General features: G+C 74.0%; 41 protein-coding genes and 1 pseudogene (2 of these 42 cut by a window edge). 14 read left to right on the top strand and 28 right to left on the bottom strand.

The window, feature by feature from the left end; genetic code table 11:
* Positions 1 to 124, bottom strand: the start of a protein-coding gene (locus ACFYXE_RS09455; protein ID WP_389311401.1) for a heavy metal translocating P-type ATPase. Its footprint begins 1862 nt before the window's first position; the window shows 124 of its 1986 coding nt (coding positions 1-124); the start codon lies at positions 122 to 124; the stop codon falls past the left edge of the window.
* Positions 125 to 240: 116 nt separating this feature from the next.
* On the opposite strand from ACFYXE_RS09455, the gene ACFYXE_RS09450 reads away from it, so the two are divergent.
* A complete protein-coding gene (locus ACFYXE_RS09450; RefSeq protein WP_389310642.1) occupies positions 241 to 672 on the top strand; it encodes an ArsR/SmtB family transcription factor in 432 nt (143 codons plus the stop codon).
* Here ACFYXE_RS09450 and ACFYXE_RS09445 read toward each other — a convergent pair.
* On the bottom strand, positions 645 to 1016 hold the full coding sequence (locus ACFYXE_RS09445; RefSeq protein ID WP_389310640.1) for an SH3 domain-containing protein: 372 nt from the start codon (positions 1014 to 1016) through the stop codon (positions 645 to 647). The two genes, ACFYXE_RS09450 and ACFYXE_RS09445, sit on opposite strands and share 28 nt — an antisense overlap.
* A gap of 179 nt (positions 1017 to 1195) precedes the next feature.
* Between ACFYXE_RS09445 and ACFYXE_RS09440 the strand changes: the two genes are divergently transcribed.
* Both ACFYXE_RS09440 and ACFYXE_RS09435 read left to right on the top strand, forming a co-directional pair.
* Positions 1196 to 1909, top strand: a complete 714-nt coding sequence (locus ACFYXE_RS09440; RefSeq protein WP_389310638.1) for a response regulator transcription factor — start codon at positions 1196 to 1198, stop codon at positions 1907 to 1909.
* On the top strand, positions 1906 to 3330 hold the full coding sequence (locus tag ACFYXE_RS09435; RefSeq protein ID WP_389310636.1) for a sensor histidine kinase: 1425 nt from the start codon (positions 1906 to 1908) through the stop codon (positions 3328 to 3330). The genes ACFYXE_RS09440 and ACFYXE_RS09435 overlap by 4 nt, the downstream gene beginning before the upstream one ends.
* A gap of 21 nt (positions 3331 to 3351) precedes the next feature.
* Here the strand turns inward: ACFYXE_RS09435 and ACFYXE_RS09430 are convergent, their stop codons facing one another.
* From ACFYXE_RS09430 to ACFYXE_RS09420, 3 genes are all read right to left on the bottom strand, one after another.
* The gene (locus ACFYXE_RS09430; protein ID WP_389310634.1) at positions 3352 to 4896 is read right to left on the bottom strand and encodes a sulfatase-like hydrolase/transferase; all 1545 of its coding nucleotides are present in this window, start codon (positions 4894 to 4896) and stop codon (positions 3352 to 3354) included.
* A 241-nt stretch (positions 4897 to 5137) separates the two neighbouring features.
* On the bottom strand, positions 5138 to 5407 hold the full coding sequence (locus ACFYXE_RS09425) for a hypothetical protein (RefSeq protein WP_389310632.1): 270 nt from the start codon (positions 5405 to 5407) through the stop codon (positions 5138 to 5140).
* Positions 5408 to 5631: 224 nt separating this feature from the next.
* Positions 5632 to 6897 (bottom strand): tetratricopeptide repeat protein, encoded by a 1266-nt coding sequence (locus ACFYXE_RS09420; protein WP_389310630.1) that lies wholly within the window; start codon positions 6895 to 6897, stop codon positions 5632 to 5634.
* Positions 6898 to 7247: 350 nt separating this feature from the next.
* Here ACFYXE_RS09420 and nrdR point away from each other — a divergent pair.
* A pseudogene (gene nrdR, locus ACFYXE_RS09415) lies at positions 7248 to 7688 on the top strand (transcriptional regulator NrdR); the annotation flags it as partial.
* 34 nt (positions 7689 to 7722) lie between these two features.
* On the opposite strand, the gene ACFYXE_RS09410 reads toward nrdR, so the two are convergent.
* Positions 7723 to 8406, bottom strand: coding sequence for a hypothetical protein (locus ACFYXE_RS09410; protein ID WP_389310628.1), 684 nt, complete (start codon positions 8404 to 8406; stop codon positions 7723 to 7725).
* 159 nt (positions 8407 to 8565) lie between these two features.
* The gene (locus tag ACFYXE_RS09405; protein WP_389310626.1) at positions 8566 to 9531 is read right to left on the bottom strand and encodes a pirin family protein; all 966 of its coding nucleotides are present in this window, start codon (positions 9529 to 9531) and stop codon (positions 8566 to 8568) included.
* A 164-nt stretch (positions 9532 to 9695) separates the two neighbouring features.
* On the opposite strand from ACFYXE_RS09405, the gene ACFYXE_RS09400 reads away from it, so the two are divergent.
* A complete protein-coding gene (locus ACFYXE_RS09400; protein WP_389310624.1) occupies positions 9696 to 10043 on the top strand; it encodes a tetratricopeptide repeat protein in 348 nt (115 codons plus the stop codon).
* A gap of 21 nt (positions 10044 to 10064) precedes the next feature.
* Here ACFYXE_RS09400 and crcB (ACFYXE_RS09395) read toward each other — a convergent pair whose 3' ends face one another.
* The 4 genes from crcB (ACFYXE_RS09395) to ACFYXE_RS09380 form a co-directional block, all read right to left on the bottom strand.
* Positions 10065 to 10439 (bottom strand): fluoride efflux transporter CrcB, encoded by a 375-nt coding sequence (gene crcB, locus ACFYXE_RS09395; RefSeq protein WP_389310622.1) that lies wholly within the window; start codon positions 10437 to 10439, stop codon positions 10065 to 10067.
* Complete coding sequence (gene crcB / locus ACFYXE_RS09390; RefSeq protein WP_389310620.1) at positions 10436 to 10921, bottom strand: fluoride efflux transporter CrcB; 486 nt, start codon at positions 10919 to 10921, stop codon at positions 10436 to 10438. The genes crcB (ACFYXE_RS09395) and crcB (ACFYXE_RS09390) overlap by 4 nt, the downstream gene beginning before the upstream one ends.
* 27 nt (positions 10922 to 10948) lie before the next feature.
* Complete coding sequence (locus ACFYXE_RS09385; RefSeq protein WP_389311399.1) at positions 10949 to 12043, bottom strand: M20 family metallopeptidase; 1095 nt, start codon at positions 12041 to 12043, stop codon at positions 10949 to 10951.
* Between the two features lie 159 nt (positions 12044 to 12202).
* Positions 12203 to 13636, bottom strand: a complete 1434-nt coding sequence (locus ACFYXE_RS09380) for a dihydrolipoyl dehydrogenase family protein (RefSeq protein ID WP_389310618.1) — start codon at positions 13634 to 13636, stop codon at positions 12203 to 12205.
* 163 nt (positions 13637 to 13799) lie between these two features.
* Here ACFYXE_RS09380 and trxA point away from each other — a divergent pair, with 163 nt between their 5' ends.
* Complete coding sequence (gene trxA, locus ACFYXE_RS09375; RefSeq protein ID WP_389310616.1) at positions 13800 to 14186, top strand: thioredoxin; 387 nt, start codon at positions 13800 to 13802, stop codon at positions 14184 to 14186.
* A gap of 30 nt (positions 14187 to 14216) precedes the next feature.
* Here the strand turns inward: trxA and ACFYXE_RS09370 are convergent, their stop codons facing one another.
* Positions 14217 to 15251 carry a LacI family DNA-binding transcriptional regulator gene (locus ACFYXE_RS09370; RefSeq protein WP_389310614.1) on the bottom strand — a complete coding sequence of 345 codons (1035 nt, stop codon included), beginning with the start codon at positions 15249 to 15251 and terminating at the stop codon, positions 14217 to 14219.
* 225 nt (positions 15252 to 15476) lie between these two features.
* Between ACFYXE_RS09370 and ACFYXE_RS09365 the strand changes: the two genes are divergently transcribed.
* On the top strand, positions 15477 to 16901 hold the full coding sequence (locus ACFYXE_RS09365) for an amidase (protein WP_389310612.1): 1425 nt from the start codon (positions 15477 to 15479) through the stop codon (positions 16899 to 16901).
* A gap of 17 nt (positions 16902 to 16918) precedes the next feature.
* On the opposite strand, the gene ACFYXE_RS09360 is transcribed toward ACFYXE_RS09365, so the two are convergent.
* Positions 16919 to 18007 carry a glycosyl hydrolase family 18 protein gene (locus tag ACFYXE_RS09360; RefSeq protein WP_389310610.1) on the bottom strand — a complete coding sequence of 363 codons (1089 nt, stop codon included), beginning with the start codon at positions 18005 to 18007 and terminating at the stop codon, positions 16919 to 16921.
* Positions 18008 to 18069: 62 nt separating this feature from the next.
* On the opposite strand from ACFYXE_RS09360, the gene ACFYXE_RS09355 reads away from it, so the two are divergent.
* Positions 18070 to 18537, top strand: a complete 468-nt coding sequence (locus ACFYXE_RS09355) for a type II toxin-antitoxin system PemK/MazF family toxin (protein ID WP_389310608.1) — start codon at positions 18070 to 18072, stop codon at positions 18535 to 18537.
* A gap of 48 nt (positions 18538 to 18585) precedes the next feature.
* Here ACFYXE_RS09355 and ACFYXE_RS09350 read toward each other — a convergent pair whose 3' ends face one another.
* The gene (locus tag ACFYXE_RS09350; RefSeq protein WP_389310606.1) at positions 18586 to 19443 is read right to left on the bottom strand and encodes a TIGR02452 family protein; all 858 of its coding nucleotides are present in this window, start codon (positions 19441 to 19443) and stop codon (positions 18586 to 18588) included.
* Between the two features lie 159 nt (positions 19444 to 19602).
* On the opposite strand from ACFYXE_RS09350, the gene egtA reads away from it, so the two are divergent.
* The 4 genes from egtA to egtD are packed head-to-tail and all read left to right on the top strand — an operon-like array spanning position 19603 to position 23997.
* The gene (gene egtA, locus ACFYXE_RS09345) at positions 19603 to 20943 is read left to right on the top strand and encodes an ergothioneine biosynthesis glutamate--cysteine ligase EgtA (RefSeq protein ID WP_389310604.1); all 1341 of its coding nucleotides are present in this window, start codon (positions 19603 to 19605) and stop codon (positions 20941 to 20943) included.
* Complete coding sequence (gene egtB / locus ACFYXE_RS09340) at positions 20940 to 22283, top strand: ergothioneine biosynthesis protein EgtB (protein WP_389310602.1); 1344 nt, start codon at positions 20940 to 20942, stop codon at positions 22281 to 22283. Before egtA ends, egtB begins: the two co-directional genes overlap by 4 nt.
* Positions 22283 to 23038 (top strand): ergothioneine biosynthesis protein EgtC, encoded by a 756-nt coding sequence (egtC, locus tag ACFYXE_RS09335; protein ID WP_389310600.1) that lies wholly within the window; start codon positions 22283 to 22285, stop codon positions 23036 to 23038. The genes egtB and egtC overlap by 1 nt, the downstream gene beginning before the upstream one ends.
* Positions 23035 to 23997 (top strand): L-histidine N(alpha)-methyltransferase, encoded by a 963-nt coding sequence (egtD, locus tag ACFYXE_RS09330; protein ID WP_389310598.1) that lies wholly within the window; start codon positions 23035 to 23037, stop codon positions 23995 to 23997. Before egtC ends, egtD begins: the two co-directional genes overlap by 4 nt.
* Positions 23998 to 24042: 45 nt before the next feature.
* Here egtD and ACFYXE_RS09325 read toward each other — a convergent pair whose 3' ends face one another.
* The gene (locus tag ACFYXE_RS09325) at positions 24043 to 25245 is read right to left on the bottom strand and encodes an extracellular solute-binding protein (RefSeq protein ID WP_389311397.1); all 1203 of its coding nucleotides are present in this window, start codon (positions 25243 to 25245) and stop codon (positions 24043 to 24045) included.
* A 290-nt stretch (positions 25246 to 25535) separates the two neighbouring features.
* Between ACFYXE_RS09325 and ACFYXE_RS09320 the strand changes: the two genes are divergently transcribed.
* A complete protein-coding gene (locus ACFYXE_RS09320; protein WP_361168163.1) occupies positions 25536 to 25757 on the top strand; it encodes a dodecin in 222 nt (73 codons plus the stop codon).
* Positions 25758 to 25827: 70 nt separating this feature from the next.
* Here ACFYXE_RS09320 and ACFYXE_RS09315 read toward each other — a convergent pair whose 3' ends face one another.
* Positions 25828 to 26316, bottom strand: coding sequence for a hypothetical protein (locus ACFYXE_RS09315; RefSeq protein ID WP_389310595.1), 489 nt, complete (start codon positions 26314 to 26316; stop codon positions 25828 to 25830).
* 101 nt (positions 26317 to 26417) lie between these two features.
* Here ACFYXE_RS09315 and ACFYXE_RS09310 point away from each other — a divergent pair, with 101 nt between their 5' ends.
* Positions 26418 to 27422, top strand: a complete 1005-nt coding sequence (locus tag ACFYXE_RS09310; RefSeq protein WP_389310593.1) for an MsnO8 family LLM class oxidoreductase — start codon at positions 26418 to 26420, stop codon at positions 27420 to 27422.
* Positions 27423 to 27575: 153 nt separating this feature from the next.
* Here the strand turns inward: ACFYXE_RS09310 and ACFYXE_RS09305 are convergent, their stop codons facing one another.
* The 12 genes from ACFYXE_RS09305 to ACFYXE_RS09250 all read right to left on the bottom strand — a co-directional run.
* Complete coding sequence (locus tag ACFYXE_RS09305; protein ID WP_389310591.1) at positions 27576 to 28817, bottom strand: ABC transporter permease; 1242 nt, start codon at positions 28815 to 28817, stop codon at positions 27576 to 27578.
* A complete protein-coding gene (locus ACFYXE_RS09300; RefSeq protein WP_389310589.1) occupies positions 28814 to 29572 on the bottom strand; it encodes an ABC transporter ATP-binding protein in 759 nt (252 codons plus the stop codon). Before ACFYXE_RS09300 ends, ACFYXE_RS09305 begins: the two co-directional genes overlap by 4 nt.
* The gene (locus ACFYXE_RS09295) at positions 29569 to 30948 is read right to left on the bottom strand and encodes a peptidoglycan-binding protein (RefSeq protein WP_389310587.1); all 1380 of its coding nucleotides are present in this window, start codon (positions 30946 to 30948) and stop codon (positions 29569 to 29571) included. The genes ACFYXE_RS09300 and ACFYXE_RS09295 overlap by 4 nt, the downstream gene beginning before the upstream one ends.
* Positions 30945 to 31541: a hypothetical protein gene (locus ACFYXE_RS09290; RefSeq protein WP_389310585.1), complete on the bottom strand. Its 597-nt coding sequence runs from the start codon at positions 31539 to 31541 to the stop codon at positions 30945 to 30947. The genes ACFYXE_RS09295 and ACFYXE_RS09290 overlap by 4 nt, the downstream gene beginning before the upstream one ends.
* A gap of 209 nt (positions 31542 to 31750) precedes the next feature.
* On the bottom strand, positions 31751 to 32278 hold the full coding sequence (locus ACFYXE_RS09285) for a flavin reductase family protein (protein WP_389310583.1): 528 nt from the start codon (positions 32276 to 32278) through the stop codon (positions 31751 to 31753).
* A gap of 9 nt (positions 32279 to 32287) precedes the next feature.
* The gene (locus tag ACFYXE_RS09280) at positions 32288 to 33859 is read right to left on the bottom strand and encodes a tryptophan halogenase family protein (RefSeq protein WP_389310581.1); all 1572 of its coding nucleotides are present in this window, start codon (positions 33857 to 33859) and stop codon (positions 32288 to 32290) included.
* Between the two features lie 53 nt (positions 33860 to 33912).
* The gene (locus tag ACFYXE_RS09275; RefSeq protein WP_389310579.1) at positions 33913 to 34125 is read right to left on the bottom strand and encodes a ferredoxin; all 213 of its coding nucleotides are present in this window, start codon (positions 34123 to 34125) and stop codon (positions 33913 to 33915) included.
* 34 nt (positions 34126 to 34159) lie between these two features.
* The gene (locus tag ACFYXE_RS09270; RefSeq protein WP_389310577.1) at positions 34160 to 35365 is read right to left on the bottom strand and encodes a cytochrome P450; all 1206 of its coding nucleotides are present in this window, start codon (positions 35363 to 35365) and stop codon (positions 34160 to 34162) included.
* Between the two features lie 8 nt (positions 35366 to 35373).
* Positions 35374 to 36489 (bottom strand): cytochrome P450, encoded by a 1116-nt coding sequence (locus tag ACFYXE_RS09265; RefSeq protein WP_389310575.1) that lies wholly within the window; start codon positions 36487 to 36489, stop codon positions 35374 to 35376.
* A 79-nt stretch (positions 36490 to 36568) separates the two neighbouring features.
* On the bottom strand, positions 36569 to 37762 hold the full coding sequence (locus ACFYXE_RS09260; RefSeq protein ID WP_389310573.1) for a cytochrome P450: 1194 nt from the start codon (positions 37760 to 37762) through the stop codon (positions 36569 to 36571).
* A 125-nt stretch (positions 37763 to 37887) separates the two neighbouring features.
* Positions 37888 to 49257 (bottom strand): amino acid adenylation domain-containing protein, encoded by an 11370-nt coding sequence (locus ACFYXE_RS09255; protein ID WP_389310571.1) that lies wholly within the window; start codon positions 49255 to 49257, stop codon positions 37888 to 37890.
* Positions 49254 to 57671, bottom strand: the 3' portion of a protein-coding gene (locus ACFYXE_RS09250) for an amino acid adenylation domain-containing protein (RefSeq protein WP_389310569.1). Its footprint extends 5676 nt past the window's final position; only the last 8418 of its 14094 coding nucleotides appear in the window; its start codon lies off the right edge, out of view; it ends in the stop codon at positions 49254 to 49256. Before ACFYXE_RS09250 ends, ACFYXE_RS09255 begins: the two co-directional genes overlap by 4 nt.

Here is a 57671-nt window from a genome sequence, read left to right as displayed (position 1 = left end):
AGACCAGGGCCGCCAGCGCCCACCGGGCCTCCGGGAGCGCCAACACCCGTGTGCGCCGCGGGGGTACGAGCGGTCGCGGCCCGGGGACGGCTCGCGCAGGGCGCCGCTCCAGGACGGAGGACATGCGATCCAGGACAGAAGACATGACGAGGCAACCCTTCACGGGCGGACGGCGGCAGCGGCCTCACCATACAGGAACACATGAACAGGTCTTCATGTGTCGTCGGTATGATGTGCCCCATGGGCCACGGAACCGACACCGCCAGCAGCGCCACCACGCGTGAGCGCCTCGACGCCGTCGGCACCGCCGACGTGGCCGCCACGCTCCAGGCCCTCGCCACCCCCTCGCGGCTCTACATCCTGGCCCGGCTCCAGGAAGGCCCCTGTTCGGTGGGTGAACTCGCCGAGGCCGTGGGCATGGAGGCCTCCGCCTGCTCCCACCAGTTGCGCCTGCTGCGCAACCTCGGCCTGGTCACCGGCGAGCGCCACGGCCGCTCGATCGTCTACGCCCTGCACGACAACCACGTCGCCGAACTCCTCGACCAGGCCCTCTACCACGTCGAGCACCTGCGTCTCGGGGTCAGCGACGCGCCGACCGCCGCGTCCGGATCCGTCGCCGACCGGCCGTCCGGGCGGCGAGGGGATCAGGTCGCGAGGACCGGGCGCAGCTGACGCGCGTAGGCGCCGCTGATCCAGCCGCGCCGCCCTTCGAGCCGGTACCAGGTACGGGTGCCGCCGACCCGCTGGCCGGATTCGCGCCGGACGACGGCGACCACGGCGCACGGCGGAAGCTGGCCCAGGACGCGGCTGCGGGTGGTGGGGTACTCCCGAATCCTCAGGTGCACGCGGGAGGTCTGGACCCACCCGCTGTTGGCGTCGGCGTCCACCGTGACCCGCGGGCACCCCGCGGGCGGGCGGGCGACGGCGCCCTCGGCCGCGGCGGGGCCCGCCGCGACACCGCCGAGGGTCATGACGGAGGCGACCAGGAGCGACAGGGGCAGAAGGGGTCTCGGCACGTCACGGTCCTTCGGGTGAGGCGGCTGGGGGCCACACCTTTGCCGAACCGTTTCTGTGGTGCCAGCCCGCTCACCCGCCGGGATGAAGTCCTCACCCGATGCACTGACCGGCGCGCCCACAGGCTGACGCCGCGTCACCGCACCGGCCGCACGGGCGGGTCACAGGCCGGGATGTCAGGATGCCGGGCATGAATGCCCCCGAGGTCACGCCCGGCACGCGCCTGCTCGTCGTCGACGACGAGGCCGCGATCCTGGACGTCCTGGCCACCTCCCTGCGGTTCCTCGGGTACGAGGTGGCCGAGGCGGCGACGGGCCACGACGCGCTCGCCGAGGTCCGCCGACACGCACCGCACCTCGTCCTGCTCGACGTGATGCTCCCCGACATCGACGGCTTCGAGGTGGTGCGCCGGCTGCGGCAGGCCGGCTCCCAGGTGCCGGTGATCTTCCTGACGGCACGTGAGAGCGGGCAGGACGTCGTGGGCGGCCTGGACCTCGGGGCGGACGACTACATCACCAAGCCGTTCCGGCTGGCGGAGGTCGCCGCCCGGGTGCGCGCGGTGCTGCGCCGCGGCGAGAACGGCGCGGCCCGCCCGCTGCTCGCCTGCGGGGACGTCCGGATGAACACCGAGACCTACGAGGTGCACCGGGCGGGCGTACGGGTGGAGCTCTCCCCCACCGAGTACCGGCTGCTCCACCACCTGCTCCTGAACCGGGACCGCGTCCTCACCCACGAGCAACTGCTGTCCCACGTCTGGGCGTTCGGAGAGGGCGACCACGGCGTCCTGAAGACGTACATCTCGTATCTGCGCCGGAAGCTCGACGCCCTCGGCCCCGGTCTCATCGAGACCCGGCGCGGGGTCGGCTACATCCTCCGCGACCGGGGAAGCGCATGAAGCCCGCGCCGGCCCGCCACCACCGGGCGCGGCCCCGTTCGCTGCGCGGCCGGCTCCTGCTGGCCCTGCTCACCCTCACCGCCACGGCCCTGATCTGCCTCGACGCCGTCGTGTACGGCGCGCTGAGCAGGGACCTGACCCACCGCACCGACGTCACGCTGCGCGCCGTACGCCAGCGCGTCGCGCAGCAGTTGGCGCACTCCGCGCCGGGCGGCACGCTCGGCAACGACGTCCGGCTCTTCGGCGCCTCGGAGTTCTACCTCCAACTGCGCCGGCCCGACGGCACCGTACGGGAGCTGGCGCCGGGACTGCGCGACCCGGACGACGCGGCGCCGCGCCTCCCGGACCCGCTCTCCCGTGCCCACGGCGGCGAACCGGTCACCGTGGGGCCCGCGTCGCCCGCGGGGCCCGACTACCGGCTCCTCACCCAGCGGATTCCCGGACGCGGCACCCTGATCGCGGCCGTGCCCCTGGACCAGGTCCGGGGAACGCTGCGGCAGGTGCTGTGGGTGGAGGCGGTGGCGACCGGCGGCGTGCTGGCCCTCCTCACGGGCGCGGGCCTGTGGGTGCTGCGCCGCGGTCTGACGCCGCTGGAGTCCATGGCCCGGGACGCGGACCGCATCGCCTCCGGGGACCGGGCGGGGCATGTCGAACCGGCGGACGAGGACACGGAGGTCGGGCGCCTCGGGCTCGCGCTGAACACGATGCTGGCCGCGGAGCGGGGCACGCAGGACCGGCTGCGCCGGTTCGTCGCGGACGCCTCGCACGAGCTGCGGACCCCCCTGACGGCGGTGCTGGGGTATGCGGACCTGCACCATCAGGGTGCCGTCGTCCGCCCCGAGCAGCGGGACCGCGTGATGCGGGGCATCACCACCGAGGCCGTACGCATGCAGCGCCTCGTCGACGACCTGCTGCTGCTCGCCCGGCTGGACGGCGTGCCCGGCCGGGACCACGACGTCGTCGACCTCGCCTCGGTCGCGCGCGAGGCGGCCTCCGCCGCACGGGTCGTGGCGCCGGAACGACCCCTGACCGTCCGGGCGGAGACGGGTGCGCGGGTGCGCGGGGACGCCGAGCACCTGCGCCGCGTGGTCGACAACCTCCTGGCCAACGTGCGCGAGCACACGCCGCCGGGGACGGCCGCGCGGGTGACGGTACGGACGACCGCGCCGCCTCCGCCAGCACCGGGCGGGCCCACCGCCGAACTGGAGGTCGACGACGAGGGCCCGGGGATCCCGGAGACCTCTCTGCCGCACGTCTTCGACCGCTTCTACCGCGGCGCCCCCGGGCACCGCGGTGACGGCAGCGGTCTGGGGCTGGCGATCGTCGCGGCGGTGGCCGACGCGCACGGCGGCGGGGTGACGGTCGCCGCCGCGCCCGGCGAGGGGACCCGGGTCACCCTCCGGATCCCCTCGGTGGCCTGACCTGCCGGGTCGCACCGGCCCTCAGGACAGTCCGGCGTCAGGGGCCCGGGCGGCGGCGGAGCACTCCTTCGCCCCCTCGCAGTCCCGCATCTCCGCGACGGCGGCGGCGAGTTGCTCGCGTACGGCCGGGTCGAGCCCCGCGTAGGTGTTGTGCAGCATGTCGGGGTCCTTGCCCCGGTCGTAGAACTCGTGGGCGCCGTCCCGGTACTCGACGTAGGTGTAGCGGTCGGTGCGCAGGGCGTCGTAGGTGGGCGGGTTGCCGCTGCCCTTGCGGGGCTTGTCCGGGTCGTCCGGCGCCGAGTTGGGCCCGTGGTGCTCGATCAGCGCGCCCGTCGGCCAGTCCTGCGGCGTCCCGCCCTTCAGCAGGGGCAGCAGGCTGCGCCCGTCGGCGCCGGGGTCCGGTGTGCCGCCGCCGAGCTCGGTGAAGGTGGGGCACAGGTCGATGTTGGACGCGATCGCCCCGGTCGTGCCGTGCTCGACGCCCGGTCCGGTGACCACCAGGGGGACGTTCACGTCCGTGTCGAAGGCGGTCTGCTTGCCCGGTGTCAGACGGTACTGGCCCAGGTGGAAGCCGTTGTCGGAGGCGAAGGCGAACACGGTGTCGTCCGCGACCCCCTCGGCCTCGAGCACCTTCCGCAGGTCGCCGACCATGCGGTCGACCGCCTGCACGGCGCGTACCCGCTTGCGGTGGGTCCGGGTGATCTCCTGGACCTGCTGCCGCGTGAGGGGCTTCTTGTCCCGCAGCCAACCCGGCGCGTCCGTGGGCGTTTCGTCGAACGCGGGTGACTTCGGGAGGTCCAGATCCCGGTACGTGCCCCGGTCCTGCGGTGCCGGAGTGGCGGGCCCGTGCGGGGCGAAGGTGGAGATGTCGAGCAGGAAGGGCTTCTTGTCCGCCACCGCCTCCTCGACGAAGTCCTGCCCCTTCGCGCCGACGACATCGGTCAGATAGTCCTTGGCGTCGTGGCCGTAGTCGACGGTTCTGCCGTTCTCGTTGAGCGTGTAGTCGTACTCCTTGTAGCCGTTCCCGGCGACGGCCCACTCGTCCCACCCCGGCGGAACGTAGTTCTTCTCGCCGCCCACCGTCATGTCCGGCTCGTAGCCGTTGAGGTACTTGCCCATCATCGCGGTGCGATAGCCCTGCCGCTGCAGGGCGGTGGCGAAGGTCTTGTCCTCGTTGCCCTTCCGGTGGAAGACGTCGAAGCCGCCGTCCGGCGGCGAGTTCGTGAACACGCCGGTGTTGTGCGGGTACTTGCCGGTGAAGAGGGACGAACGCGAGGGGCAGCAGAGGGAGTCCGTGACCGTGTAGTTCTCGAAGGACATGCCCTCCTTCCGCAGGGCCCGCACGTTCGGCATGTGGTCCACCAGGTCCGACGAGAGATCGTCCGTCAGCACCCACACGATGTTGGGGCGCGCCGCCGGGGCCCCGTGGGCCTCCGGCGCACCGTCCCGCTCCTCCGCCGCGCCCGCCCCACCGCCGCCCCCGCTGTCGCACGCGGTCACACTTCCCGCGAGCACGACCGCGGCCAGCCAGGGCATGGCCTTCCTGCGCACACCTGCGAAAGTCAACGGTTCTCCTCCTGAGCCGAGCCTCTTCGGACGTTCCGTCGGGCCGACGCACCGACGGGACGAACACGAAGGACCCACCCTGCCGATGGAGGGTGGGAGAACCGTGGGAACGGGGGCTGTGCCGGGTGGGAATCGCGGGAATCGGGGGGGGGACCGCCTCACGGCCCGCGGCCGGATCCCGTACGTGATGAGGCCCCTGACGAAGGGGTTCCGTACGAGATCCGGCCAGGAACGCCCTCGCTCAGCGCATCCACTCCGAGTAGAAGTTCGGGAGGCCGGGCTGGGGGTCGCTGACGCAGGTGGCCTCGTGGTACTGAGGGTTCTGGGCCAGGTCGCTCTGCATCTGGTCGTAGCAGGCCTGCCAGGAGTCGAACGACTCGCCGCCGACCGGCTGCCAGCCGTCACCGGGCGGCGGGCCGGCGGCGACGGCACTGGTGCTGGTCAGCGGAATGGCGACCGCCGCCGCCCCGACGGCGAGACCGACCCCGATACGCGTACGCCACGACTTCATAGTTGTCTCCTGGCTCGTCTTTCACCACTGAGCTGGTCACGCCCAGGGGTCGGCGAACCGACCGCACCAGTCTCACGCGGTGACTCCGCACGCCTCCAGAGACTCCCAGGCAGCCTTGCGGAAGCGAATGGGCACGGGACCCTGCCCCGACGTGCACCCGGACGCGCGCCTCGCTTCCTCCCGACCGGGCAGGTGAGCGGGTGTGCACCGGGCGAAGTCGGTGATCAGGTCGCCTTGCCGCGGGCGATGTAGAGGTTCATGTCCGTGAAGTCGACGGTGACGCTGTACGGCTTGTGGAAGGCATGGAAGAAGGAGGCGCGGACGTCGAAGCCGTAGGGGGCGAGCGCGGCCTGCGGGTGCGTCTCGCAGTAGATGTGCCGGGCGACCGCGCCGCCGAGGCTGATCTCCTTCGGGTAGCAGGGGTAGGTGACGGCCGGGTGGCTGTGGGCGAAGGTCCCGATCGGGCGGTCGTGGTCGCTGCGGATCCCCAGCCGCTCGGCCGAGTCCCCGAAGACGACCGCGGCGCTCTCGCCGCCGCTCCCGCCGAAGTTCACGCCCACCACACCCGTGCTGGATCCGGCGGCTCCGGCGACGCGCCCCCTGGTGTGCAGATACTGGTCGGCCAGCCACAGCGGCAGGCGGTCCGCGCCCGCTCGCGCCGCGTCGGCGCGCACCTTCCTGGCCGCACCGGGCGTGCGGCGGCGCAGGACCAGTTGCCTCCCCGCGTAGTCGAACGTCGTCAGCAGGTGGGTGAAGACCCACGTGCCGATCATGCCGTCCCCGTCGTCACCACCGCCCCCGTCGGCATCCGCGCCCGACTCCGTCGTCGACCAGCCCACGGGTACGTTGCGCAGTTCGATGCCGCCCAGCTCGACGGAGTCCAGCACCCCGTAGTTCGCCCAGACGAAGCCGCCCTCGAATTCGATCTTCTGACGGGCGACGGGACGCAGACCGGCCTCGGCGGCCAGCTTCGCGGTCAGGCTCAGGTTCGTCGCGCCCGTGTAGAACGTGAAGCGCTTCGCCGGACCGCCGTTGACGGAGGCCTCGACGAGCGGCGTCGGGTCGGTCCGCAGGAAGTCCAGCCGCGCGAGATCGCCGTGGACCTGATACGCCTCGCCGCGCACCGCCGCGAACCACTGCGCGTAGCCCTCTTCGCCGGCCGCTCGCCAGTGCGGTACGGACAGGGCGAACTTGTCCTGGCGCAGGTAGCAGTCGCCGAGGAGGTAGTGGGCGTCCTTGTCTGCGGGCGCGAGCCGGACGGCGGTCCGCAGATACTTCTCGGCGTCACGGAAGTCGTGGGAGAGCAGGGCGACTTGGCCGCGCCGCCGGGCCGCATGCACGTTCTCGGGGTCGCCCCGCAGGATCGCCTCGTACGCCCGCGCGGCCTGGTCGAACTCCCCCGCCCTGAACAGCGCGTCCGCGTCACCGCCCGCGGCCGACGCCGCGGCCTCCCCGCCGGTCAACGGTGCCGTCGCCACGGCACCGGCCACGCCGGCGGCCCCCCGTAACAGCGAACGCCGGGCCCATCGCCTGCCGTGCCCCACGTCTTGCTTGCTGTGTCCCACGTCTTGCTTCCCTTCGCGATCACACGGTGCTTCGTGCTCCCACTCAAGGCGCGGGACCGTTGCGGTGACGTATGCGCTTCCTGATACGCCCGCGATACACGCGAGGCCACCGCGCGTCGGCCGCCCTGGGCGAACGCGGCGTCAAAGCGGCCGCGTGACGCCGGATCTGACGCAAAAACCCTGGTCAGATCCGTTATGATCAGACTTACTCAGAGTCGCCCGGACGCCGGAAGGCACCCTGAACCATCCGAGGAAAGTCGGAAAGGACACAAACGGTGTGCTGCCCCTTCTGCAGGCTCCCCGACAGTCGCGTCATCGACAGTCGGTCGACTGACGACGGGACCTCCATCCGCCGCCGGCGGCAGTGCACCCACTGCCAGCGCCGCTTCACCACCGTGGAGACGTACTCCCTCCTCGTGGTCAAACGCAGCGGCGTGACCGAGCCGTTCAGCCGCACCAAGATCGTCAGCAGTGTCCGCAAGGCGTGTCAGGGCCGCCCCATCACGGAAGACATGCTCGACCGGCTCGGCCAGCAGGTGGAGGAGAACGTGCGGGCCACCGGGAGCGCTCAACTGTCCACCCACGAAGTGGGACTGGCGGTGCTGGAACCGCTCAGCGAGCTGGACCCGGTGGCCTACATGCGGTTCGCCTCGGTCTACCGCTCCTTCGAGTCGCTCGCCGACTTCGAGAACGCGATTGCCCAACTGCGCGCCAAGTGCGGCTGAGCTCCGAGCCGCCGCCGGCTCGCGATCAACTGCTGGTGAACTTCGCGGGGGCGAGGTCGAGGAACGCCGCCATCGCGGCGTGCAGACGGGACTCTTCGGGACTGCCGGGCTCCGGCACGAGGCTGCGGAACGTCAGCTCAAGGACCCTGTCACCGTCGCGCACCAGCAGCGTGGCGATCCGAGCCTGCTGCCCGGCCGGACCGGCGAGCATCGTCCGCATCAGGGCCTCGTCGCCGAACCGCCGCTCGACGTCGAGCGGCCCGCTCGGGTCGTCGGCAGGGTTCACCACCCGCACAGGGAACTCCTGATCGCCGACGCGGACCGTCCAGGCCGCGCACCGCGCGTACACCTGGCGCATGTCGGCCATCCAGGCCGTGGCGGCTCCCGCGGCCCGTTCCGAGATCCCCTCGTCCACGACGACCGAGGAGTCGGCGGTCGCGAACGAGGTCCTGACCTCCCTCGGAGGCTTGTCGGTGAACGTCCGGTTCAGCAGGGCCGTCGTCTCCGGGGTCGGACCGGTCATCGGCGGCGGGTCCTCGTCCGACGAAGGAGCGGCCAGCTCGGCGAAATGACCCAAGCCCGCCTGGTCCAGGTCCACGGAGCGGAGCAGCAGCCCGCCCAGTTCCCTCGACGCGGCAGCCGCAGCCGCACCCGTCTTGGTGTCCGCGGTCGCGACGTCCGTCGCTGACACGCCCTCAGAAACCGTCATACGTCCCCCTCTTGCCGAGCCATGGATGGTGCAGCCCTGCCGCCCCCGGGACGAGCCGAGGGCCGGGTGGCGGCTGCAAGATCAAGCATCTCCTCCAAGGGCCCGCGAGAACAAGCCAGTACGGCCGACTTCGACCGGCCGCGGACGGCGGCGAGGGGGTCAGCGCACCCGGCCCCGCGGCTTGAGCGGGACCGGCGGCAGGGCGGGGGCCGGGAGGCGGTCGCCGTCGTAGCCCCTCACCTCACCGAAGCGCGAGGTGTCCATCCAGTCCGAACGGGCCTGCGCGATCTCCTCGTTCGAGCGGCCCACGAAGTTCCACCACATGACGAGTTCCTCCTCGAACGGCTCGCCGCCCAGGAGCATCAGGCCCGCGTCCGACTCGGCGCGCAGCGGGAGTTCCGTGCGGCCGCAGCCCAGGTAGAGCATCGAGCCGGGCAGCACCGGGACGCCGTCGACGTGCGCCTCGCCGGACATGGCCAGGACCGCGTACTCGAAGTCCGGGTCCAGCGGCAGGCGGACGTCCGCGCCACGGGTCAGCGCCAGGTCCGCACCGACCAGGGGCGTGAACGTCGTGCCCGGCGAGACCGCGCCGTCCAGAGCGCCCAGGAGGACCGTCGCCGTCAGGCCCGCCGCAGTGACCTGGGGCAGGTCCGCGTGGTGCTCGAAGTGCGGGTCCGTGTGCCGGTCGGCGTCGGGCAGTGCCACCCAGAGCTGGGCGCCGTGCAGGAACCGGGCGTGCGATGCGGGGCTCTCCTCGGAGTGCGAGATGGCCCGGCCCGACGTCATGAGGCCCAGCTCGCGGGGCCGTACGGTCTGCAGGCTGCCGGTCGAGTCGCGGTGCAGCACCTCGCCCTCGTGCAGCCAGCTGACGGTCTGCAGGCCCATGTGCGGGTGCGGGGGCACCTGCATGCCGGGCTCGTCGGCGATGTCGTCGGGACCGTAGTGATCGACGAAGCACCACGCGCCCACCATCCGGCGCCCCAGGTTGGGCAGCAGGCGGCGGACCTCGGTGGACTCGCCGAGCTTGACCCGCTTGGGGCTGAGGAGTTCCCGTACCGGTTCCGCCACGACGAAGCCGCGGCCGCCGCACAGGGACGGCACCGCCTCGCGATCAAGATTGCTCATGCCGGACAACCTAGCCCCGCACGGCCCCGGACGGCAGTCGGGTACCCGCCAGCAGGGTCGACGCGCCGCCCCGCGCGGGACCCGGTCCGCCGCGTCCACCCGGGCCCCATCTGGTGGAATATTCAACCATCCGGCCCCGTTGGAGGCCGTGAAGGAGGCAGACAGTGGACATGACCTATTACGACCACGGGACCGCGGCGGAGCGCTGGGAGCGCGCGCGGCAGTTCTTCGACGCCAAGGAGTACACGACGGCGGCGCGCATCCTCGACGGTCTGGCCGACGAGGTGCCCGAGCAGGTCGCCCCGCGTCTGCTGCTCGCCCGCTCCTACTACCACTCCGCCCAGTTGCTGCGCGCCGAGACCGAGCTGCGCCGCGTCATCGAGCTCGACCCGGTCGAGGGCTACGCCCGGCTCATGCTCGGCCGCACGCTGGAGCGGCAGGGCCGGGCGGACGACGCGGCGCCCCACCTGCGCATGGCCGCCGCGCTGAGCGGCGACTTCACGGAGGCGTGAGGCACGCGCGCGGCGCCCGCGTCAGGGCCACAGGGCCTCGGCGACGGCCACTCCCCCCAAGGCCGCGCCGAGGCCCGCGACGACGCTCCCCAGCGCGTTGGCCACCGCGTAGAACCGCGCGCCGCCCTCCGCGAGGCGCAGGGTCTCGTACGAGAACGTCGAGTACGTCGTCAGCGCGCCGCACAGTCCCGTGCCGAGGAGCAGCTGGACGTCGGAGGACACGGCGCCCGCCGCGACCGCGCCGGTGAGGAGTCCGAGGATCAGACAGCCGACGACGTTGACGGTGAAGGTGCCCCAGGGGAACCCGCTGTCGTGCCGCGCCTGGACGATCCGGTCGGTGAGGTAGCGCAGCGGGGCGCCCGCCATGCCGCCGACGATGACGAGAAGCCAGTTCACGCGCGCCTCCCCGCGACCGCGCGGCGCGTCGTCCGTGCCGCCGCCCACACCGCCAGCAGCGCCGTGAGCAGCGTCAGGGCCAGGTAGGCGAGGCCCGTGCGCGCGTGGCCGTCCCGCACCAGGCGTTCGATGTCCACGGCGTACGTCGAGAACGTGGTGAAGCCGCCGAGGACCCCCGTGCCGAGGAAGGGCCGGACCAGGCGGTGCGCGGTGCGGGCCTCGCCGACCAGCACCATGAGCACGCCGATCGCGGCGCACCCCACGGCGTTCACGGCGAGCGTCGTCCAGGGGAACGAGCCGGTGGCGGTGGGCCAGAGCTCGGCCGCCGCGTAGCGGGCCACCGCGCCGATGCCGCCGCCGACGGACACCGCGGCGAGCACCTGCCCCTGCCCTTCGGACAGCTCGCGGCGCTGCGCCGGGACGGTCAGGTCGACGTCGGGGTCCGTCGGTTCGTGCTCGGTTCCGGGCCGTTGCGCTCCCATGCCGCCCACGCTATCCGGCACGGCGGATCATCGCGTCGCCGCGTCCCCGTCCACGGGGCGCTCCGCGTCGCGCACCGCGCGGACGAGGCCGGTGACCAGCTTCGCCCGCTCCGTCATGGCGTCGACGACCAGGTACTCGTGGTCGGCGTGGGCGCCGCCGCCGACCGCGCCGAGGCCGTCGAGGGTGGGGACGCCGAGGGCGGCCGTGAAGTTGCCGTCGCTGCCGCCGCCGACCGCCCTGGCCTCGACGCCGGGGAGCAGCCGCTCGGCGAGCGCGAAGAGGCCGGCCGCCGCGGACTCCGGCATCGGCGGGCGGCCGACGGACCCGGTGACCGTGAGCCGCGCGCCGTCGAGGTGCGGGGCGAGGGACGCGAAGGCCGCCTCCACGCGGTCCTGCTCCGCCGCCGACTCGACGCGGACGTCGACGACGATCGTCGCCTCGGCGGGGACGACGTTGTCGAGCGTGCCCGCGGAGGCGACGGTCGGGGTGACGGTGGTGCCGAGCGCCGGGCGGCCCAGCGCCGCGATGGCAAGGACCTGGTGGGCCGCCTCGACCAACGCGTTGACGCCGGCCTCGGGTTCGAGGCCGGCGTGCGCGGCGCGGCCGGTGACGGTGACCTCGAACGTGCCGCAGCCCTTGCGGCCGGTCTTCAGGCCGCCGCCGTCCGCCGCACCCTCGAACACCAGGACCGTGCCGCAGGCGAGCGCCCGTTCCTCGATGAGGGCGCGGGAGGCGTGCGAGCCGACTTCCTCGTCCGCGGTCACCAGGATCTCCACGCCCGAGAGGTCGTCGAGTGCCGCGAGGCCGTGCACGGCCTGGACCAGGCCGCCCAGCATGTCGAAGACGCCCGGGCCGGTGGCGCGGCCGTCGGCGACGCGGAACGGTCGGCGGCCGAGGGTGCCGAGCGGGAACACCGTGTCGTGGTGACCGAGGATCAGGACCCGCGGCTCGCCCCCGCCCGACCAGTGGACGTGCGGCCCGGCCGGGCTCGCGACGAGCGCGGCGTGCCCGCCGAGCCGTTCCTCGACGACCCCGGCGACGGTCTCGGCCGACCGCTTCAGCGCCGCCGCGTCGCGGGACGGCGACTCGACCTCGACGAGTGTCCGCAGGTCCTCGATCATCGCGTCGACCTTCACGTCGACCGCCTGGTGCAGGGTCACGGCGCCAGCGTACGGGGGGCGGGTCGCCGCGGCGGAACGCAGGATCCGCCCCGGGGTGCGCGCGGGAGCCGCCGCTTCCGGCGGCCGCGCCTGGGGCCGGGGGCCGGGACACGTCCCCCGTCAGCCGCGGTACGTCTCCAGGAGCCGCAGCCACACCTCGCTGATCGTCGGATAGGCGGGGACCGCGTGCCACAGGCGGTCCAGGGGGATCTCGCCCGCCACTGCCATCGTCGCCGAGTGGATGAGTTCGCCGACGCCCGGGCCGACGAACGTGACGCCGAGGAGGACCTCGCGGTCCAGGTCGACGACCATGCGGGCGCGGCCGCGGTAGCCGTCGGCGTACAGGCCCGCGCCCGCGACACCGGACATGTCGTAGTCGACGGCGCGGACGCGGTGGCCCGCGGCCTCCGCCTCCGCGAGGGTCAGGCCCGCGGAGGCCGCCTCCGGGTCGGTGAAGACGACCTGCGGGACGGCGGCGTGGTCGGCGGTGGCCGCGTGGGCGCCCCAGCGGTCGCTCTCCAGGAGCGGGACGCCCTGGGCGCGGGCGGCGATGGCCGCGCCCGCGATGCGGGCCTGGTACTTGCCCTGGTGGGTCAGGAGCGCGCGGTGGTTCACGTCGCCGACCGCGTACAGCCAGTCGCTGCCCGCCACCCGCAGGCTCTCGTCGACGGGCAGCCACGAGCCCGGCTCCAGGCCGACGGTCTCCAGGCCGATGTCGTCCGTGCGCGGGGCACGGCCCGTGGCGAAGAGGATCTCGTCGGCCCGGAGGGTCGAGCCGTCGTCCAGGGTGGCCGTGACGGTGCCGTCCTCCCGCCGGACCGCGGTGACCGACACCCCGGAGCGGACCTCGGCACCCGCCTCGGTGAGTGCCTCGCGCACCAGCTCGCCCGCGAACGGCTCCATGCGGTCCAGCAGGCCGCCGCCCCGCACCAGCACGGTCACCTCCGACCCCAGCGCCTGCCAGGCGGTCGCCATCTCCACGGCGACGACGCCGCCGCCGACCACCAGGAGGCGGCCGGGCACCCGGTCGGCGCTGGTGGCCTCGCGGCTGGTCCACGGCTTGACGTCGGCGAGTCCCGGCAGGTCGGGCAGGGCGGCGCGGGTGCCGGTGCAGACGGCGACCGCGTGCCGGGCCCGCAGGGTGCGCGCCGTGCCGTCCGTGCCGGTGACCGTCACCTCACGGGTGCCCGCGATCCGCCCGTGGCCGCGGTACAGGTCGACGGCGACGCCCTCCAGCCAGCCGACCTGGCCGTCGTCCTTCCAGTGCGAGGTGTAGTCGTCACGGTGCGCGAGGACCGCGGAGGCGTCCAGCGGGCCCTGCACGGCCTGCCGCAGTCCGGGGACGCGGCGGGCGTCGGCGCGGGCGATGACGGGGCGCAGCAGGGCCTTGCTGGGCATGCACGCCCAGTAGGAGCACTCGCCCCCGACCAGCTCGCTCTCCACGATCGCGGCGCTCAGCCCGGCGGCCCGCGCCCGGTCCGCCACGTTCTCCCCCACGGGGCCCGCTCCGATGACTACTACGTCGTACGTACTGGCATCCGTCATATCCGTCATGAGGACAGTCTGTCGGCAGGTGTGCGCCGTGGCCACATGGGTACGCGCGCGGGACACGCCGATGTGCGCGCGGCCCGTTCGCGCGCGCTACCAGGCGGAATAGGACCGCACGATCGGCCGTTGTGCACAGCGGCCACGCCATACACAGGAAGTAGGACACACCATGAGCAGCGCCACCGTGGAGCTCACCAAGGAGAACTTCGACCAGACGGTCACGGACAACGGGTTCGTCCTGATCGACTTCTGGGCGTCGTGGTGCGGGCCCTGCAAGCAGTTCGCCCCCGTCTACGAGAAGGCGGCCGAGGAGAACCCCGACCTGGTCTTCGCCAAGGTCGACACGGAGGCCCAGCCGGAGCTGGCCCAGGCCTTCAACATCCAGTCCATCCCGACGCTGATGATCGTCCGCGACCAGGTGGCCGTGTTCGCCCAGCCCGGCGCGCTGCCCGAGGCGGCGCTGACCGACGTCATCGGGCAGGCCAGGAAGCTGGACATGGACGAGGTGCGCCGGCAGGTCGCCGAGGAGCAGGCCAAGCAGCAGCAGGGCGAGTAGGCCCGCGGCGGCTCCCGGAGGCCGTCCGGGTCAGCTGGACTCGCGGTGCACGACGTCCGCGCCGAGCACGTCGTGCACCTCGGGTTCCGCGCCGGGGTCGCGCACCACGCGGTCGACGAGCTCGGCCAGGCCGCGGCCGGACGGCAGCTCGATGCGGACGGTGCTCAGGCGGGGCCTGAGCAGGCGGCCGAGCATCAGGTCGTCGGTGCCGATCACGGCGATCTCGTCGGGGACGCGGATGCCCTCGTCCTGGAGGGCGCGCATCAGGAGCATCGCGTATTCGTCGTTGTAGGCGAACACGGCCTCGGTCCCGAGGGCGCGGCAGCGGGCGGCGACCCGGGCCGCGGACTCCTCGTCGTAGGCGAGCGGCAGCTCGGTGACCGAGGCGTCCGTGGTGCGTGCGCTCTCCACGGCCTGGCGGATGCCTTCGAGGCGGGGCTGCGAGAAGTGCTCCAGGCCCGGCTCCTCCGGGACGACCACGCCGATGCGGCGCCGGCCGCGGGCCAGCAGGTGCAGCGCGGCGGCCTCGCCGACCCTGCGGCCGTCCATCAGCAGGGCGTGCGCGCCCTCGACCCGGTGCGGGCCGAGCGTGAAGACGGCGCGGGCGCCGGAGCGCTTGAGGACGGTGACCCCGCGCGGATTGAGCGCGGACGCGTCGGGGGCCAGGACGGCCACCGGGCGCAGCTCGGCCCAGGCGCGTGCGGCGTCCTCACCGGTCAGGCCGAGGCTGGCGTACTGCACGACGGTGTAGTCGAGGCGGCTGAGCGCCCACTGCAGCTCGTTGAAGAAGCGGCTGAAGAGCGGGCCCATCGGGATCTCCGAGGTGGGCATGAGCACCATCCGGCTGTGTCCGGCGCGCAGGCTGCGGGCGGCGGCGTGCGGGACGTAACCCAGCTCCCTGGCGGCCTCGTGCACGCGGCGGCGGGTGGGTTCGCTGATGCGGACGGCGCTGGTGTTGTTCAGGACGTACGAGACGGTCGCGCGCGAGACCCCCGCCAGGCGGGCGACGTCGGCGCTCGTCGGCACGGAGCGCTGCGGGGGCTGCTGCTTCGGTATCTGCACCATGACATGGGCATCCTTGCAGACGTGCGCGGGGTGTCCGCGGGCGGGCGGTGCGGCGCACCCGGGCGGCGCGGGGCGCGCGCCCCGGTTCCGGATCGCGCGGGAACGTCCCGGATCGCCCCGGGCGGGCCCGTGACCGGCCCGGCGTGAACTTCCCTGCGCGCGTTCCGCGTTGACCTACTCGCCGGTTAACCTCGGGCACCCGTCGTCGAGCGAAGGTGTCCCCACATGACTGCCGACCGTGCCGAAGGCCTGGCGCGCACCGCCCGCGCGCTGGCCGCGGGCGAGGTGTCCTCGCGTGCGCTGACCGAGCGGACGCTGGCCAGGATCGAGGCGTCGCAGCCCGTGCTCAACGCCTTCAAGCTGGTGCGGGCCGAGGCCGCGCTCGCCGAGGCGGACGCCGCCGACCGGGAGCTCGCGGCGGGCGGTGCCGCCGCGCGGCCGCTGCTCGGGGTGCCGCTGGCCGTCAAGGACGACATGGATGTGGCGGGTGAGCCGACGGCGTTCGGGTGCCGGGGTGATTTCCCGCCGAAGACGGCGGACTCGGAGGCGGTGCGGCGGCTGCGGGCGGCCGGGGCCGTGATCGTCGGCAAGACCAATACGTGCGAGCTGGGGCAGTGGCCGTTCACCGAGGGACCCGGCTTCGGCGACACCCGCAATCCCTGGCACACCGGCCACACTCCCGGCGGCTCCTCGGGCGGTTCGGCGGCCGCGGTCGCCGCCGGGCTCGTCCCGGCGGCGCTGGGCTCCGACGGCGCGGGCTCGGTGCGGATCCCGGCCGCCTGGACGCACCTGGTGGGGATCAAGCCGCAGCGCGGGCGGATATCGACGTGGCCCTGGCCCGAGGCCTTCCAGGGCATCACCGTGAACGGGCCGCTGGCCAGGACGGTCGAGGACGCCGCGCTGCTCCTCGACGCGGCGAGCGGCAACCACGCGGGCGACCTGCACCGGCCGGTGGCGGTGCGGGCCGCCGAGGCCGCGACCCGCGAGCCGGGACGGCTGCGGATCGCCCTCTCGCTGCGGATGCCGTTCACCGCCACGTCCAAGCATCTGCACCCGGTGGTGCGCGACCGGGTGACGACGCTCGCGGACCGGCTCGCCGGACTGGGGCACGACGTGACGGAGGCCGACCCGCGCTACGGCCAGGTCGGCCTCGCGTTCGTGCCCCGCGCCACGGCGGGCGTCGCGGAGTGGACCCGGCAGGTGCCGGACGTCTCGCTCCTGGACCGGCGCACGCGTGAAGCGGCCCGCATGGGGCGGCTGCTGGGCGGCGCGCCGCTGCGCCTCGCCCGCCGCTCGGAGGCCGCGCTGCACCGCAGGGTGGGGGCCGTGTTCTCGACGTACGACGTGGTGCTCGCCCCGACGACGGCCGCTCCCCCGCCGCGCGTCGGGACCCTCGCCGCGATGAACGGCTGGCGCACCGACCAGGCGATGATCGCCGCCTGCCCCTACGCGTGGCCGTGGAACGTCCTGGGCTGGCCGGGCGTCAACGTGCCCGCGGGCCGCACCCCGGGCGGGCTGCCGGTCGGCGCCCAGTTGCTCGGCCCGGCCGGCAGCGAGCCGCTGCTGATCTCGCTGGCCGCGCAGTTGGAGGCGGACCGGCGGTGGCACGAGCAGTGGCCGGCGCCGGTGCCGGACGCGGCGGCCGCTTAGCCGGGCCGCCGCCGGGGTCAGGAACGGGCCAGTTCCCGCCACAGGTTCGGGTCCTCGAAGCCGAGCGCCCACAGCACGGTGTGGCGCACCCCGTAGCGCCGCAGCACGGGCAGGTGCGCGGCGGTGCCGCGGGCGTCCTGGTACCAGACCGTGCGCCGGGTGCCGCCGTCCTCGTACGTGAAGTGCGGGGTGCGGGACGTGGGGTCGATGCGGTAGGGCGCGCCGACCTTGCGGCGCAGCGCCTCCGCCTCCAGGGAGGTCACGTGCCGGGCCCGGTCGCGCTTGCCGACGGCCCAGTCCCAGCCGTAGGCGGGCAGCCCCATCTCCAGCTTGTCGCGCGGCACTTCGGCGGTGGCGCGGCGCAGGATCTCGTCGTACCAGGCGGGGGTGGACAGGGGGCCGGGCGAGCCCTCGGCCCAGTGCAGGTTGTACGCCATGACGCGCAGCCGGTCGGCCGCCGCGCCGAGGCGCCGGTAGTCCCAGACGCGGCCGGTGCCCGCGGTCTTCGGCGAGACGGTGACGACGCACTGCTTGCGCAGGGCGTGGAGGCGGCGGCAGAGGTCGGTGACCAGCGTGGCATAGCCGTCCCTGACCTTCTCGTACGCGGCGTCGCCGGTCGGCGCGATCGACTCGTAGTCGAGGTCGATGCCGTCGTAGGCACGGCTGCGCACGACCTTCAGCAGGGTCTCGACGTGCGTGGCGCGGCGTCCCGGGTCGGTGACGACGGCGGCGAGCGCCCCGCGCGGCAGGGTCTCCATGACGGTGGGCACGACCTTGATCCCCGCCCGGTGCAGTCCGTCGACGATCCGCCGTGAGCCCGCGCCGCCGTGCAGGTCGACACGCCCGGCCGACTTCATCCGGTACCAGAAGGGGCTGACGGTGTGCAGCTGGTCGGCGTGCCGCAGGGCGATCTTGTACGCGTTCTCCTGGTCCCAGTACGGCAGCCAGGCGGAGACGGTGCGGGGCGGCGCGGCCGCACCGGGCGCGGACACGGGCCGCGGGGCGGGACCCGCGGGGTCGGAGGCCGCGGGCAGCGGTGCGAGCACCGCGCCGGCGACGGCGAGGACGGCGAGGGTCCGGGCGTTGCGCAGGCGTCGTAGCAGCATGGCCCGAGCCTGCGGGTCATCGGGCGGTCCCGCTCAGCGGATTGGGCCGGACAGGTCCTACGGTGATCTCCGTGACTGCCTTCATCGAAGACCCCCACACGTCCGACACGCCCGGCCGTTCGGGCGCCACCGCGACCACCGAGGCCGCGCCCCGCGAGGTGGGCCGGGTCCGCACCGAGTACGCGCCCGACCGTGACGGCGACCCCGATCCCGGCGAGATCGTCTGGACGTGGGTGCCCTACGAGGAGAACGACGGGCGCGGCAAGGACCGGCCCGTGCTGGTCGTCGCCCGCGAGGCCGCCGGGACGCTGCTCGCCGTGCAGCTGTCCAGCAAGCGGCACGACGGCGACCGTGAGTGGGTGCCGATCGGCAGCGGTCCGTGGGACCGGGCGGGCCGGGACTCCTGGGTGGACATCGACCGCGTGCTGCGGGTGCACGAGCGCGGGATGCGGCGGGAGGCCTGCGCGCTGGACCGCATGCGGTTCGACCTCGTCGTGCTGCGCCTGAGGGAGCGCTACGGCTGGCGGTGACGGGCCGTCCCGGGCGCCCGGGACCCTGAGGGGCAGGGGGTCCGGGGTCTACGAGTGGCGCTCGGGCCCGTCCCGGCCGACGCTGAAGTGGTGTCCGAACGCCTCCTCGAACGCGCCACGGGTCACCGCGCCCTTCGTGCGGTCGAGCACCCCGAACACGACGTGCGCGAACTGCCCGGCGAACCGCCCGCCGTCGCCGAGCAGGGCCCGGAAGGCGCCCGCCACCTGCGCCGGGTCGTTCATGAACACTCCGCAGCCCCACGCGCCGAGCACCAGACGGCGGTAGCCGCACGCCGCCGCCGTCTCCAGGACCCGCTCGGCGCGGGCGGCCAGCGCCCGCTCGATCCCGGCCGTCCGCCCGGGTGTCCTGCGGCGGATCACTCCGGCGTTCGGCGCGGCCGAGGTGAGGAAGCCGACGGTGTACGCGCGGTCGAGGAGCGTCCCCCGGTCGTCGCGGAAGACCGGGACGCCGGGCGAGTGGATCACGCGGTCGGTGTAGAACGGGTCGCGGTCCGCGCGGTGGTGGGCGTAGAACTGCGGCGCCTGGAGCAGACAGGTGTAGAGCGCGGAGGCGCGGCACAGCGCCTCCTCCTGGGCCTGGGCGCCGTTCAGATAGCCGCCGCCGGGGTTGCGGGCCGACGAGAAGTTGAGCACCGCAACGGGTGTGTCGTCCGCGGCCGTGAGCCTGCGGGCGGCCTCCTGGCTGCTCTCCCCCGTGACCTCGACGACGGTGGGCACGGGCGCGCGGGGCGCCGCCTCCACCGGCTCCGGGCCGAACATCCGCGTCCCGGCACGGGCCGCCGCCACCGCGTCCGCGATCGTGATCCGCCCGCCCGGCGTGTCGTACGCCCCGGCCGCGACGATGCGCTCGGTCTCCCGTGCCTGTCCGCGCAGCCTGGCGCTCACATCCGCTCCCCCGTGCCGTCCATGAACGCATGGTGAGCGGGGTGTGTCGGGCCGCGCAACAGAAATTCGCGGTACGAGAACGGCCTGAGGGGCACTCTTGTGCAGATGCCCGCGAAGGTTTTGGGTGTGACGAGCAGAACCGGATGGAAGGATCCCCGCATGCCAGAGGGAGACTGTACGAAACACCGCACCACGCACCCCACAAGGGCGCGGGACACGGTGTCCGAGGCCGAGGTGGAGGCGCTGGTGCGCGGCATCTGCTTCAAGACCGGGCCGCCCCGCACCACCGGCGTGGAACTGGAGTGGCTCGTCCACGAGCCAGGACTGCCCCACCTGCCCGTGCCCACCGCCCGTCTCGAAGCGGCCTACGCCGCACTGCGGGACCTGACCCTGCACTCGTCCGTCACCGTCGAACCCGGCGGCCAGCTGGAGCTCAGCTCGCTCCCCGCCCCCTCTCTGACGGAGTGCATCTCGGCCATGGAGGCCGATCTCCGCGTCGTGCGCGACGTGTTGCGTTCCCACCACCTCACCCTCAGCGGCGTCGGCGCCGACCCGTGGCGTCCGCCGGCCCGGATCCTGCGTGAGCCCCGCTACGACGCGCTGGAGTCCTGCCTGGACCGCGGCGGCCCCGCCGGACGCCGCATGATGTGCTCCACGGCGTCCGTGCAGATCTGCCTGGACGCCGGGTACGAGGAACCGGGTCCGCTCGGCTACGCGAGGCGCTGGCGCCTGGCGCACCTGCTCGGTCCCGTCCTGGTCGCCGCGTTCGCCAACTCGCCGCTGCAGGACGGCCGTCCGACCGGCTGGCGGTCCACCCGGCAGGCCGTGTGGGCGGGCATCGAACCCGGCAGGTCGGGCGCCCCGCCGCTGGACGGGGAGCCGCGCGAGGTGTGGGCCAGGCACGCCCTGGACGCGCCCGTCATGTGCGTCAAGAGAGGCCCCGGCGAGGGCCCGTGGAGCGTTCCGGACGGGCTGACGTTCCGGTCGTGGGCCCGGGCGGGCGCGGCCCGCAGACCCACCCGCGACGACCTCGCCTACCACCTGACCACGCTGTTCCCGCCGGTCCGTCCGCGCGGCCACCTGGAGTTGCGCATGGTCGACGCGCAGCCCGGCGAGGACGGCTGGATCGTGCCGCTCGCCGTGACGAGCGCGCTGTTCGACGATCCGGAGGCGACCGAGACCGCCTACCGCGCCGTCAAACCGCTGGCCGAGCGGTACGGCCCCGCGGGCTCGCCCGCGGCGCCGCACAACCCGCTCTGGCTGGACGCGGCGCGCCACGGCCCCGCCGACCCCGAACTGCGCGAGGCCGCCGTCCTCTGCTTCGCCGCCGCCGTCGACGCGCTGCCCCGGATGGGCACGCCCGGCGCCGTGCGGGACGCCGTCGCGACGTTCGCCGACCAGTACGTGGCGCGCGGCCGCTGCCCGGCCGACGACCTGCTGGACGACCTGCGGGAAGCCCCGCTCCCGCAGGACATACCTGGAAAGGACGCCCGCCCATGACCGGCCCCACCGCCGACCCGGAAGCCCTGCGCGAGCGCGCCCTTGCCGCGCTCCTGGCCGCCCGGGACCGCACCACCCTCCTCACCGGCTGTGTGGAGGAGTCCGAACTGACGGCGCAGCATTCGCCGTTGATGTCGCCGCTGGTCTGGGACCTCGCGCACATCGGCAACCAGGAGGAGCAGTGGCTGCTGCGCGCGGTCGCGGGCCGCGACGCGATGCGGCCCGAGATCGACCCGCTGTACGACGCCTTCGAGCATCCCCGCGCCGAGCGGCCGAGCCTGCCGCTGCTCGCCCCGGGCGAGGCCCGCGGCTATGCCGCCGAGGTGCGGGGCCGGGCGCTCGACGTGCTGGAGAAGACGCCCTTCCACGGCACTCCGCTCACCGACGCGGGCTTCGCGTTCGGGATGATCGCGCAGCACGAGCAGCAGCACGACGAGACGATGCTCATCACCCACCAGCTGCGCACCGGCCCCACCGCCCTCACCGCGCCGGACCCGCCGGCCGGTGACCCGTACACCGGGCCCGCCGAAGTGCTGGTGCCCGGCGGCCCGTTCACCATGGGCACCTCCACGGAGCCCTGGGCCCTGGACAACGAACGCCCGGCGCACCGCCGCCTGGTCCCGCCCTTCTACATCGACACCACCCCGGTGACCAACGCCGCCTTCCAGCTGTTCATCGAGGACGGCGGCTACGAGCGGATGCGCTGGTGGGATCCGGCGGGCTGGGCGATGGTCCACCGGAACGAGCTCCGGGCGCCGCTGTTCTGGCGCCGCGAGGGCGGCCAGTGGCTGCGCCGGCACTTCGGCACGCTCGAACCGGTGCCCGCCGACGAGCCGGTGCTCCACGTGAGCTGGTACGAGGCCGACGCGTACGCGCGCTGGGCCGGCCGGCGCCTGCCCAGCGAGGTCGAGTGGGAGAAGGCGGCCCGGCACGACCCGGTGGCCGACCGGTCGATGCGCTACCCGTGGGGCGACGCGGACCCCACGCCCGAGCGCGCCAATCTGGGCCAGCGCCATCTGCGCCCCGCCCCGGCCGGGAGCTATCCGGCCGGGGAATCACCGCTGGGCGTGCGCCAGTTGATCGGTGACGTGTGGGAGTGGACGTCCAGCGGATTCCTGCCCTACCCGGGCTTCTCCGCCTTCCCCTACCGGGAGTACTCCGACGTCTTCTTCGGCGGCGACTACAAGGTGCTGCGCGGCGGCGCCTTCTCCGTCGACGCGGTGGCCTGCCGCGGCACGTTCCGCAACTGGGACCACCCGGTGCGGCGGCAGATCTTCTCCGGGTTCCGCACGGCCCGTGACGCCGGGCCCGCCGAGGCCGCGGATCCGGGAGGTCGCTGATGTGCCGTCACCTCGCCTATCTGGGACCTCCGGAGCCGCTGGGCGCCCTTCTCGTGGCGCCCGCGCACAGCCTGTTCCGCCAGTCGTGGGCACCGAGGATGCAACGGCACGGCACCGTCAACGCCGACGGTTTCGGCGTGGGCTGGTACGCCGAGGACGACCCGGCACCCGCACGCTACCGCCGCCCGGGGCCCGTCTGGGGCGATCCGTCCTTCGCCGACCTGGCCCGGGTGGTGCGCTCCGGCGCCTTCCTCGGCGCGGTGCGCGACGCGACCGTGGCGGGTGCGGACGGGGAGGCCGCGGCGGCGCCCTTCGCCGCCGGTCCCTGGCTGTTCAGCCACAACGGCGCGGTCACCGGCTGGCCCGGCTCGCTCGCCGCGCTCGCCCGGGACCTGCCGCCCGCCGAGCTGCTCTCGATGGAGGCGCGCTGCGACTCCGCGCTGGTGTGGGCGCTGGTCCTGCACCGGCTGCGGCGCGGCGACGAGGAGGGGCAGGCCCTCGCGGACACCGTCCTCGACGTCGCGGCGGCCGCGCCGGGATCGCGCCTGAACCTGCTGCTCACCAACGGCGATACGATCACCGCGACGGCCTGGGGCGACACCCTCTGGTACCGCGCGGAGCCCGGCCGCCGCACGGTCGTCGCCTCCGAGCCCTACGACGACGACCCGCACTGGCGCGAGGTGCCGGACCGCACCCTGCTCGCCGCCAGCCGCACCGACGTACTGCTGACCCCGCTCAAGGAGCCCCCCGCGTGAGCCCGTTCCTGCTGACCCGCACCCTGCCCGAGGACGCGACCGGCGCCGCACTGCGCGCCGACGTGCTGCAGGGCCTGACCCACACCCCGAAGTCCCTGCCGCCCAAGTGGTTCTACGACGCGCGCGGCAGCGCCCTCTTCGAGGAGATCACCACCCTGCCCGAGTACTACCCGACGCGTGCCGAGCGGGAGATCCTGGTCGCCCGGGCGGACCTGATCGCCCGGATCACCGGCGCGCGCACCCTCATCGAGCTGGGCTCGGGCTCCTCGGAGAAGACCCGGCACCTGATCGACGCGCTGTCCGCCCTGCGCACCTACGTGCCCGTGGACGTCAGCGAGAGCGCGCTGACCGGCGCCGCGAACACCCTGATCGCGCAGCGGCCCGCGCTCGACGTGCACGCCCTGATAGCCGACTTCACCCGCGGCCTCGCGCTGCCGGGGACGCCCGGCCCGCGCCTGGTCGCGTTCCTCGGCGGCACGGTCGGCAATCTGCTGCCCGCCGAGCGTGCCGCGTTCCTCTCCTCGGTGCGCGGGCTGCTCTCCCCCGGCGACGCGCTGCTCCTCGGCACGGACCTGGTCAAGGACGAGTCGGTGCTGGTCTCGGCCTACGACGACCGGACGGGGGTCACCGCCGCGTTCAACAAGAACGTCCTGTCGGTGATCAACCGTGAGCTCGGCGGGGACTTCGACCCGGACGCCTTCGAGCACGTCGCCGTCTGGGACCGCGAGCGCGAGTGGATCGAGATGCGGTTGCGTTCCACGGCCGACCAGACGGTGAAGGTCCACGCGCTCGACCTGGCGGTCGACTTCACCGCGGGCGAGGAGCTCCGTACGGAGATCTCGGCGAAGTTCCGCGAGGACGGCGTGCGCGGTGAACTGGCCGCGGCGGGTCTTGAGCTGGCGCACTGGTGGACCGACGAGCGCGAGCGCTTCGCGCTGTCGCTGAGCACGGTGGCGTAGTTCCGGCCGGCCCCACCACGGCTGTGGTGGGGCCGGGCCCCGGCGTCACATGCCGAACGCGTCCAGCGTTTTGGTGATCCGGCGCGAGGCCTTGCGGGCCTCGGTCGCCGGGTCGCCGCCCGTCAGGACCTTCGTCATGTAGCCCTTGATCGGGTTGTCCGCCTCGACGCCCGCCCAGCGCGGCGAGTTGGGCGTCGCCCGGCCGTTCGCGGCGCCGACCGCCATCGCGGCGACGCCTTCCTCGTCGGCGACCGCGGGGGCCAGCTTCGCCTTGTTCGGCACGTAGTTCATGGTCCGCGCGAGGTCGGTCTGCCACTTCTTGCCGGCGAGCGCCTCGATCACCTCCACCGCGCCCTTGTGGTCGTCGCTGTGCTCGGGCACCACGAGGTCGGAGCCGCCGGTGAAGACCGCGCCGGGCTTTCCGGCCTTCTTGCCGGGGATGGGGAAGTAGCCGAGCCTGCCCTTGAGCTCCGGGTTCTTCTCCTCGATGGCGCGGGCCGCGCCCGGCACCGCGACGATCTGCGCGACGTCGCCGCCCGCGAACACCCCGGCCTGCGCGGGGTGCTCCTCGTCCGCGTCGCGCGGGCCCTGGCCCAGCGCCTGCAACTGCCGGTAGAACTCCATGCCGCGCAGCGCCGCGGGGGTGTGCAGGCTGCCGCGCCAGTCGCCGGACGACTTCTTGGTCTCCGTGGCGAGGTCACCGCCCTCGTCCCAGATGAACCCGGCGAGGGTGTACCAGTCCTGCCCGGCGAGGTAGATGCCCTGCTTTCCGCCGGAGTTGAGCTTCCGGGTGGCCGCCAGCCACTCCTCGCGCGTCCGCGGCGGCTTCGTGATGCCCGCCGCGGCGAACAGGTCCTTGTTGTAGATGACCACGCGGTTGGCGGCGTACCAGGGGATGCCGTACTGCGCGCCGCGGTAGCTCCCCGGCTCGGCGAGGCCGGGCAGCCAGTCCTCCTTGCCGAGGTCGCGGGCGGACTCCAGCGTCAGGTCGTACAGGCCGCCCTCGTCGACGTACTGCGCGACCTGGGTGTTGCCGACCTCGATGACCTCGGGTCCGTCGCCGCCCTCCTCCTTGAGGGCCTTCTTCACCTTGGCGCCGATGCCGGTCCACTCCTGGATCCGGATGTCCAGGTCGATGTCGTCGTGCTGCTTCTCGAAGTCCTCCGTGAAGCGCTCGACGAACTCGGGCGACGCGCTGCCCTTCATCAGCCAGACCGTGACGGTCCTGCTGTCGTCGCCCGGCAGCATGCCGCAACCGGCGGTCAGGACGGTGGCGGACAGGGCGAGGGCCAGGGCCGTGGCGGCGCGGCGGTGCGGCTTCACGTGGGTCACTTTCTTCCTGCGGACAGGGGAAGGTCAGCCCGACGCGGGGGGTGAGCTCGGTGCTCGAACGGGTACTGGCTGGATTTTGGTATGTACCAATGAGCCGGTCAAGGGGGGTACGCCACCTCGCGCGGACGGACGGGCTGGGGCACCGTGGAGTGACGGCACTCCACGGCGTCGTACGACGTCACCCGACGGCCCGGAGGAACATCCTCATGTCGAACCACACGTACCGCGTCACCGAGATCGTCGGCACCTCGCACGAGGGCGTCGACCAGGCGATCCGCAACGGCATCACGCGCGCCTCCCAGACGCTGCGCTCCCTGGACTGGTTCGAGGTCACGCAGGTCCGCGGGCACATCGAGAACGGGGAGATCCAGCACTACCAGGTGGGCCTGAAGGTCGGCTTCCGCCTGGACGACGACGCCGAGGTCTAGACACCCGGGCGGAGCTCGGGACGACTCGGCGCCGCCGGGGTCCGCGGGCGAGCCCCTCGGTTCCCTCCGCTCAGGTACGGCCCTCGCGCTCCTGGGCGTCCTTCAGGGAGTCCGACGGGGCGGCCCAGCGTGCCCGCACGACGGTGAAGCCCGCGCGTTCCGCCTCGTCGCAGACCAGCTCGTCGTCGTCGACGAGCATCCGGACCTCCTGGGTGCGGGCGATCTTCCGCAGGATCTCCAGCTTGGTGCGGCGGGCGGGGCGGCGGTCGTCGTTGCGCCGCATCCAGATCCGTCCCTGCGGCAGCCCCTGGCGCGCCAGCCAGTCCACCGTGTCCGCGCGGCACCGCTCGGGGCGGCCGGTGAGGTAGCCGACCTCGCACTCCCGGGCGCTCTCCAGGGCCAGGGCGACTCCGCGGGGCAGCGGCGGGTCCTGCGCCGCCGCCGCGAAGAACCCGTCCCAGTCGCGCGGGGCGCGCGTGAGGAAGTGCTGGCGGTGCGCGGTGTCCGCGAGCGTGCCGTCCAGGTCGAACACGGCCAGAGGTCTGTTGTCTTCGGTCACCGCGCCAGCCTAGGAGCGGCGTGCCACGGTCCGCGCGGCGGGCCGGTGCCGGTCGGCACCGGGGCCGGGAATCCTGGCGGCCCGCAGGCGTTGAACCCTGTGTGAGCTCAGTGATCGCATCAACCCGGTTCTCCGTCCTCGACCGTTCGCGCACCCGGGAGGGGCACGACGGGCCCGAGGCCCTGCGCGACACCGTCCGCCTGGCCCAGGACCTCGAGGCGCTCGGCTACCACCGCTTCTGGGTCTCCGAGCACCACGGCGTGCCCGGCGTCGCGGGCTCGGCGCCCACGGTCCTCGCGGCCGCCGTCGCGGCGGCCACCCGCACCATCCGGGTCGGCACCGGCGGCGTGATGCTGCCGAACCATCAGTCGCTGGTGGTGGCCGAGCAGTTCGGTGTGCTCGCCTCGCTCTTCCCCGGCCGGATCGACATGGGCCTGGGCCGGTCGGTCGGCTTCACCGACGGGGTGCGCAAGGCGCTGGGGCGCGACAAGCACGACGCGGAGGACTTCGAGGGCCGGATCGGCGAGCTGCTCGGCTGGTTCCTCGGCACGTCCGGCACGGGGGTACGGGCCCGCCCCGCCGAGGGCCTGTCCGTACCGCCGTACGTGCTGGCGATCGGCGAGGGCGCGGGCATCGCCGCCCGGGCGGGCCTGCCGCTGGTCATCGGGGACATCCGGGGCCGCGAGAAGATGCTGCGCGGCATCGAGGAGTACCGGGCGGGGTTCCGGCCCTCCTCCTGGCTGGCCGAGCCGTACGTCGTGATCTCGGGGAGCGTCGCGGTGGCCGGGGACGAGGCGGCGGCGCGGCGGCTGCTCGTGCCGGAGGCCTGGTCGATGGCGTACTCCCGCACGCACGGCACGTTCCCGCCGCTGGCACCGGCCGAGCGCGTGGAGTCGCTGGCGATGACCGGGAAGGAGCGCGGCTTCTACGAGTCGGGGCTGCGCGGGCACGTGTACGGCACCGAGGAGCAGGTCGCCGGCGAGCTGGAGCGGGTGATCAAGGAGAGCGGTGCGCAGGAGGTCCTCGTCACGACGAGCACGTACGACCGGGCGGGGCTGCTGGACTCCTACCGGCGGCTGGCCCGTCTCGCGGGTCTGACGGCCTGACGCGGTCCGGGGTCCCGCCCGCGTCGCGCTCCGGGATCGGCCCGGAGGCGGCGCGGGCGGGCGCGGTACCCCCCTGGCACGGGGGACGGGTCCAGCGGGAGCACCGCGGTCCCGGGGCCGTCGCGGGTGCCTCTCGCGCGGGCACCGGTGGTCTCACGTCGTCGCCAGCGCCTCGGTCGGGGGCAGCCGGGCCGCGCGGACGGCCGGGTAGAAGCCGGCCAGACCGCCGATGACCAGCGTGGCGCCGACGCCGCCCGCCATCGCCCAGACCGGCACGACGGACGGCCAGCCCTGGTAGGCGGCGTAGCCGCCGGTGACGGCGATGCCGAGCAGGACGCCGCCGACGCCGCCGAGGGCGGACAGGAGCAGCGCCTCGGCCAGGAACTGGGTGCGGATCTGGCCGCGGGTGGCGCCCAGCGAGCGGCGCAGGCCGATCTCCGAGCGGCGTTCGAGGACGGAGATGACCATGGTGTTGGCGACGCCGACGCCGCCCACGAGCAGGGCCACGCCGCCGAGGCCGAGCAGCAGGCCGCTGAGGGCGTCGTCGGTGGCTTCCTTGGCGGCGAGCGCGTCGGAGGGCCGCGAGACGTTGGCCTCGTTGGGGTTCTCGGGGTTGGTGGTGGCGCCCAGAACGGCCTGCACGTCGTCCACGGCCGACTCGTCGGCACGCGTGAAGATGGTCGTCGGCGAGCCGTCGAAGCCCAGCTCGCTCTCGGCGACGGGCCAGCCCACCAGGGCGGCCGAGTCGAGCGAGGGCACGAGTTCGTTGGCGGCGAGCAGGCCGACGACGGTGAACCAGCGTCCGCCGAGCCACACCTTCACGTCCTCCCCCGCCCGGTGGACGCCGAGTTGCTCGGCGGCCTTGGGCCCGAGGACCACGGCGGGGTAGCGGCTGTTGGCGGCGTTGAGCCAGCGGCCGTCGACGATCTTCGCGCCGACGGACTCCGGCAGATCCGTCCGCGCCGCCGAGACGTTGAGGCCGCCGGTCTCCTCCTTGGGCGTGCGGTCGCTGCGGTAGACCTTGGCGTCGGTCTTGCCGAGGGCGGACACCGAGTCGACGTCCTCCATGGCGGCGATCATGCCGACCGACTCGGCCGGCAGGTGCGCCTCGCCGCCGCTGAAGTCCTGCCCGGGCGTCACCGTCAGGAGGTTGGTGCCCAGCGCCTGCAGCCTGCGGTCGAGGTCCTCGGTGGAGGAGGTCGAGATGCCGACCACCCCGACCATCGCGGCGATGCCGATGGCGATGCCGAGCGCCGAGAGGAAGACCCGCATCGGGCGCGAGCGCAGCCCGGAGCCGCCGACCCGCAGCACGTCGGCCGGGTTCATCCGGGCCGGTTTCGGCCGCCGCGGCGGCTCGGCGGCGGCGGACCGCTCCAGCTCCCTGATCGTGCTCATCGCACGGCCTCCTGGGGGACGAGGGCGGTGGAACCGCCGTAGGAGGCGGCCTGCGAGTCGTGCTCGACGCGGCCGTCCTTGACGCGCACCTCGCGGGGCAGGGTCGCCGCGATGTCCCGGTCGTGGGTGATGACCACCACGGTCGTGCCGGCCTCGTGCAGCTCGTGCAGGAGCTCGATCACCACCGCTCCCGACCGCGAGTCCAGTGCGCCGGTCGGCTCGTCGGCGAGGAGCAGCGGCGGGTCGCCGAGCACCGCGCGGGCGATGGCCACCCGCTGCTTCTCGCCGCCGGACAGCTGGTGCGGGTGGTGGTGGAGCCGGTGGCCGAGCCCCACCCGGCGCAGCGCCCGCTCGGCGAGACGGCGGCGCTCGCCGCGGGACCGGCCGCTGTAGAGCAGCCCGTCCGCGACGCTGTCCAGCGCCGGTACGCCGAACGCCAGGTGGAACTGCTGGAAGACGAAGCCGACGGTCTCGGCCCGCAGCGCGGACAGTTCACGGTCGGTGAGGTCCGCCACGTCGTGCCCGTCGATGCGGACCCGGCCCGCCGAGGGGCGGTCCAGGGTGCCCATGATGTTGAGCATCGTGGACTTGCCGGACCCCGAAGGGCCGACGATGGCGAGGAGTTCGCCGCGCCGGATCAGCAGGTCGGCGCCGCGCAGGGCGGCCACGTCCCCGTACGTCTTGGAGACCCCGGTCAGCTCGACGACCGGCCGGTGCGGGGCGGGCGCGGGGAGCTCCGCGCCGGTCGGGGTCATTTGGGGACCCCCACGACGGTGCCTTCCTTGATGCCGGTGCCGGACACCTCGACCTTGCTGTCGGCGAACATGCCGAGTTTGACCGGGCGGTGGGCGGTGCTGCCGTCGTCGGCGACCACCTCGACCGCGTAGCCGCCGCCGCGCTGCGCGACCAGGGCGGCCACCGGGACGACGAGGACGTCCTTGCGGGACTCGGCCTTCAGCGTGACCTGGACGGCGGCGGCCTGGTAGCGGCCGAGGCCCTTCTGGTCCTTGACGGTCAGCTCGACGGGCAGGGTGGCCTTGTCGTCGGAGTCCGCGGACCCGGAGTCGCCGGAGCCGCCCGACGCGTCGTCGCCCTGCGAGGTCGAGGGCGACCCGACGTCCGTCACCGTGCCCTGGACGGTCGTGTCGTCGGGCAGTTGGACGGTGGCCTTGGTGCCCTTCTCCACCAGGTCCTCGAACTGCACGTCGAGGTCGACGCTGACGATCCGCTCGGTGCCGGTCCAGGTCAGCACGGCGCCGCTGAGCGCGGCGCCCGGCGAGGCCTTCACGTCGGCGACGCGCCGGGCCCCGGAGGCGACCACCGCGTCCCCGGCCGCCACGGTGCCGGTCTCCTTGCGGTCCAGGTCGTCCTGCCAGTCCTTGACGGCCTCGGCGGTGGCCGAGTCGTAGGTGTCGTCGACGGTGAAGCCCTTGTGGCCGAGGGCGCGGAGGTTCTTCTCCAGCATCCTGACGTCGTCGCCCTCGCTGCCCGGCTCCAGGGTGCGGTAGAGCGGGAACGATCCGTACAGGAGCGGCACGCGCTGCTGGTCGACGCGGTAGACGGTGTCGCCCCGCTCGACCACCTTGCCCTCCTCGGGCACCCAGGTGACGATGCCGTCGCCGGAGCCGCCGTCCTGGCCCGCGCCGTCGTTCTGCGGGCTCTGCCCGCCGTCGGTGCCGGTCGCGGAGCCGGGGGTCTGCACGGTGGTCGCGTCGCCGTAGCCCAGGTTGCCGTCGACGGTCTCGGTGTCGGTGAGCGTGGTGCGCTCCACCGTGGCCGTGGCGGGTGGTCCCGCGGGCGCGGAGCCCGCCGGGTCGTCGCCGTCGCCGCCGATGGTGCCGGTGGCGGCGACGCCGGCCGCCGCGGCCACGGCGATCGCGGCGAGCACGATCAGGGAGGTGCGCAGCGGGCGGCGCCTGCGACCGGTGCCCGCAGGGGGCTCCGGCTCGTCCCGTTCCCGCACCGACGCGGTGTCGGGCGCGGGCGAGGTGTCGAGTTCCCGGGCGGGGCCCTCGGCCGTGTCGAGGGACCCGGACCGCGGGGCCGGCACCTCGCCGGAGCCGCGGCGTTCCAGCGCGCCCGACGACTCGCCCGGCCCCGGCGGCGCTTCGGTCTCGTCGCGGCTGGTCACTGGGGGACTCCTCCCCCTTGACCGTTGTTCATCATCATGCCGCCGCCCGGGTACTTGCTCTGGCAGGTGCCCATGGCCTTGGTGAAGTCCGCGTTGCCCGGGGTGATGCCGGTGCCGTTGATGTCGATCTTCATGTTGCTGCCCTCGATCTCCGGGTCGGGGAACTTGGGCAGCCCGTTCGTGCGCAGGCACTTCGCCCAGTCCGCGACCTTCTTCGAGTCGAGGGCGGCGCCGCCGCCCCCGCCGCCGAGCCCCTGCGGGGCCTTGTCGCGGCAGGCCTCCTCGGCCTTCTTGTACGACTCGGAGTCGACGTCGACGCCCTTTCCGGGGGTGAGCCGGACGCCGCCGGTGTCCTGTTGCGGGTCGGGGTAGTCGCCCGCCCCGTTCTCGCGCATGCACTTGGAGTACGCGAGGCCCTGGTCGAACGGGCTGGTGGGCGAGGCGGAGGGGTCCCCGCCGTCGTCCGACGAGGCGGCCTTGGAGTCGCCCGAGCAGCCCGTCAGGAGGATTCCCGAGACGAGGGCGGAGGCGGCGACGAGTGCGGGTGCGATGGCTCGCTTGCGGGCCGACGCCCGCCGGTGTGTGGTGAACATGGCCCAACTTCTACGCGGCGGCCGGTCACACGGCGGACACAAAGCCGGGCGTCCGCACAGTGCCCTGACACCTGCCGATTCGGCGCCCGGGCAGGCCGGAACGGCCGCGGGCGCGAAGCGCGCGGCCGTTCCGGTTCCCCGCGGTGCGGGGGCCCGCGACCTCTCAGTTCTCGGCGCGCCGCAGCGGCGGCGCCAGCACGGAGGTCGAGTCACCTCCCGGGTCGGGGCGCGGCGGCGCGTTCACCGGCCTCGGCCGGTACGCCCGGGGCCAGTTCGCCGTAGCGCCGGAAGCCGTACAGCAGGGCGCTGTCGTGCGGGAAGCGTTCGACGGACCGCACCTCTCCGACGACGATCATGTGGTCGCCGGAGGCGTGGGTGCGCTCGACGGTGCACTCGGCGACGGCGTGGGCCGCCTCGATCAGGGCCGGGCTGCGGGTGCGTGCGGCCGGCCGCCAGGCGACGCGCTCGAAGCGGTCGGGGGCGCCCGACGCGAAGAGCGCGGCGACCCAGTCGGCCTCCCCGTGCAGCAGGTTGACGGCGAACGCCCCGCTGGCGAGGACGGCCCCCAGGGTGGGGCTGCCGCTGCGCAGGCAGGTCAGGAGGGTCGGCGGGCGCACGCTGAGGCTGCACAGCGCGGAGCACGTCATGCCCCGGGGCGCCGCGCTGCCGTCCCGGGCGGTCACGACCGACACTCCGGTCGGGAACGCCGCCATCATGTCGCGGAACTCGGTGTCCATGCCCCTCGCTCACACCCCGTCGCGCATGCGCCGGAAGTACTCGTTCTGCGTCGGCAGGGTGCGGACCAGTTGCCGCGCCTTGTCCTTGATCGCCTGGAACTCGGCGAGCGCGTCCTTCTCGTCCACCAGGTCGAGGGCGGGCGAGGGCCGGACGGGGATACCGCCGGTGCCGAGCAGGATGCAGTTGTACGAGTAGGGCGGCAGGCCGTGGTAGCGCGGGTAGACCGTGCCGGTGTCGGGGACCTTGCTCTCCCACAGGGCGAGGCGCTCGGCGAGCGCGTCGGGCACGGCGCGGGTCTTGGTGTCCCGCCAGTACTGGTTGTCCGCCCGCTTCGCGCCGCGGTAGTGCAGGACGAGGAATTCGCGTACGCCGTCCATGACGTTCATCAGCGCGCTGTTGTACTGCTCGCGCAGCGGCCGGTCCCAGTCGGTGGCCGGGTAGTACTTGACGAGTTGCTCGATCGCGTAGTGGATGAAGAAGATCCCGGTCGACTCCAGCGGCTCGACGAATCCGCTGGACAGGCCGACGGCCACGCAGTTGTTGACCCAGGAGCGGCGGCTGCGGCCGATGCGCATCCGGATGTGGTTGGCGGGCACGTCGGCCGCGGCGGGTCCGACGAAGTCGCGCAGCGTGCGCTCGGCCTCCTCGGGTTCGAGGTAGTCGCGTGCGTAGACGTAGCCGGTGCCGATGCGGCTGATCAGCGGGATCGTCCAGATCCAGCCCGCATCGCGGGCGGTGGCCGTGGTGCAGGGCCGCAGCGGCTCCTTGTCCATGTCCATGGGCACCTGGAGGGCGACCGCGCTGTCGTTGGGCAGCGTGTCCTGGTAGGACACGAAGGGCTCGTCGAGCGCCTTGTTGATGAGCAGGCCGCGGAAGCCGGTGCAGTCGACGAAGAGGTCGCCCTCGATGCGGCCGTGTTCGGCGCTCTGCACGTGCGTGATCCAGCCGCGCTCGTCGAGGCCGACGTCCACGACGTTGTCGACGACGTGCCGCACTCCGCGCCGGGTGGCGTACGTCGTGAGGTACTTGGCCAGCAGGTGGGCCTCGAAGTGGTAGGCGTAGGGGAACTGCGCGCCCTGGTACTCGGCGATGGTGTTGGGCAGCGCCTCGCCCGTCTCGCTCTCGACGAAGTCCTGCTCCAGGAGGCGGTTGTCGAGGTGGCGGGGGCTGCGGTTGGCGTCGATCACCGAGCCCATCACGAAGCAGTCCACGTCGAACCGGTCGCTGGTGGGGTGGCGCAGCCACCAGTCGGTGAGCGGGAACCCCTTGACCGACCTGAGCTGCTCGAACGGGTGGTAGAAGTGGTGCCCGGGCTCGCGCCAGTCCTCGAAGCGGACCGCCAGTTTGTACGTGGCGTTGCAGGCCGGCATCCAGTCCCGTTCGGCGAGGCCGAGGAACTCGAAGAAGTGCCTGATGTCGCTGAACGTCGCCTCGCCGACGCCGATGGTGCCGACGTCCGCCGACTCCACCAGCGTGATCCTCACCCGGTCGCCGAAGGCCGCCGTCAGATAGGCGGCCGTCATCCAGCCGGCCGTGCCGCCGCCGACGATGACGACGTCGCGTACAGGAGCATGCGTCATTTCCCCACCCCACATTGATGATTGAGCCTGAGCACCGATGCACTCGGCCGGGCCTAGCGGCCGCGGTCGTCCCGGCCGTCCAGCGTGATCGCCCCGGTCGGGCACCGGGCGGCCGCGTCGCGCAGCGCGGCGGCCGGGCCGGTGCCGGGGCGGGCCGCCTTGAGCAGCACCTTCCCGTCGTCGTCCGACTGGTCGAAGACGGCGGGCACGTAGCTCATGCACAGGCCGGAGCCCGCGCACCTGCCGCGATCGACTCGCACCTCCATGTCTGTCTCCCCCTCTCGCCGGTCCTGCCCGGGTTCACCAGGCGACCGGCAGCCGTTCCACCCCGTAGGCGGTCGAGCGGACGCGGAACTCGACGTCCCGCACGGGCACCGCGAGCCGCAGCCCGGGAAAGCGTCCGAGGAGCGCCGCGTACGCGACGCGCAGTTCCATCCGGGCCAGTGCGGCGCCGATGCAGTGGTGGATGCCGTGCCCGAAGGCGACGTGCGGCACGGGTTCCCGCGTCAGGTCGAGCCGGTCGGGTTCCGCGGTCAGCGCCGGGTCGCGGTTGGCCAGCGGGATCGAGCAGACGACGGTGTCCCCGGCCCTGATCAGCCGTCCGCCGAGCGTGACGTCCTCGACGGCGGTACGGGGCGTGGGCGCGTGCGGCACGGACAGGTAGCGCAGCAGTTCCTCGACGGCCCGGTCGAGGGCCGCGGGGTCGTCGCGCACCAGGGCGAGCTGTGCGGGGTTCTCCAGGAGCGCGAGGGCGCCGAGGCCGAGCATGCCGGAGATGTTGTCGAGGCCGGCGAGCATCAGCAGGATGCAGATGCCCCGGAGCTCCTTGTCGGTGAACTCGCTGCCGTGGTCGCGCACCAGCATGCCGAGGAAGCCCTCGTCGGGGTCCTCGCGCTGCCGGGCGACCAGGGCGGCGAGGTAGCGGGTGAACGCCGATCCTGCGGCGGTGCGTTCCTGGCGGTCGCCGCCGGTGGCCAGGTGGGCGTGGCAGCGGCGCAGGAAGTCGTCCCGGTCGTCGCGGGGCACGCCGATCAGTTCGCACAGGACCGGGCCGGGAACGGCGGACGCGAACAGCCCGGCCAGGTCGGCGGGTTGCCCGGCGTGCTCCATGGCGTCGAGGCGTTCGGCGACGATGGCCTCGATGCGCGGCTGGAGGCGGCGCATGCGGCGGACCGTGAACTCGGGGGTCAGCATCTTGCGCAGCCGGGTGTGCTCGGGCGGGTCGTAGTCCATCAGGAGGCCGACGCCCTCGTCGGGCCGCTCGTCGGCGGCGCCGGCCGGGGTGCGCGAGCCGAAGCGGCGGCGGGTGGAGAACCGGACGTGGTCGCCGAGGACCGTGCGCACCTCGCCGTGCCCGGTGACCAGCCACAGGGGGCTGTCGCCCGCGCCGGGCGCCAGGCTGACACGGGTGACGGGCCCGTCGGCGGCGATCCCGCGGAGTTCGTCGGCCGGGTCGAAGTGGCTGCGGCGGGTGTGCAGCGGCAAGGGTGCGCTCTCGTGCGGCATGTCGCCCCCTACCAGGCCACCGGCAGGTTCTCCACGGCCTTCGACGTGAAGCGGAGTGCGTCGCGCGGCACGGCGAGCCGCACCCCGGGGAACCTGCGCAGCAGCTGCTCGAGGGAGACGCGCAGTTCCATCCTGGTCAGCGGGGCGCCCAGGCAGTAGTGGATGCCGTGTCCGAACGCCATGTGACCGCTGTTGTCGCGGGTGATGTCGAGGGGTTCCTGCGGCTCGCCGGGTGAGCGGGTGTTGTTGGCGCCGAGCAGTGAACAGGCCACCGGCTCGCCCGCCTTGACCACCTTGCCGGCGACGGTGACGTCCTCCAGCGCGGTGCGCGGCGAGGCGTGCGAGATGATCGAGACGCTGCGGATCAGCTCCTCCACGGCGTGGTCGATGAGGTCGGGGCGCTCCTTGAGCAGGGCGAGCTGCCCGGGGTTCTCCAGCAGCGCGAGGATGCCGAGGCCGAGGGTGCCGCCCACGTTCTGGATCAGGGAGGCCAGGAGCGTGGCGGCGGTGCCGGTGAGCTCCGCGGGGGTGAGGTCGGTGCCGTGCCGCTGGATGAGCCGGCCGAGGAGGTCCTCGCCGGGGTCGCGGCGCTTTCGTGCCGTGAACTTGCTCAGGTACACCAGGTAGGAGTTGCCCGCCGCGTCGCGCTGGTCCCGGTCGGGGTTGTCGACGCGGTTGGTGTCGAGGTGGCGGGCCAGTTCGGCCTGGTCGTCACGGGGGATGCCGAGCATCGCGCAGCCGATCAGGCTGGTGGTGGGCCACACGAAGTGCGGGACGAGGTCGATGGGCTGGGCCGCGCCCTCCAGGGCGTCGAGGCGCTCGGTGACGATGCCCTCGACCAGGGGCTGCAGCATGCGTACCCGGCGCAGCGTGAACTCGCCCGTCAGCATCTTCCGTAACCGGGTGTGCTCGGGCGGGTCGTAGTGCAGGAGGTTGCCGGGCTGCACGAGCCGCCGGGAGTCCTCGATGTTGTCCGCGGGCGGCAGCGTGGTGAACCGGTCGGAGTCGCCGAGGATCGCCCGCACCTCCTCGTATCCGGTGGCGAGCCAGGCGCGCTCCAGGGTGCCGGGAGGGGTGGTCTCGACGAGCGGTGACTGTTCGGTTTCGTCCAATGGCTTCGGCATTCTCGTATTCCTTTCGCCCCTTGCACACGAGTCTGAATTTCGCTGCGCGCAGCCGTCAAGGATGTCCAGAAAGCCGCGCTCACCAGTCCACGAGAAGTTCGTCGACGCCGTAATTGGGCGTCCAGGTACGGAATCGGATCTCTTCGGCGGGCACCGCCACGCGCAGTGCCGGGAATCGGTCGAGGAGTGCCCGCAGGGCGATGCGCAGTTCCACCCGGGCCAGGACCGCGCCCAGGCAGTGGTGGACGCCGTGGCCGAAGGAGAGGTGCCCGGAGTTGTCGCGGGTGAGGTCGAGCGTGTCCTGGGGGACGCCGTCGACCGGGCCGCGGCTCACGCCGAGCAGGGAGCAGATCACGGACTCCCCCGCCCTGATGAGGTGCCCGCCGACGGTGACGTCCACCAGGGCGGTGCGGGGTGTGGCGTTCTGCACCGACGAGACGTAGCGGATGAGTTCCTCCACCGCCGAGTCGAGCAGGTCGGGGCGTTCCCGGAACAGGGCGAGCTGGTCGGGGTGGGCGAGCAGGGCCAGCGGGCCGAGCCCCAGCATGCCGCCGATGTCCTCCAGGCCCGACCCCATGACGGCGGCGGCCATGCCCGTCAGTTCCTCGTCGGTGAGGTCGTCGCCGTGCCGCCGGATCAGCATGCCGAGCAGGTCGTCGCCGGGATCACGGCGCTTCTGCCGCACCAGCCTGCCCATGTAGGTCATGTACGCGTTGACGGCGGCCCGTTGCCGTTCCCGTTCCTCGCGGCTGGTGTGCCGGCCGAAGCCGGTGCCCGTCCTGCTGATGTTCAAGTTGCGGGCGAGTTCGGCCGCGTCGTCGCGCGGCACGCCGAGCAGCGCGCAGCCGACGAGACCGGGGATGGGCCAGGCGAAGTGCCGGATGAGGTCGGCGGGCCGGCCCGCGCCCTCCAGCGCGTCGAGGCAGTGCGCCACGATCTCCTCGATGAAGGGTTCCAGCCTGCGGATCCGCCGGAGGGTGAACTCGGGCGTGAGCATCCGGCGCAGCCGGGTGTGGTCGGGCGGGTCGTACTGGCGCAGGTTGCCGACCTCGATCTGCCGCGGCCCGCCGCTCCTGCCGTCGTCGGGCGGGAGCATGCTGAACCGGTCGTCGCCGAGGACGGCCCGTACCTCGTCGTAGCCGGTGGCGAGCCAGTGGCGGTTCGGGGTGTGCCCGCCGGTGTCCAGTTCCACGAGCGGTGTGTGCGCGTTCAGTTCGACGAGTTCGGGTACGGGTTCTATGCCGTCCCTGCGGGTGTGCGCGGAGGTACTCACTGCCTTTGTCATTCAGGGGCCCTTTCGCCCTGTCCGCGCGGCGGGGACATTCGCCACACCTTTTCCGTCCGTCCCCGCCCGCGAAATCCGTAGCACTGCGCGATTCCCGGGAATCGCTTTCTCCTTCACTCCTTTCCGGTGGTGTGCGCGGCCCGGAGCTTGTCGGCGACGACGGCTCCGATGCGGGCCGAGGGCGCGGGCTGGAGCATGGTGTAGTGACCGGCGGCGATGTCGTGGGACTCGATGTCCCCGGCGATGTAGGGCCGCCAGCTCTCGCCCGCCACGGCGGCCGGGGTGTCGGCGGGCCGGTCCTCGGTGGCGACGAAGAGCAGCAGGTCGCCGCGGAAGCGGCGCGGGGTGTGGCGCGGGGTGAGCCGTCCCACGTTGTCGATGACCTGGCGCATGTTCGCCCTGAGGTCCTCGTCCATGTCCTGGCCGATGTTCTCGTCGGGCGGCAGCCCCAGGTCGCTCGCCCGCGGTGCGGCGGCGTCGTCCTGGCCGCCTGCCGGCTGGACGGTGCTGTACTGGGCTCCGCCGAAGCCCTCGGGGTAGCCGTCGATCACCGCGAGGAGCTCGACGTGGTCGCCCTGGTCCTCCAGGTGGGTGGCGACCGCCTGGGCGATCAGGCCGCCGAGGGACCAGCCGAGCAGCCGGTAGGGGCCCTCGGGCTGCACGGACTTGATGCTGCGTGCGTAGTCGGCGGCCATCTCCGCGAGGCTCTGCGGGAGCGGTTCCGGCGCGGCGAGCCCGCGGGCCTGCACCCCGTACACGGGCTGGTCCTGCGGCAGGTGCCGGAGCAGGGCGGCGTACGCCCAGCTCAGTCCGGTGCCGGTGTGCAGGCAGAACAGCGGCGGGCGGTCGCCCTTGGGGCGCAGGGGCAGCAGCATCTCCAGGTCGCCGTGGTCGCCGCCTGCGAGGTGGCCCGCGCCGGCCGTCCTGCTGCCGTCGCGGCCCTTGCCGTGCAGGGTCAGCAGGCCGGTGGCGGTGCGCCTGGCCCGCTCGCCGGTGTGCAGCATCCGCTCGCCGCCGGTGCCGAACGGGCAGGCGACGAACCGTTCGCCGGTCAGGCCGGGGGCTTCGGCGTAGCCGCGGGCCAGCGACGTCCCGGCGACGTACAGGTCGCCCGTGGCGCCCGGTGGGACCGGGCGCAGGAAGTCGTCCAGGACGAAGGCGCGGGTGTGGGGCACCGGGCGGCCGACGGGCGCCTGCTCGGGCAGGTGCTCGCCGGGGCCGGTGCGGTGGCCGAGCCACGGGCCCGCTGTCTCGGCCGCGCCGTGCGCGCTGACCAGGGTGGCCCGGGGGTGGGCGGCGAGCCAGGCGCGGGTGTCGTCGACGGGCGCGGTGCCGTCGTGGTCGACGACCGTGACCTCGGTGTACGGCGCTTCTCCGGCCGTGCGCCCGGTGGCGTCGGCCAGCAACTCCCGGGTGGTGACGAGGTGTTGTGATCCGCCGGGTCCGGCGGTGGGTGTCGCGTCGTCGCCGGGTACGCCGAGCCGCACGCCACCGCCCGCGCACAGGGCGGACAGCAGCGGGGTGAGCAGCGCCGACACCGGGGCCCGCACGTCGAGGAGGGTCACGCCGTGGTGCGTGGTGGAGGCCTCCTGGTGGTGCACCGCGTGGTCGAGGAGCGTGCGGTGCTCGACGACGGCGCCGGGCACGGTCCCGTCGGCGGTGCCGGACCGGGCGGCGCCGAGGACGAGGGCCGCGTGGCCGGGCAGGGGCCGCGCGAGGGGCGGGCCGCCGTGCGGGGCGGTGCCGTTGGTCGCGGTGAGCCGGGGGTCGTCCAGGAGCAGGACGGGCACCGTCACGCCGTCGCCGAGCAGCGGGGCCATGGCGGTGGCGCAGACCAGCGCGGCGGGCGTGACCTGGCGCAGGCAGGTGCCGACGTCCTCCATGGGCCGGTTCGGGTCGGCGATCAGGCATGCGGCACCGGACCTGAGCACGCCCAGCAGGGCGACGACGAGCCCGGTGGTGGGCGGCAGCGCGAGGACGACGACGTCTTCCGCGCCGATGCCCTGTGCGGCCAGCCGCCGGGCGAGGCGTCCGGTGGCGGCGTCGAGCGCGCCGTGGGTGAGCAGGCCGTCGTGGTCCATGACCGCGACGGCGTCGGGCGCGAGGGCCGCCTGTTCGGCGAGCAGGTCGAGGACGGTGCCGTCCGGGATCCGGGGCGCTGCGGCGTCGCGGGCCTCCAGGACCTGGCGCCGTTCGGCGTCGTCGAGCAGCAGCTCGATCCGGCTCACCCGTCGTTCGGGGTCGTCGGCGACCTGCCGGAGGACGTGGGTGAGCCGCTGGGCGAGCGTGGCGGCGGTGGCGCGGTCGAACCGTTCGACGGCGTAGCGGATCGTGCCGTCGGCGCCGCTGGGCGCGCTGTCGGAGCCATGCCGTTCGGTGAGGCCGATCACGAGGTCGGCCTCCGCGGCCGGGGTGCCCACGGGCAGCCGGGTGGTGCGCAGGCCCGGCAGCTCCGGGGACTCCCACATCTCGGCGGAGTCGCCGAGGATCTCCAGGAGCACCTGGAACACCGGGTGGTGCGGCGCCGCGGGCAGGCCGAGCGCGTCCACGAGGCGCCCGAAGGGCACGTCGGGGTTCTGCACCGCGCGCTGGTAGGTGTCCCGGGCCCGGCACAGGAGTTCGCGGTACGTGGGGTCGCCCGAGGTGTCGGTGCGCAGCACCAGCGGGTCGGCGAAGGGCCCCACGAGGCCGTCCAGGTCGCCCTCCTCGTCGCGGCGCGGCAGCACCGTGCCCAGAGTCGGGTCGGTACCGGCGCCGAGCCCGGAGAGGAGCAGCGCGAGTGCCGCCTGGACGACCATGAAGAAGGTCGCGCCGTCGGCCTCGGCGATCTCCGTCAGGCGCTGGTGGGTGTTGCCGTCGAGGGCGAGCGGCACCTCGTCCGCGCGGTGCGAGGGCAGCGGCGGGCGCGGCCGGTCGGCGGGCAGCTCCAGGTCGGTCCCGGCGTCGGCCAGGGCCTTCTTCCAGTAGGCGAACTGCTCGCCGATCAGGCTGTCGCGGTCGTCCTGGTCGCGGAGCATCTCCTGTTCCCAGAGCGCGTAGTCGGCGAACTGCAGTGGGAGCGGGGCACGTTCGGGCGCCCGCCCTTCCCTGCGCGCTCCGTAGGCGGCGGCCAGGTCGCGGGCCAGGACGATCAGTGAGGCGTCGTCCGCGGCGATGCGGTGCACCACGAGGAGCAGGACGTGCTCGGTCTCCTCCAGCGCGAACAGGCGGGCCGTCCAGGGGGTCTCGCGGGCGAGGTCGAACTCGTGTGCCGCGTGGTCGGCGAGCAGGCGCGGCAGTTCCTCCTCGGCGGCCGGGGTGACGGGCAGCGCGGGCCTTGCGGCGTCCGCGTCGGCGGCCAGGACGTACTGGCGTACGCCGTCGTCCGCCCCTGTGGCGCCGTCCGTGCGGTGCGCGGTGTCGGCGGCGAAGGTCGTGCGCAGGATGCCGTGCCGTGCGGCGACGTCCCCCAGGGCCGCCGCCAGCGCCGGACGGTCGAGCCGGCCGCCCAGGCGCAGCGCGATCGAGGTGCGCTGGGCAGCCGATCCGGGGTTGGTCGCGGCGAGCCGCCAGGTCCGCGACTGGCCCGCGGTGAGCGGGATGTCGTCGGGGTCGTCGACGGGGCGCAGCTCGGGGAGCTCCTTCGACGTCAGCATGCGGGCCACGCCGAGGGGCGTGGACTCGCCGAAGAACCGCCGCATGCTCAGCTCCATGCCGAGCTCCTCGCGGATCCGCGCGGCCAGGCGCATCGCCAGGCCGGAGTCGCCGCCGAGATCGAAGAAGTTGTTGTCGACGCCGACCCGTTCCAGCCCGAGGACCTCGGCGAACAGGGCGCACAGGGTGGCCTCGATCTCGGTCTCCGGCTCGCGGCCCGAGATGCGTCCGGCGAAGTCGGGCCGGGGCAGCGCCGCGCGGTCGACCTTGCCGTTGGCCGTCAGGGGCAGTGTCTCCAGGACCACGACGGCGGCGGGCCGCATGTGGTCGGGCAGCACCTCGGCGAGGTGGTCGTGCACGGACTGGATCTCCAGGTCCTTGGTCCCGGGCACGATGTAGCCGACGAGGCGCTTGTCGCCGGGCCGGTCCTCGCGGGCGATCACGGCGGCCTGCCGGACCTCTGGGTGGGCCGCGAGGACGGCTTCGATCTCGCCGGGCTCCACGCGGAATCCGCGCACCTTCACCTGCTGGTCCGCGCGCCCGACGAAGGACAGCTGTCCGTCGGCGGTCCAGCGGGCCAGGTCTCCCGTGCGGTACATGCGCCGCCCGTCCGTGCCGAAGGGGCACGCCACGAAGCGTTCCGCCGTCAGGCCGGGCCGCCCGACGTAGCCGCGGGCGACGCCGGGTCCCGCGATGTACAGTTCGCCGGTCGCGCCGGCGGGGACCGGGTGCAGGAAGCCGTCCAGGACGTACGTCCGTACGTTGTCCAGCGGGCGCCCGATGGCCGGTGGCCTGTCCTGCGGCCTGATGTCCTCGTCGACGGGTCCCGCGGTGGCCATGACGGTGGCCTCGGTGGGCCCGTAGGTGTTCCACACCGTCGCCCCGGCGGTCCAGCGGCTCGCCAGGTCGGCGGTCATGAGTTCCGCGCCGAGCACCCAGTTCCGTACGCCGGGCACGGATCCGGGGTCGAGCATGGCGAGCAGGGACGGCACGACGCTGGCGGTGGTGACACCGGCTTCGTCGATCATGTCGGCGAGCGCCGAGGGCTCGGCGCGCTCCTCGGCGGAGGCGATCACCAGGGTCCCGCCACCGGACAGCGTCACGGCCACGTCCAACACCGCCGCGTCGAAACTGAACGACGCGAACTGCAGCACCGACACACCCTCGGCAACCCCCAGCACCGGCCCCATCGACCCCACCAGATTCGCCACACCACCGTGCGCCACGGCCACACCCTTCGGCCGCCCCGACGAACCCGACGTATAGATCACATAGGCGAGTTGATCCGGACGCACCGAAACCCGAAGCGGCGCATCCGACTCCCCCGACAGGGCCCGCACCACGTCCTCGTCATCCAGGAGGACCACGCGCGCGCCGTCGGCCGACACCTCGGCGAGACTCTCGCCGAGGCCCACGACCACCTGCGCACCACTGTCCGCCACCATGAACGACAACCGCTCCGACGGATACTCCGGATCCAACGGAACGAACCCACCACCCGCCCTCCACACCGCGAGCTCGGCCACCACCATCTCCGCCCCACGCGGCAGGCACAGGCCGACCCGGGCCTCAGGCCCCACCCCCAGTCCGGCCAAGTGGCGGGCAAGACGATTCGCACGGGACTCCAACTCCCCGTACGAAAGCACCTCTTCACCACAACGCACCGCCACGGCCTCGGCACTCCGCTGCGCCTGCGCGGCGATCAGATCCGGGACCAGACCCGGAGAACGGGACACATCGGTCGCGTTCCACTCCTCCACGACCAGACGGCGTTCCGGCACGTCGGTGAGCTGCAACCTGCCGACGGGGGCGTCGGGGTCCGCGGCCATCTGGCGCAGGGCCCGCAGCAGCCGGTCGAGCAGGGCACGGGCGGTCTGCTCGTCGAAGGCGTCGGGGCGGTAGGTGAGGCGCATCCGCAGGCCGCCCATCGGGTCGACGACCAGGCCCAGCGGGTAGTTGATCGACTCGCGCATGCCCGCTTCGGTGAGTGCCAGCCCGGCAGGCCCCTCCTCGCGGGTCGGCGGCTCGACCCGGCCCTGCGCGGAGGTGCTCGTCCCGGTCGGGAAGCTCTCGAACGCCATCAGGGTGTCGAAGGTCGCGCCCCGGCCGGCCGCGCGCTGGATGTCGCCCAGGCTCAGGTACTGGTGGTCCATCAGCACGGACTGCCTGGCCTGTACGTCCGTGAGGACCTCGGCGACGGTCAGCGCGGGGGCGAACCGCACCCGTACCGGGACGGTGTTGATGAACAGGCCGAGCATGTTCTCCATGCCGGGCAGGTCCGCGGGCCGGCCCGCCACCGAGGCGCCGAACACGACGTCCTGGCGGCCCGCCAACTGGCCGACGACCAACGCCCAGGCGGCCTGCACGACGGTGTTGAGGGTGACGCCCCGGGAGCGGGCGAGCTCGCCGAGCGCGCGGTCCAGGGCGGGCTCCGCCACGGCGAAGGCCTCGCCGGACGCGGCGTCCGGGTCCATCGCGGCGACCGCGCCCGGCGCCATGGGCACGACCTGTGTCGGCTCGTCCGCGCCGGACAGCTCCTCGCGCCAGGCCTCCTGGGCCGCCTCCTTGTCCTGCCGCCCCAGCCAGGCCAGGTACTCCCGGTAGGGGGTGACCGGCGCGAGGCCGTCCGCGGTGCCGCCCGCCTCGTAGCAGGCCCACAGCTCGCGCCGGAGCACCGGCAACGACCAGCCGTCCAGCACGATGTGATGGAGCGTCACCATCATGCGGTGGCGGTCGGGGCCCGTCTTCGCCAGGAGCACCTTCACCAGCGGGGGCGCGGCCAGGTCGAAGCCCTTCGCCCGGTCCTCCTTGCCGATCCGCTCGGACTCCGCCCACGCCGCGTCCTCGCCGAGGTCCGAGAGGTCCTCCTCGCGCCACGGCAGCGTCGCCCGTTCGGCGACGACCTGCACGGACCGGCCGGAGCCCGCGACCTGCCGGAAGCCGACGCGGAGGCTGGCGTGCCGGTCGAGGAGCGCCTGCCAGGAGGCCCGCAGGCGGGCCGCGTCGAGGGGGCCTTCGAGGCCCACGATCATCTGCTCGACGTACACGTCGGTGCTCTGCCGGTCGAAGAGGGCGTGGAAGAGGAGGCCTTCCTGCAGCGGTGACAGCGGCCAGATGTCGACCAGGTCCGGTGCGGCGGTCTCCAGCTTCTCGATCTGCGCCTGGTCGAGCGCGACCAGCGGGAAGTCGGACGGGGTGTGGCCGCCCGCCGTGGGCTCGTCGACGTGGGCGGCGAGGCCGCCCAGCATCGCGGCCCAGCCGTCGACCAGGGCCTGTGCCGCCGTCCCGTCGAGCAGCCGCTCGGGCCAGGCGAGGCTCAGGGTGAGCCGTGGCCCGTCGGCGCGGTCGTGGACCGCACCGGTCATCTCCAGCGGGTGCGCGACCGGGAACCGGCCGCCCGCGGGGTCGCCCGCGGGGGTCCCGGCGTCGCCGTCCGCCGCACCCGCGGGGACACGGCCCAGGTAGGTGAAGCCGATCCGCGCGGCGGGCAGGGCCGCCAGCGCGGCGGCGGTCCCGGGGTTGAGGTGGCGGAGCAGACCGTGGCCGAGGCCGTCGCCGGGCACCGCGCGCAGTTGTTCCTTGACCCGCTTGAGGGCGCTCGCGGCGGCCGGACCCCCGTCGACGAGGTCCTCGAAGTCGGCCGTTCCCGCGTCGATCCGCACCGGGTGGGTGCCGGTGAACCAGCCGACGGTCCGCGACAGGTCCAGGGTGTCGGCCTGCGCCACCCGGCCGTGCCCCTCCACGTCCACCAGGAAGCCGCCGTCGGGCGTGCCGCCCTCGCACCACTGGGCGACGGCGGCGGCGAGCCCGGTCAGCAGGACGTCGTCGACGCCCGCGTGGAACGCCTCGGGCACGCCGGTCAGGACCGCCCTCGTGACCGCAGCGGGCACCGTCACCGACACCCGCCGCACGGTGTCCGCGAGGTCGCGTGCGGGGTCCGGGGCGAGGGTGGTGAGCTGCGGGTCGGGGCCTTCGAGGAGGCCGGTCCAGCCGGCGAGCTCCGCGACGCGTTCCGTGCTCGTCGCCTGCTCGGCGAGCGCGCGCGCCCAGTGCCGGAACGACGTGGGCACCGGCTCCAGTTCGGGCGTGCGGCCCGCGGTCGTCGCGGCGCACGCGGCCTCCAGGTCGGGCAGCAGGATCCGCCACGACACGGCGTCCATCACGAGGTGGTCGACGACGAGCAGGAGCCGCCCGGTGCGGTCGGGGCCCCGGTCGAACCAGACCGCCTGCAGCATCACGCCGGCCCGCGGGTCCAGCCGCGCGACGGCGGCCCTGGTCTCCTCGGCGATGGTGCGGGGCAGGTCCCGTGCGTCGGCGCCGGTCGCGTCGAAGCGGCGTACGAACGACCCGGCGGGCACCGTGCCGGGACCGGACACCACGAGGCGCCGTTCCGGGTCGGTCTCCAGGCGGGCCCGCAGGGCGTCGTGGTGGTCGACGACCGCGCGCACCGCGTCCGCGAGGGTCCCGGCGCTCAGTCCGGGCGGGGCCTCGACCACGGCGGACTGGACGACCTGGCCCGCCGCGTCGGCGCCGACGCGGTCGAGCAGCTCGTGCATGACGGGGGTCAGGGGAATCTCGCCGACGCCGGAGTCGCCGCCGCCCGTGCCGGTCGTCGCGTCGGCCGGCACGGCCACCAGGGCGAGGGCGGCGGGGGTGCGGTGCTCGAACACCTGGCGTGCGGTGAGCGAGAGGCCCGCGCGGCGGGCACCGGAGACCAGCATCATCGACGAGATGGAGTCGCCGCCGAGCGCGAAGAACGAGTCCTCGGCGCCGGCCCGTTCGACGCCGAGCACCTCGGCGAACAGGTCGCACAGCACCGTCTCGACGGGGGTCCGCGGGTCGCGGCCGTGCGGCACGGCGCGTTCGGGCGCGGGCAGCGCGGCGCGGTCGAGCTTGCCGTTGACGGTGAGCGGCAGCGCGTCGAGTACGACGACCGTCGCGGGCACCATGTACGCGGGGAGCCGGGTGGCGGCGAAGGCGCGCAGCGCCTCGGAGTCGAGCGCGCCGGTGTTGGGCGCCTCGGTGTCGAGCACCTCGGTGTCGAGCGCCCCGGAATCGAGGTCCGTGGCGGTCGGTGCCGGGTCCGTGCCGGCCGCCAGGCCCTTGGCCTCCGCGGGCTGCGGCTCCGGCACCACGTACGCGACGAGCCGCTTGTCGCCCGGCAGGTCCTCGCGGGCGATCACCGCCGCCTCGCGCACGCGGGCGTGCCCGGCCAGGACCGCCTCGACCTCGCCGGGCTCGATCCGGAAGCCGCGCAGCTTCACCTGCTCGTCGGCGCGCCCGGCGAACGACAGCTGGCCGTCGGCGCTCCAGCGGGCCAGGTCCCCGGTGCGGTACATCCGCCCGCCCGTGTCGAAGGGGCACGCCACGAAGCGTTCCGCCGTCAGGTCGGGCCGCCCCACGTAGCCGCGCGCCACCCCGGGGCCCGCCACGTACAGCTCCCCCGTCACCCCCGGCGGCACCGGCCGCAGGAAGCCGTCGAGGACGTAGGTCCGCATGTTGCCCAGCGGGCGTCCGATGGCGGGCGGCGCGTCGACCGGCTTGATGCCCTCGTCGACCCGGCCGACGGTCGCCATGACGGTGGCCTCGGTGGGCCCGTAGGTGTTCCAGACGGCCGCGCGGCCGGTCCAGCGGCTCGCCAGGTCGGCGGTCAGCCACTCACCGCCGAGCACCCAGTTCCGTACGCCCGCGACCGTGTCGGGATCCAGGGCGCGCAGCACCGACGGGACGACGCTGGCCGCCTCGACGCCCGCCGAGCGGATCATGCCGGCCAGCGCGTCGGGCTCGGTGCGCTCCTCCGCGGAGGCGATGGCGAGGGTGCCGCCGGACGCCAGGGTGACGGCGACGTCCAGGACGGCTCCGTCGAAGCTGAAGGAGGCGAACTGCAGCATGACGACGCCCCGGCGCAGGGCCAGCGCGGGCCGCATCGCCTCGGCCAGGTTGACCACGCCCCGGTGCTGGAGGGCCACGCCCTTGGGGAGGCCGGTCGAGCCCGACGTGTAGATGACGTAGGCGAGTTGGTCGGTGTGGAGCGGGATGTTCAGCGGTTCGGCGGACTGGGCCGCGATGGCCGCGGCCTCGGCCCCGGGTCCCGTCCCGTCGAGGAGCACGACCCGTGCGGGGCCGACGGGGACGCCGGTCACGGCGGCGCGGGTGGCGAGGACGACCCCGGCGCCGCTGTCGGCGATGAGATGGCCGAGCCGGTCGGCGGGGTACTCGGGGTCGAGCGGCACGAAGGCGCCGCCCGCCTTCCACACCGCGAGTTCCGCCACGATCATGTCGATGCCGCGGGGCAGGCACAGGCCCACCCGGCGCTCGGGGCCGACGCCGAGCCCGACGAGGTACCGGGCGAGCCGGTTGGCCCGCGCGTCCAGGCCGCCGTAGGTGACCACGTCCTCGCCGAACCGCACGGCCGCCGCGTCGGGCGCCCTGCGGGCCTGCGCCTCGAACGCCTCGACGAGCGAACCGGCGGCCAGGGGCTGCCCGGTCGCGTTCCAGCGCTCGACGACCGAGGACCGCTCGTCCTGTTCGAGTACGTCGATGTCGCCCACCCGGGCCGCAGGGTCGGCCACGATCTGTTCCAGGACCCGCACGAAGCGCCGCACGACGGCCCGGGCCGCGTCCCGGTCGAACAGGTCGGGCCGGTAGTCGAGCTTGAAGCGCATCCGGTCGCCGCCCGGCACGGCCACCAGCGTGAGCGGATAGTGCGAGGCGTCGCGCGACGCGCCCGAGGGCCGGAAGGTCACGGCGTCGGGGCCGGGTTCGGGACCGGCCGGGGGCAGCGGGTAGTTCTCGTACAGGACGAGCGTGTCGAAGACGGCCGCGGGCCCGGCGAGCTTCTGCACCTCGGCGAGCCCGACGTGCTGGTGGGCGATGAGACCGGACTGGCTCTCCTGGAGCCGGGCCAGCAGGTCGCCGACCGGCCGCGCGCCGTCGAGGCGCACGCGCACCGGGAGGGTGTTGATGAACAGGCCCACCATCGACTCGACGCCCGGGAGTTCGGCGGGGCGGCCCGCGACGGTCGCGCCGAACATGACGTCCGTGCGTCCGGCGAGACGGGCGAGGATCAGCGCCCAGGCGCCCTGCACCACGGTGTTCACGGTCAGTCCCCGGCCGCGCGCCAACTCGGTGAGGGCGCCGGTGAGTTCCTCCGGTATGGCGGTGAGCACGTGGTCGGGCAGCACCGGGGCGCGGCCGGGGTCCCGCGGTGCGACGAGCGTCGGACCGTCGGCCCCGGCGAGCTCCGCGCGCCAGGCGGCATGCGCCGCGTCCTTGTCCTGGCGGCCGAGCCAGGCGACGTACTCCCCGTACGGTGCGACGCGCCCCAGCACGGACGCGTCGCCGCCCGCGTCGTACACCCGGGAGAGCTCGGTGAGCAGGACCGGCATCGACCAGCCGTCCAGCAGGATGTGATGGAACGTCATGACGAGGCGGTGGCGGTGCCCGCCCAGCCGTACGAGGAGCAGCCGCAGCAGCGGCGGCGAGGCCAGGTCGAACCGCTGGGCGCGTTCGCGGGCGGCGAGGCGGTCGGTCTCGGCGAGCGCCTCGGGCTCCACGAGCCCGCTGACGTCGGCCTCGCTCCAGGGCAGGGTGACCTCGCGCGGGATCACCTGCACCATGCGGGATCCGGCCACCGGCCGGAAGCAGGCGCGCAGTGCGGCGTGCCGGGTCAGCAGGGCCTCCCACGATGCCCGCAGTCGATCCGCGTCCACGGGCCCTTCGACGTCCAGCGCGGACTGCACGGTGTAGACGTCCGGACCCTGGTCGTCGTAGGAGGCGTGGAAGAGCATGCCCTCCTGCAGCGGCGAGAGGGGCCACACGTCCTCGACGAGGGAACGGGATCGGGTCATCGTTCTTTCTCCTCACAACGGCTTGTGCCTGTCGGCTGGGGCTGCTCGCCGGCGAATCCGGCTTCGAGTTCCTCGATCTGGTGTTGTGCGAGGTTGAGGAGGTGGAAGTCGGACGGCGTGTGTCCGCCCGCCGTGGGGTCCGCGGTGTGTGCCGCGAGGCCGGCCAGCATCGCCAGCCAGGTCTCGCCGAGCCGGTCGGCGTCGGCTTCCTCAAGCAGCCGGCTCGCCCAGCTCAGGGTGAGCGTGAGTGCGGGTCCTTCGGCGGTGTCCCGGACCACCGCACCGGCGTCCAGGACGTGGGTGGCGGGCATGTCCGGGTCGACCGCTCCGCCGATCGCGGTCTCGCCGGCCATCTCCCAGGGTCCGGGCGGGCCCGCCGCGCGGCCGCCGGCGGCGAACCGGCCCAGGTAGTTGAAGCCGATCTGGGGAGCCGGCGCGGCCTCGAACGCGGGCCGCGTCACGGAGTTGAGGTGACGCAGCAGTTCGTGTCCGAGTCCGTCGCCGGGCACCGCCCTGACCTGCTCCTTGACGGCCTTCACCAACGTACCGGCAGCCCTGCCCCCGGCCATAGCGGCGTCCAGGTCCGCGCCGGTCACCTCGACACGCACCGGATGCACGCTCGTGAACCAGCCCACCGTCCGCAACAGGTCGACGCCGTCGAGCGGCGGACGGCCGTGGCTCTCGACGTCGACCAGGAGTCCCTTCGCGGCGTCGGGTCGCCAGTGCCCGACCGCCCCGGCGAGGGTCGCGAGGAGCACGTCGTCGACGCCGCAGTGGAAGGCGGCCGGCGTCCGGCCGACGAGGGTGGCCGCGTGCTCCTGCGGCACGGTCCAGGAGCGGTGGCGCAGGGTGCGCACGGTGTCGAGGGCGGGGTCCAACGCGGCGCGGGCGACGGCCTGTTGACCGGCTCCCAGCAGCTCCAGCCAGTCCTCGGCCTCCGCGGCCCGATGTCCGTCGACGGCCTGCGCGCTCAGCAGCTCCGACCAGCGGCGGAACGACGTGCCGACCGGTTCCAGGTCCTGCGGGCGCCCGGCCGCCGCGGCCTCGCAGGCCGCCCGCAGGTCGGGGACGAGGACGCGCCAGGACACCCCGTCGACCACGAGGTGGTGCACGACCAGGACGACCCGCCCGGTGCGCCCGCGCCCCGCGTCGACCCACACCGCCCTGGCGAGCACGCCCGCTGCGGGGTCGAGCCGCAGGGCCACCTCGCGCGCGGCGCGGGCGGCGACGGCGTCCAGCTCCCCCGCACCGTGGCCGGTCGCGTCGACGCGGGTCACCAGAGGCGTGGCGTCGACGGAGCCGCGTTCGCCGACGAGCAGCTTCCGTTCGCCGGGCATCGTGCGGGCGCGCAGCATGTCGTGCGTGTCCAGGACGGCGGCCAGGCCCGCCGTGAGGACGTCGGTGCCTAGGCCTGCCGGGGCGCCGACCACGACCCACTGGGCGAAGCCGGGGCTCGTGGCCCGGTCGCCGAGCGCGTGCATCACGGGGGTCCAGGGCACCTCGCCGACGCCGATGTCGTCGGGCACGGTCTCCGCCTCGGCGGTCCGTGCCACCTCCGCGAGGCGTTCGGGCGTCTTCTCCTCGAAGACCTGGCGCGACGTCAGGAGCAGTCCCGCCCTGCGGGCCCGCGAGGCGAGCTGCATCGACATGATGGAGTCGCCGCCCAGCTCGAAGAAGCTGTCGTCGGCGCCGACCCGGCCCAGGCCGAGGATCTCGGCGAACAGCTCGCACAGGGTCGCCTCGGCGGCCGTCCGCGGCTCGCGGCCGGTCACCCGCCCGGCGAAGTCGGGGGCGGGCAGGGCGGCCCGGTCGACCTTCCCGTTGGGCGTGAGCGGCAGCCGCTCCAGGGGGACGAAGGCGGCCGGGACCAGGTACTCGGGCAGCCGGTCCTGCGCGTACGTGCGCAGGTCGGTGCCCGGTTCCGCGTCCGCCCGGGGCCGCCCGCCGCCCGCCGTCTCCTGCCCTGTCGCTCCCGGTCCGGCTTCCGCCGTTCCGCGCCCCTGCGCGCGCACGGTGTACGCGACCAGGCGGTGGGCGTCGTCCGGCCGGTCGCGGCGGGCGACGACGACGGCCTGCGCGACGTCCGGGTGCGCGGCGAGGACGGCCTCGACCTCGCCGGGTTCGATCCGGTGGCCGCGGATCTTGATCTGGTCGTCGGCACGGCCCACGAAGAGCAGCTCACCGCCGTCGGTCCAGCGCACCACGTCACCCGTGCGGTACATCCGCTCCCCCGCCCCGTACGGGCAGGCGACGAACCGCTGGGCGCTCAGGCCCGCGCGGGCCAGATAGCCCCGGGCGAGCCCCGCTCCGGTCACGTACAGCTCGCCGCTCACGCCGGGCGGGACGGGCAGCAGGAACTCGTCGAGGACGTACGCCCGTACGCCGTCCATGGGCCGCCCCAGGGGGACGAGATCACGGCCGGGGGCCAGCGGCTCGCTCATCGCGGCGCACACCGTCGTCTCGGTCGGGCCGTACGCGTTGATCATGCGCCGGCCGGGCGCCCAGCGGTCGACCAGCCCGGGCGGGCAGGCCTCGCCGGCCACGACCAGCGTCCGCAGGCCGTCCGGGAGGGTGTCCTCGGCCGCGAGGATGCTCGGCGGCACGGTGACGTGCGTCGCCCGGGTTCGGCGCAGTGCCGCGTCGAGGGAGACCTGCGGCGGCAGTTCGTCCGCGTCGGCCAGGACGAGGGTCCCGCCCGAGAGCAGTGCCATGAGGATCTCGGAGACGGCCGCGTCGAAACTCAGCGACGCGAACTGCAGCACGCGTGCGTCCGGCCGCACGTCGAAGCGCTCGATCTGCGCCCGCGCGAGGTTGCCGAGCCCGGCGTGGGTGACCACGACTCCCTTGGGGGTGCCGGTGGAGCCGGACGTGTAGATCACATACGCCGCATGATCCGCCCGCAACGGCGCCAACCGATCACCATCCCCCACCGGACCCGACCCACACCTCCCCACCAACCCAACCGTCTCCGCATCATCGACCACCACCACCCGACCCCCGAACCACCCCGGCACCACCCCCAAAAACTCCTCCACACACACCACCACCGACACACCCGCATCCCCCAACACAAACCCCACCCGCTCCACCGGCAGACCCACATCCACCGGAACAAACACACCCCCCGCCAACGACACCGCCAACAACGCCACCACCAACACCCCAGACCGCTCCCCCACCACCCCCACCCGCACCTCAGGACCCACCCCCACACCCACCAAAAACCGAGCCAACCGAGCCGCCTCCACCCCCAACTCCCCATACGACAAACCCCCACCACCCCACACCAACGCCAACCCACCCGACCCACGCCCCACCACACCACCGAACAAATCGGGGAGTGACTGCGCGGGGGCCGGGAGCCGGGTGGTGTCTCCGGCGCGGAGCACCTGGTCGCGGGCGGCCGTGCCGGTCACGTCGAGGCGGCCCACGGGGACGTCCGGGTCGGCGACCAGCTGTTCGAGGACGCGGATCAGCGAGGCGACCATGCCCTCGGCGCGCGTGCGGTCGCACACGTCCGGCCGGAAGACGAAGTCGCCCTGCATGCGGCCGCCGGGTGAGCCCGGCGACACGACGAGGGTCAGCGGGTAGTGGCCCATGTCCTGCGGTGTGCCGGACGGGCGGATGGCGAGGGCGTCGGGGGACGTGGATCCGGCGGGCGGGTGGGGGTAGTTCTCGTAGACGACGAGGGTGTCGAAGACCGCCCCCGGACCGGCGAGTTGATGGATCTCCGAGAGGCCCATGTGCTGGTGGGCCATGAGCGCGACCTGCCGCTCCTGGAGGTCGGCCAGCATCTCGGCGGCCGGTTGCCGGGGGTCGAGCCGTACCCGTACCGGGAGCGTGTTGATGAACAGGCCGACGGCCGACTCCGCGCCCGGCAGGTCGGTGGGCCGTCCCGCCACGGTGGCGCCGAACACCACGTCGGTGCGCCCGGCGAGCCGGGCGAGCAGGGCCGCCCACGCACCCTGCATCAGGGTGTTCACGGTCAGTCCGCGGTCGCGGGCGAGGCCGGCGACGGCGTGCGACAGCTCCGCGGAGAACGCGAACCGCACCCGGTCCGGCACGACCGGCACGCGTACCGAGTCCGCGGGCACGACGAGCGTCGGGCCGTCCGGGCCCGCCAGTTCGGCGCGCCAGGCCCGCCGCGCCTCCTCCTTGTCCTGCCGGTCGAGCCATGCCAGGTAGTCGCGGTAGGACGTGACCGCGGGGAGGGCCCGCGTGTCGCCGCCCGCCGCCGACGCCTCGTACACGGCGGTCAGGTCCGCGATCAGGACCGGCAGCGACCAGCCGTCCATGATGAGGTGGTGACTGGTGATCACCAGGTGGTGGCGGTCCTCGCCGAGGCGGATCAGGAGCAGGCGCAGCAGCGGCGCGCGGGTGACGTCGATGCGCCGCGCGCACTCGCCGCGGGCCAGGCGCTCGGTCTCGGCGAGCGCGTCGGCCGGGGGCAGGCCTGATACGTCTGCCTGCTGCCAGGGCAGTTCGATGTCCTCCGCCACGACCTGGACGGCCTCGCCGGACGCGAGGCGGTGGAAGCTCGCGCACAGGATCGGATGCCGCAGCAGCAGCGTCTGCCACGCGGCGCGCAGCCGGTCGGCGTCCAGCGGCCCTTCGAGTTCCAGGGCCCGCTGCCCCTCGTACACGTCGGGGCCGCCCTCGTCGTAGGTGGCGTGGAACAGCATGCCTTCCTGCAGGGGCGACAGGGGCCATATGTCGGCCAGCCCCGGCACCTCGGCGGTGAGCCCGTCGACGTCGGCCTGCGTCAGGGCTGCCCTGACCAGGGGGAAGTCGGACGGTGTGCGACCGCCCGCGGTGGGGTCAGCGCCGACGTGGGCCGCCAGCCCGGCCAGCATCGCGGCCCAGGTCCGGCCGAGCCGCTCGGCCCCGGCCTCCGGCATCAGCTCGCCGGGCCAGCTCAGGGTGATGGTCAGCTCCGGGCCGTCCGGGGTGTCGCGCACCGCGGCCCCGGCCTCCAGGGCGTGTCGGAGGGGCATGTCGGGGGCGACGGTGCCGCCGATCGCGGTCTCGCCGCTCAACTGCCAGGCACCAGAGGTGCCTTCACCCGCGCCGGCCGCCCCGAACCGGCCCATGTAGTTGAAGCCGACCTCGGGCGAAGGACAGTCCTGCAGCACACGGGCAGTGTCCGGGTTGAGATGACGCAACAACCCATGACCCAACCCGTCACCCGGGAACGCCCGCACCTGCTCCTTGACCGCCTTGAGCAGCACACCGGCAGCAGGCCCACCCGCCAGAACCTGAACAAGATCGATCCCCGCCACATCGGTGCGCACCGGACGCGCACCGGTGAACCAACCCACCGTCCGCGACAGATCCACATCCCCCAGCGCCTCACGACCATGCCCCTCGACATCCACCAAGAAGCCCGATCCGCCGGACGCCGACTCCGGCCGCCAGTGCGCCACCGCACCCGCCAGAGCGGCCAGCAGCACGTCGTCCACACCACAGTGGAACGCCACCGGCACCCGCCCCAGCAACACCTCCGCCTGCGCACAGGGCACGGTCCAGGCGCGACGACGCTGGGTCCGGGCGGTGTCGACCGTCGGGTCCAATGCGCGCCCCGCGAGCGGGTGTTGCTCCTCGCCCAGCAGGGTCAGCCAGTCGTCGAGCTCCGCGGCCCGGCTCTCGTCCACCGCCTGCGCGGCCAGGATTTCCGACCAGCGGCGGAACGACGTCCCAGCGGGTTCCAGCCGCGGCGCCCGCCCCTCGGCCACCGCCTCGCACGCGGTTCGCAGATCGGCGACCAGGACACGCCAGGACACCCCGTCCACCACCAAGTGATGGGCTACGAGGACGAGTTGACCGGGCCGGTCGGGTCCGGCGTCGATCCAGACCGCGCGCACCATGACGCCGGAGGCCGGGTCGAGCCGCCCCACCGCTTCACGGGCCAACTCGCCCACATCGGGGGCGTCGGTGCCGGTGCCGGTGCCGGTGCCCGCGGCAGTATCGCCCGTCGCGTCCACCCGGGTGATCAGGCGCCCGGCGTCGGGGGAACCCGGTTCGCCGACGATCAGCTTCCGCTCGCCGGGAACGGTGCGGGCCCGCAGCATGTCGTGCGTGTCCAGGAGGGCGCCCAGGCCCGTGGCGAGGACGTCCGGGGCAAGGCCCGGCGGGGTTCCCAGCACGACCCACTGGGCGAATCCGGGGTCGGTGACGCGGTCGCCCAAGGCGTGCATGACCGGTGTCCACGGGACCTCGCCCACGCCGACGTCGGCCACCGCGGTCCCGCCGTCGGCCCGCTCCGCGACCAGCGCGAGCCGCTCCGCCGTCTTCTCCTCGAACACCTGCCGCGGGGTGAGGACCAGGCCCGCCCGGCGCGCCGTGGACGCCAGTTGCATCGAGCTGATCGAGTCGCCGCCGAGCTCGAAGAAGCCGTCCTCGACGCCGACCCGTTCCAGGCCGAGGACCTCGGCGAACAGGGCACACAGGACGCGTTCGGTCTCGGTGCGCGGCGCGCGGCCGGTGACCCGTCCGGCGAAGTCGGGGGCGGGCAGGGCGCTCCGGTCCACCTTTCCGTTCACCGTGAGCGGCAGGGCGTCGAGCACCACGACCGCCGCCGGGACCATGTAGTCGGGGAGCCGTCCGGCCGAGTACGCACGCGCCTCCTCGCCGAGGCCACCGAGGTCGCCCGGCTCACTGGGCCCGTCCGGCTCACTGGCCCCCTCCGGCTCACGGGGCCCGTCCAGTTCATGCGGGGCGTCGCCCGTCGCGTGTGCCCCGTCCGGCACCACGTAGGCGATCAGCCGCCTGTCGGCCGGTCCGTCCTGGCCGGCACCGTCCCGGCGGGCGACCACCACGGCCTGCCCGACCCCGTCGCACCCGGCCAGGACCGCCTCGACCTCGCCCGGCTCCACCCGGAAGCCGCGGACCTTGACCTGCTCGTCGGCGCGCCCCACGAACAGCAGCTCGCCGTCGGCCGTCCACCGGGCCAGGTCGCCGGTCCGGTACATCCGCCGCCCGTCCGCGTCGAACGGGCAGGCCACGAACCGTTCGGCCGTCAGGCCGGGTCGGCGCAGGTAGCCGCGCGCCAGTCCCGGCCCCGCGACGTACAGCTCGCCGACGGTGCCGGGGGCGACCGGCTTGAGGAAGGCGTCGAGGACGTACGCGGCGGTGTTGATCAGCGGGCGGCCGACCGGCACGGAAGCCTCCGCGACCGCCGGCCGCAGCGGCTCGCTCATCGCCGCGCAGACGGTCACCTCGGTGGGGCCGTACGCGTTGACCAGGCGGCGGCCCGACCAGCGGAGGGCCAGCGGGGTCGGGCACTCCTCGCCCGCGACGACCAGCGTCTCCACGGTGTCCGGGAGGTCGTGCACGGTCCCCAGGACCGACGGGGGCACGGTCATGTGCGTCACGCCGAATTCCGCGGCGACGTCCGCGAGCGAGCCGTGCGGGGGCAGCCGGTCGGCGTCGGCCACCACCAGGGCCGCGCCCGACAGCAGGGCCATGCACAACTCCGACACCGCCGCGTCGAAGCTCCACGAGGCCAGTTGCAGGACGCGCGACTGCGGATGTACCGCGAAGCGTTCGATCTGGCCGGCGGCAAGATTGCCGATGCCGCCGTGCGTGACGACCACGCCCTTGGGGGTGCCGGTCGATCCGGAGGTGTAGATGACGTACGCGGGATCGGCCGGGCCGCTGACCGGCCACTCCGGCGGGGGCGTGCTCCCGGCGGGGGCGGGCGGCTCGGCGGCGGTGTCGCGAGGGGCGTCGTAGGCCCAGCGGGTGGTACCGGCCGGGACGATCCGCGCGGTCGCGGGCGTGCAGACGACCAGTGCGGGCTCGGCGTCGGCGAGCACGTGCGCGATGCGCTCCGCCGGGTACGCGGGGTCGACCGGCACGAACGCCGCCCCGGCCCGGACCACGCCGAGGAGCACCGCGACGACGTCCACCGAGCGCTCCATGACCACGGCGACCAGGTCGCCGCGGCGCACGCCGCGGGCCGAGAGGCCCCGCGCCACATGTTCGGCCGCGCGCGAGAGTTCTGCGTACGTCCACTGCCCGTCCGCGCCGATCACGGCCGGCGCGTCCGGGGTGCGCCGCACCTGTGCGTCGAAGAGGTCCGACAGCGTCCCGGCGGGCGCGGGCCGTCCGGTGTCGTTCCACCGTTCCACGACCGTCGTGCGCTCGTCGGGGGCCAGCACGTCGACGTCGCCCACCCGTAGCGCCGGGTCGGCCGCGAGCTGTTCGAGGACCCGCGTCAACTGCCGTCCCACACGGAGGGCCCGCTCGCCGTCGAACACGTCCGGGCGGTAGGTGACGCGGACCTCGATGCGTTCGTCCGGTACGACTCCGACGGCAAGGGGATAGTGCGTGCCCGCCTGGCTGCTGAGCTGGGTGAGCGTGACCTGGCCGCCCGGGGCATCGGATCCGGAGAGCCGGGACGCGTTCCGGGGGTA

Source organism: Streptomyces sp. NPDC002564, assembly GCF_042889645.1.
GTDB lineage: Bacteria > Actinomycetota > Actinomycetes > Streptomycetales > Streptomycetaceae > Streptomyces.
Note: the sequence above shows the minus strand (reverse complement) of the source record. Positions and strands in the feature narration are given on the sequence as shown.

What these genes read in the sequence shown, in the direction of transcription:
- ACFYXE_RS09450 (WP_389310642.1), top strand. Translation starts at nt 241, where the DNA reads ATGGGCCACGGAACCGACACCGCCAGCAGCGCCACCACGCGTGAGCGC.
- ACFYXE_RS09440 (WP_389310638.1), top strand. Translation starts at nt 1,196, where the DNA reads ATGCCGGGCATGAATGCCCCCGAGGTCACGCCCGGCACGCGCCTGCTC.
- ACFYXE_RS09435 (WP_389310636.1), top strand. Translation starts at nt 1,906, where the DNA reads ATGAAGCCCGCGCCGGCCCGCCACCACCGGGCGCGGCCCCGTTCGCTG.
- ACFYXE_RS09425 (WP_389310632.1), bottom strand. Translation starts at nt 5,407, where the DNA reads ATGAAGTCGTGGCGTACGCGTATCGGGGTCGGTCTCGCCGTCGGGGCG.
- ACFYXE_RS09410 (WP_389310628.1), bottom strand. Translation starts at nt 8,406, where the DNA reads ATGACGGTTTCTGAGGGCGTGTCAGCGACGGACGTCGCGACCGCGGAC.
- ACFYXE_RS09405 (WP_389310626.1), bottom strand. Translation starts at nt 9,531, where the DNA reads ATGAGCAATCTTGATCGCGAGGCGGTGCCGTCCCTGTGCGGCGGCCGC.
- crcB (WP_389310620.1), bottom strand. Translation starts at nt 10,921, where the DNA reads ATGGGAGCGCAACGGCCCGGAACCGAGCACGAACCGACGGACCCCGAC.
- ACFYXE_RS09385 (WP_389311399.1), bottom strand. Translation starts at nt 12,043, where the DNA reads ATGATCGAGGACCTGCGGACACTCGTCGAGGTCGAGTCGCCGTCCCGC.
- ACFYXE_RS09380 (WP_389310618.1), bottom strand. Translation starts at nt 13,636, where the DNA reads ATGACGGATATGACGGATGCCAGTACGTACGACGTAGTAGTCATCGGA.
- trxA (WP_389310616.1), top strand. Translation starts at nt 13,800, where the DNA reads ATGAGCAGCGCCACCGTGGAGCTCACCAAGGAGAACTTCGACCAGACG.
- ACFYXE_RS09370 (WP_389310614.1), bottom strand. Translation starts at nt 15,251, where the DNA reads ATGGTGCAGATACCGAAGCAGCAGCCCCCGCAGCGCTCCGTGCCGACG.
- ACFYXE_RS09365 (WP_389310612.1), top strand. Translation starts at nt 15,477, where the DNA reads ATGACTGCCGACCGTGCCGAAGGCCTGGCGCGCACCGCCCGCGCGCTG.
- ACFYXE_RS09360 (WP_389310610.1), bottom strand. Translation starts at nt 18,007, where the DNA reads ATGCTGCTACGACGCCTGCGCAACGCCCGGACCCTCGCCGTCCTCGCC.
- egtA (WP_389310604.1), top strand. Translation starts at nt 19,603, where the DNA reads ATGCCAGAGGGAGACTGTACGAAACACCGCACCACGCACCCCACAAGG.
- egtB (WP_389310602.1), top strand. Translation starts at nt 20,940, where the DNA reads ATGACCGGCCCCACCGCCGACCCGGAAGCCCTGCGCGAGCGCGCCCTT.
- egtC (WP_389310600.1), top strand. Translation starts at nt 22,283, where the DNA reads ATGTGCCGTCACCTCGCCTATCTGGGACCTCCGGAGCCGCTGGGCGCC.
- ACFYXE_RS09325 (WP_389311397.1), bottom strand. Translation starts at nt 25,245, where the DNA reads ATGCTGCCGGGCGACGACAGCAGGACCGTCACGGTCTGGCTGATGAAG.
- ACFYXE_RS09320 (WP_361168163.1), top strand. Translation starts at nt 25,536, where the DNA reads ATGTCGAACCACACGTACCGCGTCACCGAGATCGTCGGCACCTCGCAC.
- ACFYXE_RS09305 (WP_389310591.1), bottom strand. Translation starts at nt 28,817, where the DNA reads ATGAGCACGATCAGGGAGCTGGAGCGGTCCGCCGCCGCCGAGCCGCCG.
- ACFYXE_RS09300 (WP_389310589.1), bottom strand. Translation starts at nt 29,572, where the DNA reads ATGACCCCGACCGGCGCGGAGCTCCCCGCGCCCGCCCCGCACCGGCCG.
- ACFYXE_RS09290 (WP_389310585.1), bottom strand. Translation starts at nt 31,541, where the DNA reads ATGTTCACCACACACCGGCGGGCGTCGGCCCGCAAGCGAGCCATCGCA.
- ACFYXE_RS09285 (WP_389310583.1), bottom strand. Translation starts at nt 32,278, where the DNA reads ATGGACACCGAGTTCCGCGACATGATGGCGGCGTTCCCGACCGGAGTG.
- ACFYXE_RS09280 (WP_389310581.1), bottom strand. Translation starts at nt 33,859, where the DNA reads ATGACGCATGCTCCTGTACGCGACGTCGTCATCGTCGGCGGCGGCACG.
- ACFYXE_RS09275 (WP_389310579.1), bottom strand. Translation starts at nt 34,125, where the DNA reads ATGGAGGTGCGAGTCGATCGCGGCAGGTGCGCGGGCTCCGGCCTGTGC.
- ACFYXE_RS09270 (WP_389310577.1), bottom strand. Translation starts at nt 35,365, where the DNA reads ATGCCGCACGAGAGCGCACCCTTGCCGCTGCACACCCGCCGCAGCCAC.
- ACFYXE_RS09265 (WP_389310575.1), bottom strand. Translation starts at nt 36,489, where the DNA reads ATGCCGAAGCCATTGGACGAAACCGAACAGTCACCGCTCGTCGAGACC.
- ACFYXE_RS09255 (WP_389310571.1), bottom strand. Translation starts at nt 49,257, where the DNA reads ATGACCCGATCCCGTTCCCTCGTCGAGGACGTGTGGCCCCTCTCGCCG.